The 56,806-nt window shown below is 70.8% G+C and carries 51 protein-coding genes, 1 tRNA gene and 1 pseudogene (1 of these 53 cut by a window edge); 33 read left to right on the top strand and 20 right to left on the bottom strand.

Annotated elements, in window-relative coordinates; translation table 11 throughout:
* The first annotated feature begins 199 nt into the window (after window positions 1–199).
* The 3 genes and pseudogenes from ACIBKX_RS23215 to ACIBKX_RS23225 all read left to right on the top strand — a co-directional run.
* Window positions 200–1,084 (top strand): alpha/beta hydrolase, encoded by an 885-nt coding sequence (locus ACIBKX_RS23215; protein WP_363273842.1) that lies wholly within the window; start codon window positions 200–202, stop codon window positions 1,082–1,084.
* A gap of 186 nt (window positions 1,085–1,270) precedes the next feature.
* The gene (locus ACIBKX_RS23220) at window positions 1,271–2,233 is read left to right on the top strand and encodes an alpha/beta hydrolase (RefSeq protein WP_363273840.1); all 963 of its coding nucleotides are present in this window, start codon (window positions 1,271–1,273) and stop codon (window positions 2,231–2,233) included.
* A pseudogene (locus ACIBKX_RS23225) lies at window positions 2,226–3,347 on the top strand (acyltransferase); the annotation flags it as partial. The gene ACIBKX_RS23220 and the pseudogene ACIBKX_RS23225, both read left to right, overlap by 8 nt.
* A 5-nt stretch (window positions 3,348–3,352) precedes the next feature.
* Here the strand turns inward: ACIBKX_RS23225 and ACIBKX_RS23230 are convergent.
* The 5 genes from ACIBKX_RS23230 to ACIBKX_RS23250 all read right to left on the bottom strand — a co-directional run bounded on the left by ACIBKX_RS23230 (window position 3,353) and on the right by ACIBKX_RS23250 (window position 9,256).
* A complete protein-coding gene (locus ACIBKX_RS23230) occupies window positions 3,353–4,570 on the bottom strand; it encodes a cytochrome P450 (protein ID WP_363273839.1) in 1,218 nt (405 codons plus the stop codon).
* Window positions 4,571–4,588: 18 nt separating this feature from the next.
* On the bottom strand, window positions 4,589–5,260 hold the full coding sequence (locus ACIBKX_RS23235) for a response regulator transcription factor (RefSeq protein ID WP_363273838.1): 672 nt from the start codon (window positions 5,258–5,260) through the stop codon (window positions 4,589–4,591).
* On the bottom strand, window positions 5,257–6,594 hold the full coding sequence (locus ACIBKX_RS23240) for a sensor histidine kinase (RefSeq protein ID WP_399375928.1): 1,338 nt from the start codon (window positions 6,592–6,594) through the stop codon (window positions 5,257–5,259). Before ACIBKX_RS23240 ends, ACIBKX_RS23235 begins: the two co-directional genes overlap by 4 nt.
* Before the next feature lie 125 nt (window positions 6,595–6,719).
* The gene (locus ACIBKX_RS23245; protein WP_363273837.1) at window positions 6,720–8,336 is read right to left on the bottom strand and encodes an ABC transporter permease; all 1,617 of its coding nucleotides are present in this window, start codon (window positions 8,334–8,336) and stop codon (window positions 6,720–6,722) included.
* Window positions 8,333–9,256, bottom strand: a complete 924-nt coding sequence (locus tag ACIBKX_RS23250; RefSeq protein ID WP_363273836.1) for an ABC transporter ATP-binding protein — start codon at window positions 9,254–9,256, stop codon at window positions 8,333–8,335. The genes ACIBKX_RS23245 and ACIBKX_RS23250 overlap by 4 nt, the downstream gene beginning before the upstream one ends.
* 105 nt (window positions 9,257–9,361) lie before the next feature.
* On the opposite strand from ACIBKX_RS23250, the gene ACIBKX_RS23255 reads away from it, so the two are divergent.
* Window positions 9,362–9,871 (top strand): MarR family transcriptional regulator, encoded by a 510-nt coding sequence (locus ACIBKX_RS23255; RefSeq protein WP_363273835.1) that lies wholly within the window; start codon window positions 9,362–9,364, stop codon window positions 9,869–9,871.
* Window positions 9,872–9,889: 18 nt separating this feature from the next.
* Here the strand turns inward: ACIBKX_RS23255 and ACIBKX_RS23260 are convergent, their stop codons facing one another.
* Window positions 9,890–10,759 (bottom strand): diacylglycerol kinase family protein, encoded by an 870-nt coding sequence (locus ACIBKX_RS23260; RefSeq protein ID WP_399375931.1) that lies wholly within the window; start codon window positions 10,757–10,759, stop codon window positions 9,890–9,892.
* Between the two features lie 131 nt (window positions 10,760–10,890).
* Here ACIBKX_RS23260 and ACIBKX_RS23265 point away from each other — a divergent pair, with 131 nt between their 5' ends.
* From ACIBKX_RS23265 to ACIBKX_RS23275, 3 genes are all read left to right on the top strand, one after another.
* Window positions 10,891–12,174, top strand: coding sequence for an adenylosuccinate synthase (locus ACIBKX_RS23265; RefSeq protein WP_363273833.1), 1,284 nt, complete (start codon window positions 10,891–10,893; stop codon window positions 12,172–12,174).
* A 173-nt stretch (window positions 12,175–12,347) separates the two neighbouring features.
* Entirely contained in the window at window positions 12,348–14,486 is a 2,139-nt protein-coding gene (locus tag ACIBKX_RS23270) for a hypothetical protein (RefSeq protein ID WP_363273832.1), read from the top strand.
* A 3-nt stretch (window positions 14,487–14,489) separates the two neighbouring features.
* The gene (locus tag ACIBKX_RS23275; protein ID WP_363273831.1) at window positions 14,490–16,082 is read left to right on the top strand and encodes a hypothetical protein; all 1,593 of its coding nucleotides are present in this window, start codon (window positions 14,490–14,492) and stop codon (window positions 16,080–16,082) included.
* A 13-nt stretch (window positions 16,083–16,095) separates the two neighbouring features.
* On the opposite strand, the gene ACIBKX_RS23280 is transcribed toward ACIBKX_RS23275, so the two are convergent.
* The 3 genes from ACIBKX_RS23280 to ACIBKX_RS23290 form a co-directional block, all read right to left on the bottom strand.
* Entirely contained in the window at window positions 16,096–17,931 is a 1,836-nt protein-coding gene (locus ACIBKX_RS23280; RefSeq protein ID WP_363273830.1) for a serine/threonine-protein kinase, read from the bottom strand.
* Window positions 17,932–18,010: 79 nt separating this feature from the next.
* Complete coding sequence (locus ACIBKX_RS23285) at window positions 18,011–18,496, bottom strand: MarR family transcriptional regulator (RefSeq protein WP_363273829.1); 486 nt, start codon at window positions 18,494–18,496, stop codon at window positions 18,011–18,013.
* Window positions 18,493–19,089: a DJ-1/PfpI family protein gene (locus ACIBKX_RS23290; RefSeq protein ID WP_363273828.1), complete on the bottom strand. Its 597-nt coding sequence runs from the start codon at window positions 19,087–19,089 to the stop codon at window positions 18,493–18,495. Before ACIBKX_RS23290 ends, ACIBKX_RS23285 begins: the two co-directional genes overlap by 4 nt.
* Window positions 19,090–19,281: 192 nt before the next feature.
* Here ACIBKX_RS23290 and ACIBKX_RS23295 point away from each other — a divergent pair, with 192 nt between their 5' ends.
* Entirely contained in the window at window positions 19,282–19,980 is a 699-nt protein-coding gene (locus ACIBKX_RS23295; RefSeq protein ID WP_363273827.1) for a DUF4956 domain-containing protein, read from the top strand.
* Entirely contained in the window at window positions 19,977–20,795 is an 819-nt protein-coding gene (locus tag ACIBKX_RS23300) for a VTC domain-containing protein (RefSeq protein ID WP_363273825.1), read from the top strand. Before ACIBKX_RS23295 ends, ACIBKX_RS23300 begins: the two co-directional genes overlap by 4 nt.
* Here ACIBKX_RS23300 and ACIBKX_RS23305 read toward each other — a convergent pair.
* Window positions 20,722–22,140 carry a sensor histidine kinase gene (locus ACIBKX_RS23305; protein WP_363273824.1) on the bottom strand — a complete coding sequence of 473 codons (1,419 nt, stop codon included), beginning with the start codon at window positions 22,138–22,140 and terminating at the stop codon, window positions 20,722–20,724. The genes ACIBKX_RS23300 and ACIBKX_RS23305 overlap by 74 nt on opposite strands.
* Complete coding sequence (locus ACIBKX_RS23310; protein WP_363273823.1) at window positions 22,140–22,829, bottom strand: response regulator transcription factor; 690 nt, start codon at window positions 22,827–22,829, stop codon at window positions 22,140–22,142. Before ACIBKX_RS23310 ends, ACIBKX_RS23305 begins: the two co-directional genes overlap by 1 nt.
* Window positions 22,830–22,913: 84 nt before the next feature.
* On the opposite strand from ACIBKX_RS23310, the gene ACIBKX_RS23315 reads away from it, so the two are divergent.
* The 5 genes from ACIBKX_RS23315 to ACIBKX_RS23335 all read left to right on the top strand — a co-directional run bounded on the left by ACIBKX_RS23315 (window position 22,914) and on the right by ACIBKX_RS23335 (window position 29,036).
* On the top strand, window positions 22,914–23,465 hold the full coding sequence (locus ACIBKX_RS23315; protein ID WP_363273821.1) for a hypothetical protein: 552 nt from the start codon (window positions 22,914–22,916) through the stop codon (window positions 23,463–23,465).
* A 126-nt stretch (window positions 23,466–23,591) separates the two neighbouring features.
* Window positions 23,592–24,953 (top strand): aspartate aminotransferase family protein, encoded by a 1,362-nt coding sequence (locus tag ACIBKX_RS23320; protein WP_363273820.1) that lies wholly within the window; start codon window positions 23,592–23,594, stop codon window positions 24,951–24,953.
* A 141-nt stretch (window positions 24,954–25,094) separates the two neighbouring features.
* The gene (locus tag ACIBKX_RS23325; protein WP_363273818.1) at window positions 25,095–25,796 is read left to right on the top strand and encodes a GntR family transcriptional regulator; all 702 of its coding nucleotides are present in this window, start codon (window positions 25,095–25,097) and stop codon (window positions 25,794–25,796) included.
* Window positions 25,793–28,228 carry a dolichyl-phosphate beta-glucosyltransferase gene (locus tag ACIBKX_RS23330; RefSeq protein ID WP_363273817.1) on the top strand — a complete coding sequence of 812 codons (2,436 nt, stop codon included), beginning with the start codon at window positions 25,793–25,795 and terminating at the stop codon, window positions 28,226–28,228. Before ACIBKX_RS23325 ends, ACIBKX_RS23330 begins: the two co-directional genes overlap by 4 nt.
* A 157-nt stretch (window positions 28,229–28,385) precedes the next feature.
* Window positions 28,386–29,036, top strand: a complete 651-nt coding sequence (locus tag ACIBKX_RS23335) for a hypothetical protein (protein WP_363273816.1) — start codon at window positions 28,386–28,388, stop codon at window positions 29,034–29,036.
* Window positions 29,037–29,321: 285 nt separating this feature from the next.
* Here ACIBKX_RS23335 and ACIBKX_RS23340 read toward each other — a convergent pair whose 3' ends face one another.
* On the bottom strand, window positions 29,322–30,101 hold the full coding sequence (locus ACIBKX_RS23340) for an SLATT domain-containing protein (protein WP_363273815.1): 780 nt from the start codon (window positions 30,099–30,101) through the stop codon (window positions 29,322–29,324).
* Window positions 30,102–30,420: 319 nt separating this feature from the next.
* Here ACIBKX_RS23340 and ACIBKX_RS23345 point away from each other — a divergent pair, with 319 nt between their 5' ends.
* From ACIBKX_RS23345 to fxsT, 5 genes are all read left to right on the top strand, one after another.
* Window positions 30,421–30,762 (top strand): YbaB/EbfC family nucleoid-associated protein, encoded by a 342-nt coding sequence (locus ACIBKX_RS23345; protein ID WP_363273813.1) that lies wholly within the window; start codon window positions 30,421–30,423, stop codon window positions 30,760–30,762.
* Between the two features lie 67 nt (window positions 30,763–30,829).
* Entirely contained in the window at window positions 30,830–31,429 is a 600-nt protein-coding gene (gene recR / locus ACIBKX_RS23350; RefSeq protein ID WP_055569715.1) for a recombination mediator RecR, read from the top strand.
* On the top strand, window positions 31,422–32,132 hold the full coding sequence (locus ACIBKX_RS23355) for a DUF5063 domain-containing protein (RefSeq protein WP_363273812.1): 711 nt from the start codon (window positions 31,422–31,424) through the stop codon (window positions 32,130–32,132). The genes recR and ACIBKX_RS23355 overlap by 8 nt, the downstream gene beginning before the upstream one ends.
* Window positions 32,133–32,243: 111 nt before the next feature.
* Window positions 32,244–32,561 (top strand): trypco2 family protein, encoded by a 318-nt coding sequence (locus tag ACIBKX_RS23360; RefSeq protein WP_363273811.1) that lies wholly within the window; start codon window positions 32,244–32,246, stop codon window positions 32,559–32,561.
* A 32-nt stretch (window positions 32,562–32,593) separates the two neighbouring features.
* A complete protein-coding gene (gene fxsT, locus ACIBKX_RS23365; protein ID WP_363273809.1) occupies window positions 32,594–35,434 on the top strand; it encodes an FxSxx-COOH system tetratricopeptide repeat protein in 2,841 nt (946 codons plus the stop codon).
* A 15-nt stretch (window positions 35,435–35,449) separates the two neighbouring features.
* Here fxsT and ACIBKX_RS23370 read toward each other — a convergent pair whose 3' ends face one another.
* Entirely contained in the window at window positions 35,450–35,839 is a 390-nt protein-coding gene (locus ACIBKX_RS23370; protein ID WP_363273808.1) for a hypothetical protein, read from the bottom strand.
* A gap of 84 nt (window positions 35,840–35,923) precedes the next feature.
* Between ACIBKX_RS23370 and ACIBKX_RS23375 the strand changes: the two genes are divergently transcribed.
* The 9 genes from ACIBKX_RS23375 (at window position 35,924) to ACIBKX_RS23415 (ending at window position 44,003) form a co-directional block, all read left to right on the top strand.
* The gene (locus tag ACIBKX_RS23375; RefSeq protein ID WP_363273807.1) at window positions 35,924–36,733 is read left to right on the top strand and encodes a helix-turn-helix transcriptional regulator; all 810 of its coding nucleotides are present in this window, start codon (window positions 35,924–35,926) and stop codon (window positions 36,731–36,733) included.
* Complete coding sequence (locus ACIBKX_RS23380) at window positions 36,730–36,915, top strand: DUF397 domain-containing protein (RefSeq protein WP_363273806.1); 186 nt, start codon at window positions 36,730–36,732, stop codon at window positions 36,913–36,915. The genes ACIBKX_RS23375 and ACIBKX_RS23380 overlap by 4 nt, the downstream gene beginning before the upstream one ends.
* A 386-nt stretch (window positions 36,916–37,301) precedes the next feature.
* Entirely contained in the window at window positions 37,302–38,336 is a 1,035-nt protein-coding gene (locus ACIBKX_RS23385; RefSeq protein WP_363273805.1) for a hypothetical protein, read from the top strand.
* Window positions 38,337–38,400: 64 nt separating this feature from the next.
* Window positions 38,401–38,679, top strand: coding sequence for a type II toxin-antitoxin system VapB family antitoxin (locus ACIBKX_RS23390; protein WP_363273804.1), 279 nt, complete (start codon window positions 38,401–38,403; stop codon window positions 38,677–38,679).
* Window positions 38,676–39,113 carry a PIN domain nuclease gene (locus tag ACIBKX_RS23395; protein WP_363273802.1) on the top strand — a complete coding sequence of 146 codons (438 nt, stop codon included), beginning with the start codon at window positions 38,676–38,678 and terminating at the stop codon, window positions 39,111–39,113. The genes ACIBKX_RS23390 and ACIBKX_RS23395 overlap by 4 nt, the downstream gene beginning before the upstream one ends.
* Before the next feature lie 271 nt (window positions 39,114–39,384).
* Complete coding sequence (locus ACIBKX_RS23400) at window positions 39,385–40,656, top strand: aspartate kinase (RefSeq protein WP_363273801.1); 1,272 nt, start codon at window positions 39,385–39,387, stop codon at window positions 40,654–40,656.
* Window positions 40,653–41,711 carry an aspartate-semialdehyde dehydrogenase gene (locus tag ACIBKX_RS23405; RefSeq protein ID WP_363273800.1) on the top strand — a complete coding sequence of 353 codons (1,059 nt, stop codon included), beginning with the start codon at window positions 40,653–40,655 and terminating at the stop codon, window positions 41,709–41,711. Before ACIBKX_RS23400 ends, ACIBKX_RS23405 begins: the two co-directional genes overlap by 4 nt.
* 457 nt (window positions 41,712–42,168) lie before the next feature.
* Entirely contained in the window at window positions 42,169–42,828 is a 660-nt protein-coding gene (locus tag ACIBKX_RS23410; protein ID WP_363273798.1) for a SigE family RNA polymerase sigma factor, read from the top strand.
* Window positions 42,825–44,003, top strand: a complete 1,179-nt coding sequence (locus ACIBKX_RS23415) for a hypothetical protein (protein WP_363273797.1) — start codon at window positions 42,825–42,827, stop codon at window positions 44,001–44,003. The genes ACIBKX_RS23410 and ACIBKX_RS23415 overlap by 4 nt, the downstream gene beginning before the upstream one ends.
* Window positions 44,004–44,176: 173 nt before the next feature.
* Here the strand turns inward: ACIBKX_RS23415 and ACIBKX_RS23420 are convergent, their stop codons facing one another.
* Both ACIBKX_RS23420 and ACIBKX_RS23425 read right to left on the bottom strand, forming a co-directional pair.
* Entirely contained in the window at window positions 44,177–45,025 is an 849-nt protein-coding gene (locus tag ACIBKX_RS23420) for an SURF1 family protein (RefSeq protein WP_363273796.1), read from the bottom strand.
* Window positions 45,026–45,157: 132 nt separating this feature from the next.
* A complete protein-coding gene (locus ACIBKX_RS23425; RefSeq protein ID WP_363273850.1) occupies window positions 45,158–46,930 on the bottom strand; it encodes a prolyl oligopeptidase family serine peptidase in 1,773 nt (590 codons plus the stop codon).
* Window positions 46,931–47,115: 185 nt separating this feature from the next.
* On the opposite strand from ACIBKX_RS23425, the gene ACIBKX_RS23430 reads away from it, so the two are divergent.
* A complete protein-coding gene (locus tag ACIBKX_RS23430; protein ID WP_363273795.1) occupies window positions 47,116–47,940 on the top strand; it encodes a class I SAM-dependent methyltransferase in 825 nt (274 codons plus the stop codon).
* 41 nt (window positions 47,941–47,981) lie between these two features.
* Here ACIBKX_RS23430 and ACIBKX_RS23435 read toward each other — a convergent pair whose 3' ends face one another.
* Together ACIBKX_RS23435 and ACIBKX_RS23440 are read right to left on the bottom strand one after the other, a co-directional pair.
* Window positions 47,982–48,533, bottom strand: coding sequence for a hypothetical protein (locus ACIBKX_RS23435; RefSeq protein WP_363273794.1), 552 nt, complete (start codon window positions 48,531–48,533; stop codon window positions 47,982–47,984).
* A 263-nt stretch (window positions 48,534–48,796) separates the two neighbouring features.
* Entirely contained in the window at window positions 48,797–51,025 is a 2,229-nt protein-coding gene (locus ACIBKX_RS23440; RefSeq protein ID WP_363273793.1) for a hypothetical protein, read from the bottom strand.
* A gap of 361 nt (window positions 51,026–51,386) precedes the next feature.
* Here ACIBKX_RS23440 and ACIBKX_RS23445 point away from each other — a divergent pair, with 361 nt between their 5' ends.
* From ACIBKX_RS23445 to ACIBKX_RS23455, 3 genes are all read left to right on the top strand, one after another.
* Window positions 51,387–52,229 carry a nuclease-related domain-containing protein gene (locus ACIBKX_RS23445; RefSeq protein ID WP_363273792.1) on the top strand — a complete coding sequence of 281 codons (843 nt, stop codon included), beginning with the start codon at window positions 51,387–51,389 and terminating at the stop codon, window positions 52,227–52,229.
* A gap of 136 nt (window positions 52,230–52,365) precedes the next feature.
* Window positions 52,366–53,595: a winged helix DNA-binding domain-containing protein gene (locus ACIBKX_RS23450; RefSeq protein ID WP_363273791.1), complete on the top strand. Its 1,230-nt coding sequence runs from the start codon at window positions 52,366–52,368 to the stop codon at window positions 53,593–53,595.
* A gap of 63 nt (window positions 53,596–53,658) precedes the next feature.
* Entirely contained in the window at window positions 53,659–54,411 is a 753-nt protein-coding gene (locus ACIBKX_RS23455) for a dienelactone hydrolase family protein (RefSeq protein WP_363273790.1), read from the top strand.
* A gap of 66 nt (window positions 54,412–54,477) precedes the next feature.
* Here the strand turns inward: ACIBKX_RS23455 and ACIBKX_RS23460 are convergent.
* Window positions 54,478–54,551 (bottom strand) — tRNA-Pro (locus ACIBKX_RS23460).
* Between the two features lie 122 nt (window positions 54,552–54,673).
* Window positions 54,674–55,603: a metallophosphoesterase gene (locus tag ACIBKX_RS23465; RefSeq protein ID WP_363273789.1), complete on the bottom strand. Its 930-nt coding sequence runs from the start codon at window positions 55,601–55,603 to the stop codon at window positions 54,674–54,676.
* A 75-nt stretch (window positions 55,604–55,678) separates the two neighbouring features.
* On the opposite strand from ACIBKX_RS23465, the gene ACIBKX_RS23470 reads away from it, so the two are divergent.
* A complete protein-coding gene (locus ACIBKX_RS23470; protein WP_363273788.1) occupies window positions 55,679–56,143 on the top strand; it encodes a GatB/YqeY domain-containing protein in 465 nt (154 codons plus the stop codon).
* Between the two features lie 209 nt (window positions 56,144–56,352).
* Here ACIBKX_RS23470 and ACIBKX_RS23475 read toward each other — a convergent pair whose 3' ends face one another.
* Window positions 56,353–56,806 carry the 3' end of a transglycosylase domain-containing protein gene (locus ACIBKX_RS23475; RefSeq protein ID WP_363273787.1) on the bottom strand. 1,799 nt of this gene lie beyond the right edge of the window, so the window shows 454 of its 2,253 coding nt (coding positions 1,800–2,253); its start codon lies off the right edge, out of view; it ends in the stop codon at window positions 56,353–56,355.

Raw genomic sequence — 56,806 nt, forward strand, 5'->3', positions numbered from 1 at the left:
TTGGGGGGGGGGGGGGGGGGGGGGGGGGGGGGGGGGGGGGTGGGGGCGGCGGGGGGGGGGGGGGTGGGGGGGGGGTGGGGCGGGGGGGGCGGGGGCCCCCCCCCCACCCCGGTATCGAGAAGGTGCGGCGTGAGGGAAGATCACGGGATCAGTGCTGTACCCGCAGACAGTCGTACCCCACCCGCAGAGAGGTAGCCGCATGCCGGACGACGCCGCCGTGGCCCGTGATGCCGCCGAGGCCGATGCCGCCTTCTCGCACCCCGCGGTGCCGCCCGACGCCACCGCCGCGTACGGCGAACACCCCGACCAGGTCGTCGACTTCTATGAACCCCGCGTGCCCGCCGAAACGCCGGACGGGTCCGTCCCGCTCGTCGTCGTCCTGCACGGCGGCGCCTGGCGCGCCCCGTACGACCGGCAGCACGTCACGCCCTTCGCGGACTTCCTCGCCAGACGCGGCTTCGCGGTGGCCAACGTCGAGTACCGGAGAGGGAGTTCCATCCCGGCGCAGGGCGGCGGCCCGGCCGCCGGGCGGTGGCCGGAGACGTTCGACGACGTAGCCGCCGCCTTCGACGCGCTGCCCGCGCTCGTGGCGAAGCTGCTGCCCGCCGCGGACCCGCGCCGCACCGTCGTCACCGGGCACTCGGCGGGCGGCCACCTCGCCCTGTGGGCCGCCGCACGCCATGTACTGCCGGCCGGCTCGCCCTGGCGCACCGACCGCCCCGCACCCCTGCGCGGCGTCGTCGCCCTCGCCCCGATCGCAGACTTCCGGGTCGCGGAGGAGCTGGGCGTCTGCTCGGGCGCGTCCATGCAACTCCTGGGCGGCGAGGCCAAGTTCGACGAGCGGATTCCGTACGCCGATCCCGCCGCCCTGCTGCCCACCGGCATCGCCACCGCCGTCGTCCAGGGGCGCGACGACATCGTCGTCCCGTACCCGGTCGCCGAGGCGTACGCCGACGCCGCGGCGAAGGCGGGCGAGGTCGTCGGGCTCACCATGCTGGAGGACGTGGGGCACTTCCCGCTGATCGATCCGGCCGCCGACGCCTGTGCCGTCGTCGCCGAGGAGATCGCCCAACTGGCCTTCTGACCCCTGCGGCGACCGGTCCGTCGGTCCCGGGGATGACGTCCGTGGGGTAACTCCGGGACGTCCGTCATACCTGGGGACCACGGATCAAGTGTGTTCCCCGGCGCGATGCCGACTACCTGCGCTGATCCATAACTTCCTGTCCAGGACCGCACCTCACGTGCGGAACGACGGAAGGGGAGGATCACCATGAGGAAGGCCCGGACCGGGCGGCTGCGCCGCACCCTGCTCGCCGCGCTGATCGCGGGCGCCGTCGTCGTGCCGGTGTCGGCGGCGCAGCGACCGCAGGTCCCGGCCCCCGCCCCGGCCGCGCTCCCGCCGCTCACCGCCGCCACGCTGGACACGGCGTACGCGGCGAACCGCGCCAACGCCGCCGAGGCGGCGCGCATGGCCGAGCGGTACGGCGACCGGGCCAGAGCGGGCAGGCTGCGCGCGATGGCCTCCCCGGCGCGGGACTTCCTCGCCTTCGACGGCCGGGGCGCGGGCCGCACCGCCGAGGTGTTCGGCGACCTGGCGACCGCGCGCAGGGTCGCGGTCCTGGTGCCGGGCTCGGACACCGGCATCGACACGTACGGCAGGTTCCGCGCCGGAGCCCGCGCCCTGCACGAGCGGCTCGGCCCGCGCACGGCGGTCGTCGCCTGGCTCGGCTACGAGACGCCGGGCACGGTCAGCCCCGCCGTGCTGACGACGGGTCGGGCGGAGGAAGCGGCCCCCGCGCTGCGGTCCTTCGTCGCCGAGCTGCACGGCGTGAATCCCCGCGCGCGGCTCTCGCTGCTCTGCCATTCGTACGGCTCGGTCGTGTGCGCCCGCGCCGTCGCCGACGCCGCGCCCGCCCCGGCGGCCCTCGCCGACATCGTCTTCTACGGCAGCCCCGGCACCGGATACGACCGGGCCGCCGACCTGAACTCCCTTACGCATGCCCGTATTTGGGCGGGCCGCAGCTCCGGTGACTGGATATCCGACGTGCCGCACAGCAGCTTCGGTCTCTTCGGGACCACCGTCGGCTTCGGCACCGACCCGGTGTCGCCCGGCTTCGGCGCGCGGATCTTCGACGCGGGCGACGGCGGCCACAGCGACTACCTGAGGCCGGGCTCGGTCGCGCTCGACAGCCTCGCGCGGATCGTGCGCGATACGGAGGCCGCGCATGACTGACGTACGCGTACGTGTGTGCGGAATCGTCCGGCGGATCGACGCCGGGACCCCGCCCGGCCGGGACCGTGCCGTCGACGCGCTGCGGGCCTTCGCCATCCTCGGGGTCGTGCTCGGGCACTGGCTGGTCACCGCGATCGTCCCGGACAGCGGCGGGCTGCACGCGGCAAGTCCGCTCGCGCACCTGCCGTGGCTCGCGCCGATCTCCTGGGTGTTCCAGACGCTCGCCGTGTTCTTCCTGGTGGGCGGGCATGTGGCGGCCCAGAGCCATGGCTCGGCGCGGGCGCGGGGCACGGGCTACCGGGTGTGGCTCGCGGCGCGGCTCGCGCGGCTCTTCCGGCCGGTCGCCGCGGTGCTCGTGCTGTGGACGGTGGCGGCGGCGGGCATGCTGGCGTCGGGAGCCGGCCTGGAGACCGTGCGCACGCTCGGCAAGCTGGCCCTCTCCCCGCTCTGGTTCCTGCTGGTCTTCGCGGCCCTGACGGCGGTGACCCCGCTGGTGGCGCGCGTCCATCCCCTGTGGCCGCTGGCCGTCGTACTCCACGTCGACCTGATCCGCTTCGGCTTCGGCGGGCCCGCCTGGCTCGGCTGGGTCAATCTGGCGGCGGGCTGGCTGGTGCCGTACACGCTGGGTGCGGCCTGGACGCGCGGGGAGCTGTCCCGGCGTTCGGGGTGGGTGCTGCTCACGGGCGGCGCGGTGGCGACGGCCGGGCTCGTCCTGTGGGCGGGCTATCCGGCGTCGATGGTGGGCGTGCCCGGCGCCGCGGTCTCGAACCTGAACCCGCCGACCCTCGCGGCCGTCACCTTCGGCCTCGCCCAGTGCGGCCTCGCCCTGCTGGTGCGCGAACCGCTGGGCCGCGTGCTGCGACGGCCCGCGGCCTGGGCGGCGGTGGCGCTCCTGAACCTCTCCGCGATGACGGTCTTCCTCTGGCACCAGACCGCGCTGATGGCGGTGACCGCGCTCGGCCTGCTCGCGGGAGTCCCGCTGCCGGGGCTGCACACGGTGCCGGACGGACTCGGCTGGGTGGCGGCCAGGCTCGGCTGGCTGCCGGTGTTCGCGGCGGGGCTCGCGGTGTGCTGGGCGGCCTTCCACGCGTACGAGCGGGCCGCCCCCCGACGGGCGGGTCAGGCCTCGACCAGCAGCTCCCGCAGCCCGCGGATCACGAAGTTCGGCCTGCGCTCCGGCTCGGCCGCGAGCCGCAGCTTCGGGGCACGGCGCAGCAACGCCCCGAGGGACGCGGCCAGTTCGATGCGGGCCAGGGGTGCGCCGATGCAGTAGTGCAGGCCCGCGCCGAAGGAGATGTGCGGGTTGTCGGCGCGGGCCAGGTCCAGTTCGGCGGGGGCGGTGAAGACCGCCGGGTCGTGATTGGCCGACCCGAAGAGGAGGGCGATCTCGCTGCCGCGCGGGACGACCGTCCCGGCGATCTCGATGTCGTCGAGGACCCAGCGTTCGAAGAGCTGGAGCGGGGTGTCGTAGCGCATCAGCTCCTCCACGGCGGTGGGGATCAGGGCATCCGGGTCCGCACGCAGGGCGGCCAGTTGCTCGGGGTGCCGGAAGAGGGCGTACCAGCCGTTGACGGTGGCGTTGACCGTCGCCTCGTGGCCGGCGTTCAGGAGCAGCACGCAGGTGGAGATCATCTCCTGCTCGCTGAGCGAGTCGCCCTCGTCGTGCGCGGCGATGAGCCCGGAGATCAGGTCGTCGCCCGGCTTCTCGCGGCGCGCGGCGATCAGTTCGCGCAGATACGCCGAGAATTCCAGGGACGCCGTGACCGCGCGCCCGGCGGTCTCCTCGGAGGGGTTCAGTTCGTACATCCCGCAGATGTCGGCGGACCACGGGCGCAGTTGGTCCCGGTCGCCCGTGGGGATGCCCAGCATCTGCGCGATGACGGCCACCGGCAGCGGCTCGGCGACGCGTGCGGCGAGATCCCCGCCGCCGTCAGCGACCAGGTCCCGCACCAGCCGGTCCGCCAACTCCTCGACGTACGGCTTGAGTTGCTCGACCGTACGGGGCGTGAACGCCTTCGACACCAGGCGCCGGATGCGGGTGTGGGCCGGTGCCTCCAGGTCGAGCATGCCGTTGTCGTTCAGGACGTGGAACGGCTCGTGCGCGGCGGGCGGTGCCTGCCGGCCGAACTCCTCGTGGGTGAAGCGGTGGAGGTAGGTCCGGCCGAGCCGGCGGTCGCGCAGGAGGGCGGACACGTCGGCGTGGTGCGGGACCAGCCACTGGTTCGTGGGCTCGAACCAGTGCACCCGGCCCGCCTCCCGCAGGCGCGCGTAGGCGGGGTAGGGGTCGGCGACGAACTCGGGCGACCAAGGGGCGAAGTCCGTGGTGGGGGCGTCCATGGAGGGACGTTAGTCCGGTCAGCCGGGCGTGACCAGCCTTGCCTCGTACGCGAAGACCGCCGCCTGGGTGCGGTCGCGCAGGCCCAGTTTCACCAGGATGCGGCTCACGTGCGTCTTGATCGTGGACTCCGCCACCACCAGGTGCGAGGCGATCTCGGAGTTGGACAGGCCCTGCGCGATGAGCACGAGGACCTCCGTCTCGCGCTCGGTGAGTTCGCCGTACTGCTGGGCCTGGACCGCCGCCGACAGGCGGGGCGTCTCGCCGAGCCGCGAGAACTCGTTGATGAGGCGGCGGGTCACGGTCGGCGCGAGGAGCGCCTCGCCCGCCGCCACCACCCTTACGCCGTCCGCGAGTTGGCGTGCGGAGGCGTCCTTGAGGAGGAAGCCGGACGCGCCCGCGCGCAGTGCCTCGTACACATACTCGTCGAGGTCGAAGGTGGTGAGCACGAGCACCTTGGAGTCGCCGTCCGACGCGACGATCTCGCGGGTCGCCTCCATGCCGTTCAGGACCGGCATACGGATGTCCATCAGGACGACGTCCGGGGCGAGTTCGCGGACCCGGTCGACCGCCTCGCGGCCGTTGACGGCCTCGCCGACGACCTCGATGTCGGGCATCGCGTTGAGGAGGACGGAGAAGCCCTCGCGGACCATCATCTGGTCGTCGGCGATGAGGACGCGGATCTTCGTCATTCCTTGCCTCCGGTGGGCTCCGACGCGGAGGCCACCGGCAGGAACACGGTGACCTCGTAGCCGCCGTCCCCGGTCTCCTCGGCGGTCATCTCGCCGTTCAGCATCGTGACGCGTTCGCGCATGCCGGTGATGCCGTGGCCGGCGCCGGGGGAGGGTTTGACCAGGCCGGTCGCCGGGCCGTTGAGGATGCGCAGGCCGAGGCCGCCGAGGACGTAGCCGACCTCGACGCGGGCGGTGGCGCCGGGTGCGTGGCGCAGGGTGTTGCTCAGGGCCTCCTGCACGATGCGGTATGCCGACAGCTCGACGCCTTGCGGGAGTTCGCGGACGGCACCGGTGACGACCTTCTCCACGGTCAGCCCCGTCTCGCCCACGTTCGCGATGAGCCGGTCGAGGTCGGCGAGGGTGGGCTGCGGGGCGTCCGGCGCCTCGTAGTCCTCCGCGCGGACGACGCCGAGGACGCGGCGCAGCTCCGTCAGCGCGGACACCGCGTTCTCGCGGATCGTGACGAATGCCTGCTCCAGTTCCGGCGGCGGGTTCTCCACGCGGTAGGGCGCGGCCTCCGCCTGGATGGCGACCACCGACATGTGGTGGGCGACCACGTCGTGCAGCTCGCGCGCGATCGTCGTCCGCTCCTCCAGGAGCGTCCGCTTGTCCCGCTCGATCGCGGTGACCGTGCGCTGCACGCTGACCTCGCGCTGGGCCTCGCGGCGGATGTGCACGAGGGAGGCGGCGAGCAGGGCGAGCGCGGAGAAGAAGAGCATCTGCGGGGTGTCGGTGCTGTACCTGCTGCCGAGGAAGACCTCGGCGAAGACGCCGTAGAGGCCGGTGCCGATCCACATCCAGCCCGCGGTGCGGGGGCGGGTGCGCAGGGTGACGACCGTCATCACGGTGAGGTGCGCGAGGAACGCGGCGGGGGACCAGGGCCAGCCGTCCCACTCGCTGCTGAGGGCGCCCGTGAAGGGGGTGCTCAGGAGGGAGAGCCACCAGGCGCCGACCGGCCTGGCCAGCGTCATGAGGACGGCCGCGGTCGGCACGAAGCCGGTGATCACGAAGTCGAGTCCGACGCCGTCCACGGCGTACCCGAGGAGGAACGTGAGGAAGGCGACGGCGGCGATCACCGCGTGCGGGGTCCACGCGGCATAGCCGCGTATCCGCTCCGGGATGTGGCGGGTCAATGTCCCGTCGGTACGCATCGCCGGCATCGGGCGGTAGGCGAAGGCGTCCCGGAAGAGATCCGCCTTCACCCCGGCCAGCGCCCCCATGGCCAGCCGGAACTCCGGGCTACGGCTCTGCTGGCCACGGGGGGTGGCGGAGGTCTTGGCTGCATCAGTCACGCCTACGAAGGTACGGGTCCCCCCGGGGAGGGGTCGTCCCCATGGGGACGGGTTGTGGGGGGTCCGTCGCAGGTACTACGTGGCGACGGAACCCCCGCTTGCGCACCCCCGGGGCCCAGGGCCGGCTACGTCGTCATGTCCCGGCGGCGGAGGCCCGCCAACCCCGCGACCAGCAACGCCGCCGCGAGGGCAAGCAGCAGCAGGGGCGCAGCCCACGTCATCTCGCCCCCCGGCAACTTCGGCAGATGTCCGAACGGTGAGAGGTTCATCACCGCCTGGGGAAGATCCAGCGCGGGCCCGATCCACCCGATCGCCAGACACACCCCCGCCACGCCCCAAGAACCGACCGCCGCCTTGGGGAAGGCACCGACCAACAGCACCGCAAGCCCCCCGATCAGCCAGATCGCCGGCACCTGCACCAGACAAGCCCCCAGAATCGGCCCGAGGTCCTGCCCGTACCCGACGGACAGGCCAAGACCGCCCGCCAGCATCAGAGCCGTCGAGCCGGCGAACGCGATCACCAGGTGCCCCCCGGCCCACCGAAGCCTGCCGACCGCCCCCGCAAGGACCGGCTCGGCCCGCTGCGAGATCTCCTCGCCGTGCAACCGCAGCACGGAAGCGACGACGTACAGCGAAGCGATCATGCCCAGCATGCCGACCATCGTGGCGAGGAACGCGTCCGTGAGCCCCGCCTGTCCGCCCATCCGCTCGATGATGTCCCGCGTGTTCTGGTTGTCGCCGACGATGTCCGCCGCCCCGTCCACCATCCCGCCGAACACGACCCCCGCCGCGAGGAACCCGAGCAGCCAGCCCAGCACACTCCCCCGCTGCAGCCGCCAGGCCAGCGCACCGGCCGTGCCGAGCCGCCCCATGGCGGGCCCCGGCCGCGTCGGCAGGAAGCTCATCCCGACGTCCCGCCGCCCCGCGAGGTCGTACGCGACGGCACCCTGCACCGCGACCGCCGCGGCGAGCAGCAACAGCACCCACCAGCGCTCGTCGGCGTAGGGACGGATGTTCTCCAGCCAGCCGAGCGGCGAGACCCAGGTCAGCGGCGATGAGCCGTCCTCGGCCCCCGCGTCTCCGGCGGCCTTGAGGACGAACGCCGCCCCGAGGACCGCCGACGTCATCCCCTTCGCCAGCCGTGCGCTCTCCGTGAGCTGCGCGACGATCGCCGCCATGGTCGCGAAGAGCAGCCCCGTGCCCGCGACGCCGAGACCGAGCGCGAGCGCACCGCCCGCCCCCTGCCCGGCCATCCCGGCGGTGATCAGCAGCGCCACCGCCGCGTTCGCCACGACCGCGGCGAGCAGCGCGGCGGTCAGCGGCGCCCGCCGGCCCACCATCGCGGCGGAGACCATCTCCTGGCGGCCGGTCTCCTCCTCCTCGCGGGTGTGCCGTACGACGATGATCAGGCTCATGACGGCGGCGAGCACCCCCGCGTAGCCGCCGATCCGCCGGGCGGAGAGCGCGCCGATGGAGTCCCCGAAGACCGGCCCGTACATGGCCCGCATCGAGGAGTTGGCGTTCATCGACTCCATGGCGTCGGCCCGCTCGGCGGCCGTTGCGTACACGCTCTCCAGCGAGCCCGGCATGGAGAGCACAAGGAGGGCGATCACGAGGATCCAGACCGGCATCATCACCCGGTCCCGGCGCAGGGCCAGCCTCAACAGGGTTCCGGTACCGGCGAGTTGACGTGCCCCGCCGTGCCGGGTGCGGAACGTCGAGGCGTCGGCGACGGCGGTCATCGCGCGACCGCCTCTGCCGCGTCGGAGCCGGTGCGCACGTCGTCCTGGTAGTGCCGCAGGAACAGCTCCTCCAGCGTCGGCGGCGTGGAGGTGAGCGACCGGACCCCGGATGCGGTGAGCGAGCGGAGCACCGCGTCGAGCTTGTCGGTGTCGACCTGGAGCCTGACGCGATTCCCGGTTACGTCGATGTCGTGGACGCCGGGCAGCTTCGCGAGCCCGTTGGGCGGCGCCGCCAGCTCGGCGGTGACGCTGGTCCGGGTCAGATGCCGCAGGTCGGCGAGCGAACCGCTCTCGACGGTCTGCCCCTTCCTGATGATGCTGACGCGGTCGCAGAGCGACTCCACCTCGCTGAGGATGTGCGAGGAGAGCAGGATCGTCCGGCCCCGGTCGCGCTCCTCCTCGACGCAGCTCTGGAAGACCTCCTCCATCAGCGGGTCGAGCCCGGACGTCGGCTCGTCGAGGATCAGCAGGTCGACGTCGGACGCGAAGGCGGCGACGAGGGCGACCTTCTGCCGGTTGCCCTTCGAGTACGTACGACCCTTCTTGGTGGGGTCGAGTTCGAAGCGCTCGACGAGTTCGCCGCGCCGGGCCCGGTCGAGGCCGCCGCGCAGCTTCCCGTAGAGGTCGATGACCTCGCCGCCGGAGAGGTTGCGCCACAGGGTGACGTCTCCGGGGACGTACGCGACCCTCCGGTGCAGTTCGACGGCGTCGTTCCACGGGTCCCTGCCGAGCAGCTGGGCGGCGCCGGAGTCGGCGCGGAGCAGGCCGAGGAGGACCCGGATGGTGGTGGACTTGCCGGCGCCGTTGGGGCCGAGGAAGCCGTGCACCTCGCCGGAGTGGACGTCGAGGTCGAGCCCGTCCAGTGCGTGCGTCCGTCCGAACGACTTGTGCAGTCCGGAGACGGTGATTGCCTTCGTCATGTTTTTGAACGTACGCTACTTTCACAAACTTGTGAAGTTAAGGAAGTGTATAAACTCAGAGTGGACGTACAAGGGGTACGCACGCACAGGGGAGATGATCGGCACATGCCCAACGAGCCCGCAGAGTCCGCAGAGCGCGACGCGGAGGCCCTCTCCCGTTTCGTGGAGAAGTTCGCCGCGCAGCTGGTCGAGGCGGGCATGCCGAGGATGCCCTCGCGGATCTTCGCGGCGCTGCTCGCGTCGGACTCGGGCGCGCTCACCTCGGCGGAGCTCGCGGAGCAGCTGCGGATCAGCCCCGCCGCCGTATCGGGAGGCGTGCGCTATCTCTCCCAGCAGCACATGGTGGCCAGGGAGCGCGAGCCCGGCTCGCGGCGGGACATCTTCCGGGTGCACAGCAACCAGTGGTACGAGGCGCTGGGCAGCCGCGACGTGGTCCTCAAGCGCTGGGAGAACGCCCTGCGCGACGGCGTCATGAGCCTCGGCCCGGACACCCCGGCCGGGCAGCGCCTGTCCGAGACGCTCGCCTTCTTCGAGTTCGTCCAGACGGAACTGAGCGGAATGATGGAGCGCTGGCGCGTGCACCGGGAGTCCCTGTTCGGCCCGGGACGACCCTAGGGCCTGTCCGGCGGAGTCCTAGGGCCTGTCCGGCAGTGTCAGTCCCCACGCCCGTGGCCGGACCGTCCAGGTCCGGGTGCGGATCGGCCCCGTGACCACCGCGTCCGCGCGGTAGCGGAAGTCGCTCCCCGACACCGTCACCGTCCGGGCCCGCACCCGCAGTGCCGCCGCCTCCGATCCCGTCGCCGCGCGGCGGACCTCGACCTCGGCGAAGCCGCCGTCCCCCGGAGTCAGGAAGACGCCCTCCACCGGCTGGTCGAGGTCGACGACGAGCACCCCGTCCGCCTCCACCCGCAGCCGCGCAGGGGCGGGCCCCGGCGCCGCCGCGACCCGCGAGGGCCGCGCGGCGAGGGTGCGTACGAAGGACTGGCAGGTCCGCAGCCACGGGTGGCCGTCGACCGCCGCGCCGCCGCCGGACGCGGCCGACACCACCGGCGGGATCCGCAGCTCCCCGAGCACCACGTCGTCCCGGTCGTCGACGAGCAGATCCAGCCGCCGCTCCACGCCCTCGAGCACGGCGCGCGCCGCCGCGACCGCCCCGGCGGGCACGCCGAGCGCCCGCGCGAGGGTTTGCGCGGCGCCCACGGGAACTACGGAGAGTGCGCACGAGGTCAGCTCGCGCTCCCGGTGCAGGACCCCGACCGCGCGGATCAGGGCCCGGTCGTCGCCGATCACCACGGGACGCCGCGCACCCCTCTTGACCAGGGCTTTAGCGAATTCCTCCGGCCCGTCGGGGAGGCATACGCGGACCGTGGCGGCCGCCCCGAGCACATCCTTCGCGATCCGTACCGACTCACCGTCCGTGCGCCGGGCGACCGGGTCGATGACGACTAGCAGCTGGTCGCGAGCCGACAACGTGCGCCCCTTTTCTGAGTCCTCGGGTAGCATCTTTGTGCAAGAGCCCCTTGCGCTATTGCGCCAGGGGCTTCGTCTATTCCGGGGCAGCATCCAAGGCACACCCATATGGCGGCTACGGCCCCTGACCTTGGACATGCCCCGCCCGGAAGGGGTGTACGCCTGTGCCCGCACTTGTGCTGCTCGGTGCTCAGTGGGGTGACGAAGGCAAGGGAAAGGCCACTGACCTGCTCGGTGGCTCCGTGGACTATGTAGTGCGCTACCAGGGCGGCAACAACGCCGGCCACACGGTCGTCGTGGGCGACCAGAAGTACGCGCTGCATCTCCTCCCTTCCGGGATCCTCTCCCCGGACTGCGTGCCCGTCATCGGCAATGGTGTCGTCGTCGACCCGTCGGTCCTGCTCTCCGAGCTGAGCGGTCTGAACGAGCGCGGCGTCGACACGTCGAAATTGCTGATCAGCGGTAACGCGCACATCATCACGCCGTACAACGTCACGGTCGACAAGGTGACGGAACGCTTCCTCGGCAAGCGGAAGATCGGCACGACGGGGCGCGGCATCGGCCCGACCTACGCCGACAAGATCAACCGCACCGGCATCCGCGTGCAGGACCTCTACGACGAGTCGATCCTGCAGCAGAAGGTCGAGGCGGCGCTTGAGATCAAGAATCAGCTCCTGACGAAGCTGTACAACCGCCGTGCGATCGAGGCGGAGCAGATCGTCGAGCAGCTCCTGGAGCACGGCGAGAACATCAAGCAGTACGTCGCCGACACCACCCTGATCCTGAACAACGCGCTCGACGACGACAAGGTCGTCCTGTTCGAGGGCGGCCAGGGCACGCTCCTGGACGTGGACCACGGCACGTACCCCTTCGTCACCTCCTCGAACCCGACCGCGGGCGGCGCCTGCACGGGTACGGGCGTGGGCCCGACGAAGATCAGCCGCGTGATCGGCATCCTGAAGGCGTACACCACGCGTGTCGGGGCGGGCCCGTTCCCGACCGAGCTCTTCGACCAGGACGGCGAGGACCTGCGCCGTATCGGCGGCGAGCGCGGTGTCACCACCGGCCGTGACCGCCGCTGCGGCTGGTTCGACGCCCCGATCGCCCGCTACGCGACCCGCGTGAACGGCCTGACGGACTTCTTCCTCACGAAGCTGGACGTCCTGACCGGCTGGGAGCAGATCCCGGTCTGCGTCGCGTACGAGATCGACGGCAAGCGCGTCGAGGAACTCCCGTACAACCAGACGGACTTCCACCACGCGAAGCCGGTCTACGAGTACCTCCCCGGCTGGTCCGAGGACATCACCAAGGCCCAGACCTTCGCCGACCTGCCGAAGAACGCGCAGGGTTACGTGAAGGCCCTGGAGGAGATGTCCGGCGCCCCGATCTCCGCGATCGGCGTGGGCCCGGGCCGCACGGAGACGATCGAGATCAACTCGTTCATCTAGTACGTACGTTGTGCGGGGGCGCCCCCGGTCGACTTCGGTCGGCCGGGGGCGCCGCCGTTTCCGGCGCTCCGTGCGGCGTTCCTTTCCGGCTCTCCTTCACATTCCCAACTCGCTTGTATGAGTGGATACTTGATGCCTCTGCGTACAGGGTGAGATCCGTGACGGGGGCGTTCATGGGGACTGACTTGTACAACCTCGGCCCGGTCGTCGACAGACTGGCGCCGGCGCTGATGGGCATGGCACCGGGCGACGACCACGGGACGGAGCGGGAGTTCCGGCAGGGGGAGCCCGTCGTGCGCGTCGTCGGTGACCGGGCCACCGGCAAGACGGCCCTGATCGACACCCTGTACGCGGGCTACCACGACTTCGTGCCCACCGCCCGCGTCTATCTCACCGAGCCCCCGTACTCCGCGGCGGACCCGGTGGACCGCGCGGCGCTCGACACCGACACCGCGTCCGCGGTGACCAACCTGCTCTTCACGCTGTCCCACGAGCTCAAGAAGATGGGCAACCGGCAGACCCACGCCGTGGACTTCCCCCGCCTCGCGCCCGCGCTCCTCGTCCTCACCGCCTGGCGCCCGCAGGCACCGGACGCCGGCAGCGTGCATCCCTCCGAGCGCGAGGCCGCCGAGCAGGAACTCCGTGATCTGCTCACCGAACAGGACCCCGACCCGGAGGCCCGCAAGGAGGCCCTGGGGCGCTGGCTGCAGGTGCTCAACGGGGTGGCGACGGACCTGCTGACCGGCGTACCGGGCATCGGCGCGGTGCTCCAGGTCGCCACGGACGCCCTCCTCGACCGCGCGGCGGACGACCCCCAGTGGACCTGGTGGCGGGCCCGGCTCGACCAGGGGCGCGGCGATGCCGTGCAGCGGCTGTTCGAGCTGGTCCAGCAGTTCCGCGCACGCGGCCCCGGCCGAGCGGCGGTCGAGTCCCATCTGATCGCCGCTCTGCTCGCCGACATCCACGAGTCGTACGGCTTCTGGGCCCGCCGGAGCCAGCACCCGGCGCTCATCCTGCTCGACGACGTGGACGAGGCACTGCACCGGCGCTTCCTCGACCCGCTGGTCGCCCAGTACGCGGCGGCCGCCGGGCAGTGGCACCGACGCGGCCGGATCATGCTCCCCGTCGTCTTCGCCACGTCCCTGGGGGACGGCGCCGCACCGGAGTCGAAGACCACCGACGGCACCCCCTGGACCCATCCGGAGCGGTGCCCGCCCCAGTCGTGGCTGCTGAACCTCGGGATCCCGCGCGTGACCGGCGGGGAGATCCGCGGCATGCTCTCCGGTGCCGCCGCCCCGCCCGCCCTGCCGGAGGTCGTCGCCCGCCTCGGCGGCGGCCGGACGGGCAGTGCGCTGCTCATCGCGCGGACGGCGGCCGAGCGGCTGCGGGACGCCGAACCGTTCGCTCTGGACGAGCTGCTGTCGCTGCCCGTGCCGGAGTCGTCCGTGCCGCTCGGGGCGCGGCTCCTCGAACAGCTGCTGCCGGATCCCGACGTACGGGACCAGCTGCTGACCCTCGCGCCCGCCCTGGACGAGGCCGCCGCGGCGCGCCTCTTCCTGTCGTCCCGGGCCGCCGGGCTGCCCGTGGTCAGCCCGACGCTCCGGGTACGGCAGCTGCTGGACTCCCCGGTCCGCCTGAGCCACTGGAACCACGACCCCTGGCCGGGCCCCGAGCCGCGACCGCTGATCGCCGACCGTGCCCTGCGGGCCGTCCTGCTGCACGAACTGCGGGGCGCCTCCGAGGGACTGCGCTGGTCCCACGCCCACACCGCCCTCGCGGACCACTACAACCCCGGTGACGTGCGGGAGTCCGACTCGGACCGGCACGACCCGCGCCATCTGCATCACGCCCTCGCGCAGGGCCGCTTCGACTCCCTGGTCGTCCGCGCGATGCACCACCGCTATCTGACGTACGCACCGGCCGTGTGGCTGCGCGACCTCAACCTGATCGCCGCCGCGCCGCCCGCGCTCGGCCCCTGGCCGCCCGACGAACCACCCGACGGGACGGAACTGCCGGCGTGCCCCTCCTGCACCGACGCGGCGGCCCGGCGGATCCACTTCCTGATCCGGCAGCTGCTCGCCGTCGTCTGGCGGCTCTCCGCGCCGCTCTCGGCACCGCCACAGGGGCACCGCGACCGCGACATGGAGAAGGTCAGGGGTTCGCTCACGGAGCTCTGCACGGACTACGACCTGCATCCGCGGCCACCGGTGAAGCCCTGCAACGCGTACGTCGACGCCCTGGCCGCCGGCGGCTGGATCGACGCGCTGGTGAACGGAGTCCAGGCCCCCGATCTCCCGGTCAAGGAAAGGTAGCCGATGCCGCAGCCATTCGCCCGGATCGCAGGCGCCTACGCACGGCTGGCCCCCGGGGCGCGCAGGCGCATCAAGCGGGCGCTCGCGGGGACACTCGCGATGGCGCTCCTGGCCGGGCTCGCCGTCGTCCTGTGGCCCACGGTCTTCCCCGAGGACGAGGAGCCGCCCCCCGCGTACCGGGCGTGCGGGAAGGGGGTCCGGGAGTACAGGGGTGACGACGAATGCGTCGGCGTCACCGACGGGGCGTACGCCTTCACAGGCCAACTCGCCCGCGTGTCGCAGCGGATCAAGAAGGAGAACGACCGGATCACCAAGGGCAAGAAGCCCTACGCCACCATCGCCCTGATGATCCCGCTGACGCCCGACAAGCAGAACCAGGTGGAGCGGGACCAGATCGTGCGCGAGGTGCAGGGCGCGTACCTGGCGCAGTACCGGGCGAACCAGATCCGGCAGAGCGAACCGCCGATCCGCCTCGTGCTCGCCAATCCGGGCCGGGACATGGACCGTTGGAAAGAGGTGTCCGACCAGCTGGGCAGGATGGCGCACGACGGCCGGGACCGGCTGCGCGCGGTCTTCGGGTTCAACCTGAGCGTGGACCGGACCGAGCGGACCATCGACTACCTGACCAACTCCAAGGGGATCGCGGTGGTCGGCGGCCCGATCACCGCGGACGATCTGTCCAATTCCAAGGAGGAGCCCAGGAAGTATCCGGGTCTCGCGAACATCGTGCCGCCCAACAGCGACCAGGCGCGGGCCCTCTCGGAGCATCTGAAGGTCGAGCCGGAGGACACGTTCCTGGTGGAGGACACCGCGGGGAAGGACATCTACGCCAGGTCCCTGCGGGCCGCCTTCGAGAAGGAGACGCAGGGCACGCCCTACGAGCCCGAGCGGTACGACTCGGCGGAGGTCACCGCCAACGACTTCGAGGACATGGTCAACAACCTCTGCGTCTCGGACGCGACGACCGTCTTCTTCGCGGGCCGCCCGCCCGAGCTGGCCCAACTGATCACCGCGCTCGGCAATCGCACCTGCCGCAAGCACTACCGTCTCGTCACCGTGTCGGGCGCCTCGACGCTGGCACTGGACAAGACCCTGGACTGGGGCGCCCTCACCAAGGGCGACAAGCTCACCGTCGAGTACGCCACGGTCACCCATGAGTCCGCCTGGACCAGCAAGGACGCCCCGTCCAGGGGCGGTTCGAAGGCCGACTTCACCGCGTTGAGCGAGCTGGCCGAGGGCAAGAAGGAGGCCGAGAAGGTCGGTGACATCGGCCCGACCGACCTCGCGGACGGACGCACGATCACCACGCACGACTCCGCGATGGTGGCGATCGCCGGGATCCGCAACCGCGTGGTGGCCAAGGACCGCGTTCCGGCTCTGAAGTCCGTCCCGGCCGCCTGGCCGAGGCTGCACGGCAACCAGACCGTGCGCGGGGCGAGCGGCTGGATCTGCCTCGACAGCTACGGCAACCCGTACGACAAGGCGGTGTCGATCGTGCGGCTCTCCCCGGACAAGGCCCGGCACCTCAAGTTCCAGAAGCTGGCCTGGCCCACGGGCCGCCCGCCGTCGCCGCAGTGCACGGCCCCGCCGGACTAGCCGGCGGGCCCGCTCAGCCGTCCTTCGAGTACGTCAGTCCCTTGTCCGTCCCCGTGTTCTCCCGGTGCAGCCGGCCGTCCGAAAGGAGGGTGACCGTGCTCGACTTGCCCGGACGGCAGGAGCTGGCGGGCTCTCCGACGACGACGTCCGTCGGGCCGATGCGCAGGGTGTTGCCGCTCGCCGACTCCAGCCTGCCCTGGAAGACGCAGTGGTACGTGCCGCCGGTGTCCGTGGGGCCGTCGGCCGTGATGGACAGGACCGTGTCGCCGATCTCGCCCTGCTGGAAGACCAGTTCACGGGAGTTGTGCCCCAGGTCGTTCTGGATGGAGCCGCTCCACGTGCCGAGGAACTTCTTCGGGATCGCGCCGTCCTCGTCGTTCTTGGAGTCCTTGTCGTCGGGAGTCGTGGGCGGAGTCCCGGGGTCCGTCGACTCCTCCTCGGACGGCATGCCCGGCGTCGAAGCCGAGCTGTTCGTCGGTGACTTGGAGCCCTCGCCGCCCGCCTTCGGGCTGCCCTCGCCCTTCATCACCGCGTACACCGTGCCGCCCGCCCCTATCGCCACGACCAGCGCCACCGCGATCAGCGCGGCGGTGGACCGTCCGCTGCGGCGCGGGGGCTCGCCCATGGGCGTGACCACGGGGCCGTACGGAGGTGTCGGGCCGTAAGGGCCCTGCTGGGGGTAGCCGTAGGGGGACGCGGGGAGCTGCGGGTGCTGTTGCGGGTAGCCGTACGACGGGCCCGGCGGGGGAGTCGGCGGCGGGGTGCCGGAGATCATCGTGGGGAGGTGGTCCAGCGGGGCCTCGCCCGGTTTGCCCGGTGGGGGCGGGGTGTCGTCCGTCGCGGGGTCGGGAGCGGGGCCGGGAGCAGGGGCCGCGGGCGTCGCGGCGGGGGGCGCGGGAGGTGCGGCGGCTGCCTCGGCAGCCTCTGCCGGGTTCTCCGTGTCCAGCAACTGCACCGCGTGCCTGCCCAGTTGTGCCACCAGCGCGCCCGGCAGCCACGGGTCGCGGGTGCGGCCGCCGTCCGCGAGGGTGTCCTCCGCGCCCGTGCGCTCCAGGATCTGTTCCAGGGTGGGGCGGTCCGCCGGGTTCTTGCGCAGGCAGTCGCCGACCAGCTCGGCCAGCTCCTCCGGCAGCGCCGCCAGGTCGGGCTCCTCCTGCGCGATGCGGAACATCAGCGCGTGCACACCGCTGTTCGCCGTGCCGAAGGGCAGTGCCCCCGACGCCGCGTACGCGAGGACCGAGCCCAGGCAGAACACGTCGCACGCCGGGGTGACCCGGTCGCCGCGCACCTGCTCGGGAGCCATGAAACCGGGGGAGCCGACGAGCGCGCCGGTGCGGGTGAGGCCGCCGTCGGTCACCGTCTCCAGGGCGCGCGCGATGCCGAAGTCGATGACCCGCGGGCCGTCGATCGTCACCAGGACGTTCGACGGCTTCAGGTCGCGGTGGATGAGGCCCGCCGCGTGGATGTCCTTGAGCGCGTTGGCCAGACCGGCCGCCAGTATCTTCACGGACCGCTCGGGCAGCGGGCCGTGGTCGTTCGAGACGACGCTCTGCAGGGAGGGCCCCGCGACGTAACCCGTGGCCAGCCACGGAATCGCCGCCTCGGTGTCCGCGTCGAGCACCGGCGCCGTCCACGCGCCGCCCACCCGCCGCGCCGCCTGCACCTCCTGCCGGAAGCGGTTCCTGAACTCCTCCTGCTCGGCGAGCTCTTCGCGCACCAGCTTCACCGCGACCGTGCGTCCCCGGTCGGAGCGGGCCAGATAGACGTGCCCCATGCCGCCCGCGCCGAGCCGCGCGAGCAGTCGGTAGGCGCCTATTCGCTGTGGATCCCCGGGCCCGAGCTTCTCCATCGCCGCGCCGACCTCCCCCGTTGGTGTGGAACGGATCGAGTTTAGTGCGGGGGTGCGACAGGGTGGGGCTGACTGTCTGCTACGGCTCCGTAACGGGTTCCGTATCGGCTTCCAGTTGCGCCACCGCCACGGTGAGCCGTTCCAACACCCGTACCGTCTCGGCGAATTCCGCCTCGCCGAGCACTGCCGCGAGCCGAGCCGCCAGCTCCGCGTGGCCGGGGTCGATCTTCGCCACGGCCGCGCGTCCCTCGTCCGTGGGGCGCAGGAGTTTGGCCCGGCGGTGGGCCGGGTTCGGCACGTACTCGGCGAGGCCCTTGCGCACCAGGAGGTCGGCGATGCGCTGCACGCTCTGCCGGGTGATGCCCATCGCGCGGGCGATCCCGGCCACCGGCAGCGGCTCGCGCAGGACCGCGCCGAGCACCTGCCACCAGGCGGCGGTGAGACCGCCCGGCTTGGCCAACTCCTCCGCCACGGAGAGGAATTGGCCGTTGAGCCGGAACGTGCCGAGTGCGGTGCGGGAGAACAGGTCCTGCTGTTCGCGGGGGGTGAGTCGTCCGGCGCTCACGATTCGAGCACCTCGTACGCCGACGCGTCCGAGTCGTGGAACAGGCGGTACCAGGCGTCCAGCTTCTCGCCCTCAAGGGCGCCGAGCTTCCCGAGCACCTCGCGCGCGAAGGCGACCGGCTCGGTCGGGCCCGCCGTGATCAGGTCCCCGTCGGTGACGGCGTCCACGTCGACGTACCGCTCGCCGCCCTTGTAGCCGGTGGCCGCGAGATAGAACGACACCGCGCTGGTGTGCGCCCGGTCGTCGAGCAGCCCCTCGCGGGCCAGCCCGGCCGTCGCCCCGCAGATCGCGGCGACGGGCACCCCCGCGTCGAGGAAGGCGCGGGCCGTGCGGGCGAAGGGGGCGAGTCCGTCGCCGCTGTCCCAGAGGTCGGCGCCCGGCAGGATCAGCAGCGAGCTGTCCTCGGGCCGCAGTTCCGCCAGGTCCAGGTCGGGCTTGATGCGGACGCCGGCGACCGTGGTGACGGTGTCGGGCGAACCGGCGGCGACCGTGCGGACCTCGTACCCGGAGCGGGCGAGATAGGCCGTGGCGTGTCCGGTCTCCCAGTCGGCGAGTGTGTCGTAGACGGCCAGGTGTACGGGCTTGCGGGACATGAGTGCCACCTCCGCTGATCGGCTGCCGGTCTCCTTCGTGCTTACGTAAGCATGCTGTCAAAGTGACAGCATGCTGTCAAGAGGTGCGGGGCTCGGAGGAGGGCGCAGGAGAGGGCGCGCAGGAGAGGGAGGGCTCGGGGGTTAACTCCCGCCAGGGGCGGCGTTAACCCGCTCTTCCCTAGCGTCCTGGTCATGGACAGCACACAGACCCTCGAACAGAGCGCGCAGGCCCTGGAGCAGAGCGGCCAGCTCGCGGCCCATCTCGGTCTCGACCTCGTGGCGGTGACGCTGCTGACCTTCGGCGTCTTCTATCCCCGGCACCGCAGGCGTGAGCTGGTCCCCGCCTATCTCGCGCTGAACGTCGCGCTCTTCGCGGTCGTCTCCGCCCTCGCCAGCGCCGGCGGGAACGGCGGACTCGCGCTCGGTTTCGGACTCTTCGGGGTGCTCTCGATCGTGCGGCTGCGCTCGGACGCGGTGCAGCACCAAGAGGTGGCGTACTACTTCATCACCCTCGTCCTGGGCCTGCTCTGTGGACTGCCGGGGCTCTCGCTGCCGATAGCGACGGGGCTCGCGGCGGTCCTGCTCCTCGTGATGTACGTCGCCGACCATCCGCGCCTCTTCGCCGCCGACCGGCGGGCCGTGATCACGCTCGACGCCGTGTACCGCGAGGAGACCGCGCTGCGGGCCGAGCTGGCGCGCCGCCTGGGGGAGCCGCTCGGCTGGACCGTGCAGGAGATCGACTACGTACGCGACCTGATGGTGCTGGAAGTCCGCTTCCGGCAGCCGGAACCTTCCGGGCGGGCCGGGGAGTTGGTCCGTACAGCAGCACAACGACGACGCACGACCCGGTCCCGCACGCTTGCCCCCGCACCCCAGAAGGAGACCGTGTGAACCCCGCCGTACGCGCCATCGGAAGGGCCGCGCTCGCCGCGCACCCCATCGCGCTTGACGAGGTGAACGCCCGGGCGGAACTGCTCGCCCGTTTCGACAACAGCTATCTCGTCCCGGTCGAGATATTCGAGGACCTGGCGGCGCTGCTCACGGACCCGCGCCGCCCGTCGGGCCCCTTCCGGGCCCTGAGCATCGGCGGCAAGCGCTGGTTCAGCTACCACTCGACGTACTACGACACCCCCGAGCTGCGCACCTTCCACGACCACCGGCAGGGGCGGCGGCTGCGCTACCGGATCAGGGAGCGGGTCTACCAGGACAGCGGGGAGCGGCAGTTCGAGATCAAGCTGAAGAGCGGGCGGGGCGAGACGATCAAGCACCGGCAGCGACTTGAGGCCGACGACCGCGCGCTGGACGCCGAGCGGCAGGGGTTCCTGGCCGGGGTCCTGCGGGGTTCGTACGGCATCGAGGCGCCGGGCGGGCTGACGAAGGCGCTGGTCACGGAGTACCAGCGGGCGACCTTCGTGGCCGACGGGCAGCGGGTGACCTGCGACGCGGGGCTCGTGGTGCGGGACACGGCGACGGGCCGGTCGGTGGCGGCGGACCGGGGACTCGTCCTCGTGGAGACCAAGACGCAGGGGCATCTGACGGAGGCGGACCGGGTCCTGCACCGGTACGGCGTGCGCGCGGCGGACTTCACCAAGTACTGCGGCGGGTTCGCCGCGCTGCGACCCGAGTTGGGCATCAACCGCTGGGCGCGGGCGGTGCGGACCGCGTTTCCGCGCGCGGCTGGGGCTGCGGGGCACGCGGGAAGGTGAGGGTGACGCGGGTGCCGGGGGCGTCGGCGTCGGTATCGGCTGAGGTATCGGTATCGGCGTCGGCATCGGTATCGGTATCGGCTGAGGCGGCGCCGGTGATGCGGAACGTGCCGCCCGCGTCCTCCGCCGTTCTGCGCGCGATGTCCAGGCCGAGGCCGGTGGAGCCGCCGCCGCTGGTGCCGCGTTCCGCCGCGTAGGCCGCGGGGAGACCGGGGCCTTGGTCGGCGACGGTGAGTTCGGCGGTGCCGTCCGCCGGGATGACGCGGACGGTGATGCGGAACGGGGTGCCCTGCGGGGTGTGGTCGAGGACGTTGCCGATGAGCGCGTCGAGTGCGGCGGCCAACTCGTCCTCGGGGACGGGCACGTGCGCCCCGCGTTCAGGGGTCTCCGTCTCCGTCGTACGTCCCTGATCCTCGGCCAGCGGCAGCCAGAACGCGGCGCGTTCGCGGGCCACCGCCGCGAGGTCGGCGTGCGGGGCGTCGCGCAGCGGCCGGCGGGCCTTGCGGATGACGTCGTCGACGCTGCGTTCGAGGGCGGCGACATCGGCGGCGATGCGGTGCGCCTCCTCCGTGTCCCGCAGCGTCTCCGCGTCCAGGCGCAGCGCGGCGACGGGGGTGCGCAGGCGGTGCGCGAGATCGGCGGCGTTCTCCCGCTCGGCGGCGAGGAGTTCGTCGATGCGGGCGGCGAGACGGTTCAACTCACCGGCGACCAGGCGCAGTTCGGGCGGGCCCTCGGGTGTGGCGCGGGCGGTGAGGTCACCTGCGGCGAGCCGGTCGGCGGTGCGGGCCAGGCGCCGGGTGGCGCCGACGAGCCGGGCGCCGAGCCGGTCGGCCAGCAGCAGCCCGATGAGGACGAGTCCGACCCCGATCCCGGCGAGCACGAACCAGGAGGTCATCATCCCGGCGTACAACTGCTGCTGGGTGAGGGTGACTTGAACGACGGCGGTACCGCCGTCGGCGCCCTGCACGGGGACGAGGACCTGACGGCCGCCGGTGGAAGGCTCGTAGGTGAAGGCGCGACCGGTGCGGGCGAGACGGACGGCGTCGCCGAGATCCTTCTTCTTCCCGGAGCCGGGCCCGATGACGGTCCCGTCCCCCATGATCAGCGAAGTGGCGGGCAGTCCGGGCGTGTTGACGCTCTCCACGGTCTGCTCGGCGGTCTCGCGTTCGGCGGCGGTGGCGAGGGCGGGGCCCAGCGCGTGGGCCACCCACTGGGCACGGGCCGTGGCCTCGGCGGTGGCGCGGTCGGCGGCATGGGTGCGGGTGAGGAGGGTGAGGGGGACCAGGAGGGCGGTCAGGACCAGGGCGGTGGTGGCGGCGGTGAGGAGCAGGAGGCTGCGCCGCATCAGCGGGCCGATTCCGGGGCGGCGAGCTTGATGCCGACGGTGCGGACGGTGTGCAGGTAGCGCGGCTCCTGCGCGGTCTCGCCGAGCTTCCTGCGCAGCCAGGAGAGATGCACGTCGACGGTCTTGTCGGCGCCGCCGAGCGGCTGCTGCCAGACCTCGGCGAGGAGTTCGCGGCGGGAGACGACCTGGCCGGGGCGGTGCGCGAGATAGGCGAGGAGGTCGAACTCGCGCGGGGTGAGGTCCATGGGCGTGCCGTCCAGGGAGACCTCGCGGGCGGCCGGGTCGATGGTGAGGCCGCCGACGTGCAGCGGCTCGGCGCTCTCGGCGGCACCGAGGCGGCGCAGGACGGCCTTGACGCGGGCATCGAGCTGGGCGGCGCCGAAGGGCTTGACGATGTAGTCGTCGGCGCCGGCCTCCAGGACAGAGACCATCTCCGGCTCCTCGTCGCGTGCGGTCGCCACGATGACGGGTACGTCGCTGACCGCGCGCAGCATCCGCAGGACCTGGGCGCCGTCGACGTCGGGGAGCCCGAGGTCGAGCACGACGAGGTCGGGCCGGCTGGTGACCGCCGCGTCGAGCCCCGCCATGCCGCTGGGGGCGGTGGCGACGGCGTGCCCCTTGTCGCGCAGGGCGCGCACGAGGGCGCCGCGCAGCTGTGGATCGTCCTCCACGACAAGAAGATGCGCCATACAACCACCGTAACAATGAGTGGGGACAGGGTCTTTGGGCGCCTCTTAACCGGGCGTTAGGAAACTGTGCGGCAGAGTTTCCACATGCGGAAGTGGAAGTGGCGGAGCGCGGCGGTGACGGCCGCGTGGGTGGGGGTCGGGACGGCTGCGGGGGCGCTGGGTGCCTGGCAGCTGGCGAGTTCCGACGGCGGCGGGGCGGCGCACAGCCGTCCGCTGGACGAGGGGGACGTCAGCAGGGCGCTCGCGGCGACACCGCCGAATACGCCGCCGAGCACGACTCCGGGTACGCCACCGAGCACGCCACCGAGTACGACTCCGAGTACGCCTGCGGGCTCATCGAAGCCGACGTCTCCCTCCCCCTCTCCTTCCGATGCCTCGCCCGACCGCTCCACGGTCCGCTTCACCGGAGGCACGGCGACGGCCGAGTGCCGCCCGGACGGAACGGTGTACCTCGTCTCCTGGAGCCCGGCGGACGGCTTCCACATCGACGAGGACGTGGAGCGGGGCCCGGCGAGGGCGGCCCACCTGGAGGCGGAACCGAGCGACGACGACGAGCGGGACGACCTGGCGTACGAGATCCGCTGCGGGGCGGAGGGGCCGCGGGCGAGATTGGTGGGGGAGGAGGCGGAGGACTGAGATTCCGTACGCCTACGTCTGCGCCTACGCCTCGCGGGAGCCCCGACACACTGTCCAGTACCCCGCGCCCCCGCGAAACAGGACGCCCATGTCCTATCCGCATCGTGGACATTTACCCTCGCCCACATGACCCCTCAGCCGAATCCCCAGGTCGGCGCCGCCGTCAAGGCCGCGGACCGCGCGCACGTGTTCCACTCCTGGTCCGCACAGGAGCTGATCGATCCCCTCGCCGTCGCCGGCGCGGAAGGCTCGTACTTCTGGGACTACGACGGCAACCGCTACCTCGACTTCACCAGCGGCCTCGTCTTCACGAACATCGGGTACCAGCACCCGAAGGTCGTCGCCGCGATCCAGGAGCAGGCGGCGACGATGACGACCTTCGCCCCCGCGTTCGCCGTGGAGGCCCGCTCCGAGGCCGCACGCCTCATCGCCGAGCGGACCCCCGGCGACCTGGACAAGATCTTCTTCACCAACGGCGGCGCCGAAGCCGTGGAGAACGCGTCCCGCATGGCGCGCCTCCACACCGGCCGCCCCAAGATCCTCTCCGCCTACCGCTCGTACCACGGTGCCACCGCCGCCGCGATCAACCTCACCGGCGACCCCCGCCGCTGGCCCTCCGACAACGGCTCGGCGGGCGTCGTCCGCTTCTGGGCGCCGTTCCTGTACCGCAGCCCGTTCTACGCCGAGAACGAGCGGCAGGAGTGCGAGCGGGCCCTCCAGCACCTGGAGGACACGATCGCCTTCGAGGGCCCCGCGACGATCGCGGCGATCATCCTCGAATCCGTCCCCGGCACGGCCGGGATCATGACCCCGCCCCCGGGCTACCTGTCCGGCGTACGCGAGATCTGCGACCGCCACGGCATCGTCTTCATCCTGGACGAGGTCATGGCGGGCTTCGGCCGCACGGGCAAGTGGTTCGCGGCGGAGCACTTCGACGGCGGGGTGGTACCGGACCTCCTGACCTTCGCGAAGGGCGTGAACTCGGGCTACGTCCCGCTGGGCGGCGTCGCGATCAACTCGGCCATCGCCGAGACGTTCGCCCGCAGGCCCTACCCGGGCGGGCTCACGTACTCCGGCCACCCGCTGGCCTGCGCGGCCGCGGTGGCGACGATCAAGGTCATGGAGGAGGAGGGCGTCGTCGAGAACGCGGCCCGCGTCGGGGCGGAGGTCATGGCCCCGGCCCTCGCGGAGCTGGCCGAGCGGCACCCGAGCGTCGGCGAGGTGCGCGGCCTCGGCATGTTCTGGGCGCTTGAGCTGGTCAAGGACAAGGAGACCCGCGAGCCCCTCGTCCCGTACAACGCGACGGGCGCGGCGAACACTCCGATGGCGGAGTTCGGCGCGGCGGCGAAGAAGCAGGGCCTGTGGCCATTCATCAACATGAACCGCACCCACGTCGTCCCGGCCTGCAACATCACGGAGACCGAGGCGAAGGAGGGGCTGGCGGCGCTGGATGCGGCGCTGTCGGTCGCGGACCGGCACGTGGCCTGACCGCCCGGCGCTGACAGGCATCAGGTGTCGGAGGTGGGGGCCATGCCGGAACTGGCCCCCACCCCCGGGAACCCCGACCGCGTAGTCTGACGTGCTCATAAGCAACACGACCACGTACACGATGACCGCAGGGGAACCCAGATGCCCGGCACCGACGGCCCCGCCGTCATCCGCAGCACGCTGCGCCAGCAGATCGCCGACGCGCTGCGCGACGAGATCCTCGGCGGCCGTCTGGAGCCGGGCCAGGAGTTCACGGTCAAGGAGATCGCCGAGCAGTACGGCGTCTCCGCGACCCCCGTCCGCGAGGCCCTGGTGAACCTCGCCGCGCAGGGCCTGCTCGACGCCGACCAGCACAAGGGCTACCGCGTCCACGAGCACTCCCTCGCGGACTACCGCGGCATGCTGGAGGCCCGCAGCCTCGTCTCCGACGGCATCTTCCGCGACCTCGTGGCCCACACGGAGGCGCACGCCGACGCCGCCGCGGGCCTCGTCTCCGTACGCCGCCGTGGCGAGGAGGCGGCCCGCGCCGCCTGCGCGGGCGACCTGAACGTCCTCATCGGCTACGATCTGCGCTTCTGGCGCGAGCTCAGCGCCCTCTTCGGCAACCCCTACCTCTCGGACTTCCTGCACCGGCTGCGCGTCCAGTCCTGGGTCTGCGCCGTCACCCACCTGCGCCGCGCCGTGGACCGCGGCGACGGCGACCTGCGCGGCACCCTGTGGGCCCGGCACACCGAACTCGTCGACGCCCTCGCACGCCGCGACCCGCAGGCCGCCCGGCAGATCGTCGCCGAGTACAACGCACACTCACTGGCCCTCATCGAGCGCCTTGCGGCCACCGCATGAGCGTGGACCTGACCGTCGTCGTCCCCGCCTACAACGAGGAACGCCGGCTGGCCCCCACGCTCGCCGCGATCCGCGCGTACCTGGACGGCGCGGGCAGCCCCGAGGCTCCCCGCGTCGGCAGCTGGGAGCTGATCGTCGTCGACGACGGTTCCACCGACCGCACCCCCGAGATCGCCGTCGAGGCCGAGCTCGACGACCCCCGCGTCCGGCTCGTCCACTCCGACCGCAACCGCGGCAAGGGCCACGCCCTGCGGCTCGGCGTGCTCGCCTCGCGCGGCGACCGCGTCCTGGTCACCGACGCCGACCTCGCCACCCCCATCGAGGAGCTGGAGCGCCTCGACAAGGCGCTCAGCGACGGCCACGCGGCCGCGATCGGCTCCCGGGCCGGCGCGGACGCGACCATCGAGGCCCGCCAGCACCGCCTGCGCGAGCTGTTCGGACGTACCGGAAACTTCCTGATACGCATGGTCGCCGTCCCCGGGATCCGCGACACCCAGTGCGGATTCAAGCTCTTCGACGGCGACCTCGCCCGTGCGGCCTTTGCCGCGTCCCGGCTGCGCGGCTGGGGCATTGACGTGGAGATCCTGCAGTACGTACGCCGCTCGGGGCGGCCGATCGCCGAGGTGCCCGTCCGCTGGGCGCACCAGGAGGGCTCCAAGGTCCGCCCGCTCGACTACGTCCGGGTCCTCGGCGAACTGGCCTCGCTGAAGGCCCGCACCCTGCGCCCCGCGGACGTCCTGGTCGGCGTGCTCTTCCTGGCCCTGTCCGTCACGCTCTACTCGGGCCGCCTGATCGCACCCGGCGCGCGCTACCTCCCGGACTCGCTCCAGGACCAGAACCAGTGGGAATGGTTCTTCGCGGTGACGGCGGACAACGTGAGCCACCTCCGGAACCCCCTCTTCACGACCCTCCAGAACTTCCCCGACGGCGTGAACCTCATGGCCAACACGGTCATGCTCGGCCTCTCCGTCCCCTTCGCCCCCGTGACCTGGCTCTTCGGCCCCGCGGTCGCGCTGAACGCGGCGATGACGCTGGGCCTCGCGGCGACCGCCGTCGCCTGGTACTGGCTGATCTTCAAGCGGCTCGTACGACACCGGGGCGCGGCGGCCGTCGGCGCGGCGCTCGCCGCGTTCGCGCCGCCGATGATCAGCCACGCGCACGCCCACCCGAACTTCATGGTCCTGTTCATGATCCCGGTGATCATCGACAGGGCGCTGCGGCTGTGCGAGGGGACGCGGGTCGTCCGCGACGGGATACTCCTCGGCCTCTTCACGACGTACCAGATCTTCCTCGGCGAGGAACCGCTGCTGCTCGCCGCGATGGGCATGCTGCTGTTCGCGGCGGCGTACGGGCTGGCGCGCCGGGATGTGGCGAAGGAGGCGCTGCGCCCCCTGCTCAAGGGCCTGGGCGTCGCACTCACCGTCACTCTCCCCCTCGTCGCCTTCCCCCTCTACTGGCAGTTCTTCGGCCCGCAGAGCTACGCGAGCGTGCTGCACGGCGACAACGCGGGCAACAGCCCGCTCGCGCTGCTCTCCTTCGCCGAGCGCTCCCTGGCGGGCAACGAGAAGACCGCCGACGCGCTCTCCCTCAACCCGACCGAGCAGAACGCCTTCTACGGCTGGCCGCTGGTGGCGCTCGTCTTCGCGATCGTCGTACGGCTGTGGGAGCGGGCGGTGGTGAAGGCGCTGGCGTTCACGGTGGTCGCGGCGGCGTTCCTTTCGCTGGGCCCGAAGTTCCGCATTCCGCTGACGGACGTCGTGCTGCCGGGCCCGTGGAAGCCCCTCGCCCATCTGCCGCTCTTCGAGTCGGTCATCGAGTCGCGGGTGGCGATGGTGTGCGCGCCGGCGCTCGGGATGCTGGTGGCGCTGGCGCTCGGGGGGCTGCTTTCGGCCGAGAGCCGTCTGCCGAGGGCATCTCGGTACGCGGGTGTGGCGGCCGTGGCCCTCGCGCTGCTGCCGATCGTGCCTGCCCCGCTGCGGGCGGTGGAGCGGGCCGAGGTGCCGGCGTTCATCGCGGAGGGGACGTGGCGGAAGTACGTGGGGGAGGGCGAGACCCTGGTTCCGGTGCCGCTGCCGGATCCGGGCAACGCGGAGGCGCTGCACTGGCAGACCGCGGCCGACCTGGACTTCCGCCTCCCCGGCGGCTACTTCAACGGCCCGTGGGGCCCGGACCGGGTGGGCATCTACGGCGCCTCGCCGCGCAACACCTCGAACCTCCTTCGGGACGTACGCAATTCAGGCCAGGCCCCGAAGATCACGGACGCTTGGCGGGCCGCGGCGCGCGCCGATATGGCGTACTGGAGGGCGGGCGTCCTGGTGCTCGCGCCGCAGCCGCACGACGCCGAACTCCGGGTGACGGTGGAGGAACTCCTTGACCGGCCCGGAAAGTGGGTAGACGGGGTGTGGATCTGGGATCTGCACAGGGGCAGCTAGCGGGGTCGCGGCGCGACTACGCTGCCTGAACGCGGTGAACGAGGTCCGATGTCCGATGTCCGATGCGACGCACGACTGTCCGATGTGACGCACGACCAAGCCCGACATTCCTAGTGTGAGCCGACTTCCCGGTGTGAGCCCGACATGAGGAGCCCCCTTGGCCTGTGATCTGTGGCTGGTCCCGCTCGTCGACGTGCTGTGTCACAGCCCCGACAACCCCTTCGCGGAGGAGATCGCGGCGTACGACAAGGCGCTGGGCGAGGCAGGACTGCCGCCCGTCCCCGTCTTCGCGTACATGCCGGGCCTGTCGGGGGACGTCGCCCCGGTCGCGGGTTTCGACTACGACGCGCTGCACTTCCTGCGGCGGGCGTACCTGCTCCAGGTCTGCGGCCTCGAGGTGACGCCGGTGGACGAACTGGGCGGGGACTACGAGCAGTTGCTGGAGATGTTCGACGCGACGGCCCAGCAGTCGCATCTGGTCTGGCACTACGACCATGCGGGGGCGTACGTCCCTGTGGACTTCCCCGCGCCGCTGTCGAACGACGAACTCCTCGCGGGCGGCGGCCCGCTGGGCTCGGCGCAGGCGCTGCTGCGGGAACTGGAGTTCGTGGCCCCGTCGATCGGCATAGACCCGACGAACCCGCCGGGCCCGCCGACGCCGCCCCAGTCCCCCACGTCCCTGGAGGAACCGGCGGCCCCGGCCCCCCACGACGACAGCCCCTTCGCCCGCGAACGCCACGTCTGGCTGGGCCTCCACGCGGCAACGACCCGCAGCCTGGCCCAGGGCTCAATGATCATCTACAGCTGACCGACGCGGGCCCCCGCCGAGCGAACGGGGGCCTGCACGTCGGCTACCACCGCCGACCACCACGGCCCTCCCACCCGCACTCCGCACGCGCCCGCCGCTGGCCGGCGCCCCCTTTCTCCCACCCACGAAACGGGCCGCGCCCCCCCATTCCAGCCCGTCCGGTTCCAGCCCGTCCGGCGTTTGAGGACGAACTCGGCGGAGCCGGTGATGACGGTCACTGCAAGGCCGGCGGCAGCCGGAACTTTCGGGAAGGGGCGGGGTTGGGGAAGAAGCACCCCCCGCCCCCTACCGCGGCTCCGGCGGCCGCTGCCGAGGCATATTCGGCCGAGCCCCCGGCGGCAACGCGGCCCGCGCAGGCGACGGCCCTGCCTCCCCCCGGGAAGCCGGCGCCAGCGCCTGCGTAGCCAACGGCGCCGGCCCGCAGCGGAACTCCACCATCCAGTCCGCAGTCTCCGCCCGCACCAGCTCCGTCACGTCCTCGGAGAACCTCCGCAACACCGCAAGGCACCGCTCGGCCGCCTCACTGGCCGTCCCCTCGGTAGGCCCCAGCACCTCCCGCACACTCTCCGACGCCCAGTCGAACTGCAGCACCTGAAGCCGCCGCTGCACCGCCTGCGCCGTGGCGACGTCCCGCATCCACCCGGACGTAAGACCGAAGAACCGGTCGCACCCCACACACGCCGCAGCGCCCAGCAGCGAGACGAACCCCCACGTCGCGACATCCCCCACCGCCCCCGCCAGATCAAGCAGCGGAAACACCCCCGCCCCCACGGCCCCCAACGCCGCCCCCACCCGCGCAAGCCGCGCCCCCCGCCGCTTCCACGCGCGGTCGGACAGATACCAGGCGGCCGTATTGAGCGCCCCGCGCTCCACCCACCGGTACAGCTCGTCGAGCCGCTCGGCGGGCTCGCCCCAGTCGCCGAGCGGAAAGGACCGCCCCGTCAGATCCCCGAGCCGGGAGCCCGCCGCGCCCACGGGTGCACCGCCCTGCTGCGCATCCGCCCCGGCACCCTGCCCGTGCCCGTCGTGGGGCACCCCCTCGGGCTGCATATCCGGCTGGCTCACGGCACTCCCTCTACCTCTACGAGATCGTCGAGATCGTTGAGATCGCTGAATCCCCGACTGTTCCTTACGGCCTGCGACTGTTCCCTACGGTCCGGCTGTTCCCTGCGGCGGTTCTACCTCCCAATGGGTGGCCGTGAGCCCGTTTTCGCGGTATTTCCGCCCGGAAGAGGTGCTTGATCAGGTATAGGAGGACAGCTGATCTCACTCGAAAGAGTGCTGGAGCGAGCGCACCCCCGACCACGTAGGCTCAATACAGGCGGAAACCCCGCCGAACAGACCGTCACGAACCGTCATAGAGCGTCACAGACAGGAGCTGATCGTGATCCCCGGTGGTGGCCAGCCCAACATGCAGCAGCTGCTCCAGCAGGCTCAGAAGATGCAGCAGGACCTCGCGGCCGCGCAGGAGGAGCTAGCGCGCACGGAGGTCGACGGCCAGGCGGGCGGCGGTCTCGTCAAGGCGACGGTCAACGGCTCGGGCGAGCTGCGCGGCCTCGTGATCGACCCCAAGGCGGTCGACCCGGAGGACACGGAGACGCTCGCGGACCTGATCGTGGCGGCGGTCCAGGCGGCCAACGAGAACGCGCAGGCGCTCCAGCAGCAGAAGCTCGGCCCGCTCGCCCAGGGTCTGGGTGGCGGCGGCATCCCGGGCCTTCCCTTCTAAGAAACCCCCCGGCCAACTACCGTACGTATCAGAGCTCGACCCTGAAGAAGGCAAGGAAAGGCGTCCCGTGTACGAAGGCGTGGTTCAGGACCTCATCGACGAGTTGGGCAGGCTGCCCGGCGTCGGTCCCAAGAGCGCGCAGCGGATCGCCTTCCACATCCTTCAGGCGGAGCCGACGGACGTACGCCGTCTCGCGCACGCCCTGCTCGAAGTGAAGGACAAGGTCCGCTTCTGCGCGACCTGCGGAAACGTGGCGCAGGAAGAGCTCTGCAACATCTGCAGGGACCCCCGCCGCGACCCCTCGGTCATCTGCGTCGTGGAGGAACCCAAGGACGTGGTGGCGATCGAGCGCACCCGCGAGTTCCGCGGCAAGTACCACGTCCTGGGCGGCGCGATCAGCCCGATCGAGGGCGTAGGCCCGGACGACCTGCGCATACGAGAACTACTGGCCCGCCTGGCGGACGGCACCGTCACGGAACTGATCCTGGCCACGGACCCGAATCTGGAGGGCGAGGCCACGGCGACGTACCTCGCGCGCATGATCAAGCCCATGGGCCTGAAGGTCACCCGCCTGGCCAGCGGGCTCCCTGTCGGGGGAGATCTGGAATACGCGGACGAGGTCACTCTGGGCCGCGCCTTCGAGGGGAGACGACTCCTAGATGTCTAAGAACCAGCCTGAGAAGTCACCGAAGCCCGCCGACGCCACGGCGGAGCCGCCGGTCCTCCTGCACTCGGCCGCCCAGGACCCCGACTCCTTCGCGGTCCAGATCTCGGACCAGATCGAGAGCTTCATCGTGGCGGTGACGGAGGTCGCCAAGGGCGACGAGCCGGACTCGGCCGTCCCCTTCCTCCTCCTGGAGGTCTCCCAACTCCTCCTGGCCGGCGGCCGGCTGGGCGCGCACGAGGACATCGTCCCCGAGGAGCGCTACGAGCCGGACCTCGGCCCGGAGGGCGACGTGGACGACCTCCGCGAACGCCTCGCCCACCTCCTGGAGCCGGTGGACGTCTACTCCGAGGTCTTCGACCCCTACGAGCCCCGCAAGGCCCCCGTCCCGGCCCGCATCTCGGACGACCTGGCGGACGTGGTCGCGGACTTGAGCCACGGCCTGGCGCATTACCGTGCGGGCCGCACGACAGAGGCCCTGTGGTGGTGGCAGTTCTCGTACTTCTCCAACTGGGGCTCGACCGCCTCGGGCGCCCTGCGTGCCCTCCAGTCCCTGGTCGCCCACGTCCGCCTGAACCAGCCGCTGGAAGACCTGGACGGTCTGGACACGGACGAGGACCTGGCGGACGACGCGCTGGCGGAGGCGGCGGGCAAGGTCATGGCGGAGGAGATCGCCGGGCCACTGGGGCTGAGGACGGTCAAGTAGGTCAGGCAGTTCGAGTGAGCCCCAAATGGGCTTAGCTCAGGGCGAGTTGTGGGACGCGGCGATACGCTGCGTCCCACAACTGTTTACGCAGGCTTTCGGGGGTGCGGGGGCATGGCGGACGAGGCGTGGGCGGGCTTGGCCGAGGCGATCGGGGCGATCCGGGAGGAACTCCGGGAGGCGGCCGAGGCCGGCCGGGGCAAGGGGATCCAATTCCGCACGGGCCCGGTGGAGCTGGAGTTCACGGTCGACGTCAAGAAGGACGTCGAGGGCCGGGTGAAGGCGATGGTCCTCCCCTTCGGCGCGGAGGCGAAGGCGGGCAGGTCCAGCGGGGTCACGAACCGCATCAAGGTGACGCTTCAGCCGGTGGACCCGGAGACGGGGGAGGACAGCCGGATCGGGGAGCGCGGCCTTGATGAGCGGCCCAGGTAGCGGGCGGGGCGGGGCGGGGCGGAGGTCGTCCGATGGACGCGCGACGGATCGTGGAGATCTGGAACCCGGCGGGCCGGATGGCGGGTACGGGGTATCTGATTGCGGATCGCTTGGTACTGACGGCGTTCCACAACGCCGAGGGTGCACGTGAGTTAGAGGTACGCGGCCTTGATGCGACGGACGGCGGCGCCTGGTCCCCCGCCGAGCTGCTGTGGCCCGAGCGGGCGCCGGACTTGGAAGCCGAGCCCCAGGCGGACGCGGCGCTGCTGCGCGTGACGGACCCGGCGTGGACTGGTGTGCCGGGCGGGGAGGCCGTGCGCTGGGGCCGGATCGACGTGGAGGCGTCCCGCGCGGTGGGCTATCGCCGACTCCCGTGCCTGGGAGTGGGTTTCCCGCGCGCGGAGGTGCGGGACGCGGTCCGCGACACGAAGGAGATCCGCGGCCACGTAGAACTGCTGACCGGCATGAAGTCAGGGGGTGCCCTGATCACGGCGTACGTCGATGGGGTCGCCGCCCCGAGTAGGCCGGGGGAGGGGTCGCGCTGGTCGGGGGCGTCGGGGGCCGCGCTCTTCGCCAAGGGGCGCCTGATCGGCGTCATCACGACCGACCGGGCCCGGGATTACGTGGCGGATCAGCTGACGGCGGTTTCGGTGGCCTCACTGGCGGCGCGCCCGGGGTTCGCGATCACGGCGAAGGCGGCGGGGGCGGAACTGGTCCTGGAGGACGTCGCGGCGACGCCCGAAGCCGGGGCTGAACGCCCGCGCACGGCGTACGACATCGACGTACCCCGAGGCCTGAACAACCTCCCCGAGATCCCGTCCCCGGTGTTCGTCGGCCGGGAGGAGGCGCTGGCAGCGCTGGAGACGGCCCTCGCCGCAGACTCCCAGGCGATCACGCAGACCGTGCATGGTCTGGGCGGTGTCGGCAAGACGACGCTTGCACTGCACTACGCCCGCGATCACGCACGGGACTACAGCCTGGTGTGGTGGATTCGGTCGGACACTCCCGAGCTGATCGACGAGGGCTTGGCGGCGCTGACCGTCCGGCTCCGGGGAGAGGCGGCGTCTGCCTTGACTACGGAGCAGGCGGCCGATTGGGCGGTCGGGTGGCTTCAGACCCACCCGGGGTGGCTGCTGGTCTTCGACAACGCGGAGAGCCCGGAGGACGTCCACCCTCGAACCGGCCAACTCCACGACACCGGCCGCCATTTGATCACCACTCGCTTCCGGGGCGGCTGGGCGACCGACCCGATCGTGCTCCCGATCCTGGACGCGGACGCCTCGCTGGAACTCCTCGCCCGCCTGATAGGCGGAGTCGACGATGAAGAGCCCGAGGCCCGAGCCTTGGCGGACGACCTGGGCCACTTGCCCCTCGCCCTGGAACAGGCAGGCGCGTTCATCGCACAGGCGACGATCACCATCGCCGACTACCGATCTTTGCTGCACCAGTACCCGGACCGCGCGACGGACGCCGTACCCGGCGGCAAGGACCCGGCCCGCACGGTGGCCCGTATCTGGCGCATCACCCTGGACAGGCTCCAGGAACACGACCCCCGAGCCGTCGACGTACTGCGCATCGCCGCTTGGTACGCCCCCACAGACATCCCCCGCGACCTGTTCACCCCGCTGGCCGAGGACCCCGTCGACCTGGCCCAACTCCTCGGCCTGCTCGCGGACTACAACATGATCACTCTCGACCGCTCGGCGCTCGGCGTCCACAGGCTCGTCCAGTTGGTGGCCCGCACCCCGTCGGAGGAGGATCCTCACCGCGCGCCGGATCGGATCACGGCGGCCCGAGAGCAGGCCTCGGTTCTCCTGGGTCACGGGTTCCCGGGGGAGCCGGCACGAGATGTGGGCGGATGGCCCAGATGGAGAAGCCTCGTCGCGCACGTTGAAGCGCTCCTTGACGTCTGCGACCCGGCTGAGGACACAGCAGCCACCGACCTCGTACTGACAAATGCGGCGGACTATCTACTTGAGGAAGGGAAGGTGAGCCGGGCCACCGACTACTACCGCCGCTCGCTGGAGGTGGCCACGCGGGTGTTGGGTGAGGATCATCCGGACACGCTGATATCGCGGAACAACTTGGCGTACGCGTATGAGTCGGTGGGGGATGTGGGGCGTGCGGTGCCGTTGTACGAGCGGACGCTGGCTGACCGGGTGCGGGTGTTGGGTGAGGATCACCCGGACACGCTGATGTCGCGGAACAATCTGGCGCACGCGTATGTGTCGGTGGGGGATGTGGGGCGTGCGGTGCCGATGTTTGAGCGGTCGTTGGCTGATTGCGTGCGGGTGTTGGGTGAGGATCACCCGGACACGCTGATGTCGGGGGGCAACCTGGCGGGCGCGTATCAGTTGGCGGGGGATGTGGGGCGTGCGGTGCCGTTGTATGAGCGGACGCTGGCCGACTGCGTGCGGGTGTTGGGTGAGGATCATCCGGCCACGCTGATGTCGCGGAACAACTTGGCGTACGCGTATGAGTCGGTGGGGGATGTGGGGCGTGCGGTGCCGTTGTATGAGCGGACGCTGGCTGACCGGGTGCGGGTGTTGGGTGAGGATCATCCGGACACGCTGATGTCGCGGAACAACTTGGCGTACGCGTATGAGTCGGTGGGGGATGTGGGGCGTGCGGTGCCGTTGTACGAGCGGACGCTGGCTGACCGGGTGCGGGTGTTGGGTGAGGATCACCCGGACACGCTGACATCGCGGAACAACTTGGCGCACGCGTATGAGTCGGCGGGGGATGTGGGGCGTGCGGTGCCGATGTATGAGCGGACGCTGGCCGACTGCGTGCGAGTGTTGGGTGAGGAACACCCCAAAACAAGGCTCGTGCGTGAGAATCTCGCTTTCGCCCGCGAGGACGAAGCGAAGTGACCCCCGGCCCAGCAGCTACTGCCCGACAGCCTCAAGCAGCCGCCCCGGATCAACGTACGGAGCCGTAGGCGTCGGCTCCGAATACCACCGGAGCGGCCACGTATTGCCGGCCAGCGCCGGGATGCCGATGTACGTCACCGTGCGCCGCGTCCCGAAGCGTTGTACGCCGTGCGGCCACGTGTGGTCCCTGGCCGCGCCCGGAGCCACCAGGAAGTACATCCACCGGAAGCCGGTGGCCTCGCAGACGACGGGGCCCGCGTCGCCCTCCGTCTCGGCGATGAGCCGCGCGGCGACCTGTTCCCCGCGTACGCCCTGAATGCGGAGGGCGTCGAAGTGGACGCCGGACACCCGGAGTTGGTGCCCGGCCACTGGGACCCACTCGGGCCAGTGAATTGCGTTCGTCATGGTCACACGGTGCGGGGTGCGGGGCTACTCTCGGTAGTGACTCAGGGGGTACACGCCGGGGTGTATCCGTTGGAGGTGGCCGCTGTGTCCGTTCAGTACAACTCCGCGTCGGCGCCTGGTACCTGGCGGTACAGCGGTAACCAGCTGAAGCGCTGGCGCACGAAGGCCTGCGTCACGCGAGAGGAACTCGGCGCTGCCGCCAATTACGCTCCGGACACCATCAAGGCCATGGAGCAGGGCGTACGCATGCCGACGGCGCGGGTGCTCGATGCGGCTGATGAGTTGTGCCATGCGGGGGGTTTGCTGAGCGCCGCCAAGGACTACGTCAGGCGGGAGCCGTTTCCGGCGCGGGCTCAGGACTTCATGGCGTACGAAAGAGAGGCCATCACGCTGTGGTGGTACGAACCCCTGCTGATTCCAGGTCCGTTGCAGACGGAGGCGTTCGCGCGAAAGCTGATCGGAAACCACGTACCGCCCCTGGACGAGGAGACCATTGAGGAGCGCGTCGAGGCACGTCTGGAGCGGCAGGAAATTCACACCCGAAAGCCGCTGGTGTCCTGCAGCTACGTGGTGTTCGAGGCGGCGCTACGCAGTCCCTACGTGGACGCGGAGCAGTTGCAGCAGCTTGTGCAGGTGGGGAAGCGGAACAACGTGTTGATCCAGGTGCTCCCGTTCGGCCGGGCTATGGCTGCCGCCCTTCACGGCGAGATGGTGCTGTTGGAGACCCGGGATCGCGAACGCCTCGCTTACACGGAGGCGCCATCGATGAGCCAACTGACCGCTGAACTAGAGGTAGTGAGCGCACAGACCGAACGGCTTAGCCTGATCCGCAGCATGGCACTCGACCCGGTTGAGTCGACGCGCTTCATCGAGCGGATGGCGGGAGACCTGTGAACGACGAGCTGAAGTGGTTCAAGTCCAGCTATAGCGATTCCGAGGGCGGTGCCTGCGTAGAGATAGCAACCTGCCCCACCACCATCCACGTACGAGACTCCAAGCTCCCCCCAGAGCAGGGCCCCCGCCTCGCCCTCCCCCCAGCCGCCTGGTCCGCCTTCCTCGCGTACGCAATCCGCTAACGGAACGAAATAGGCGCCGATCGCAGAAAAGTCCCACCCACCAAGCCTGCTGACCTGCGCAAACGCGAACCCCCGGTGGGACTTTCTGCACCCCGAGCCCCGGGCCCCAAGCCCCGGGCTTCGAGCTCCTCCAAGGCTTTGGTTGGTCTGGTGGGAAATACCCAACCAACCAAAGCCATACGGAAGTTGAGCCTCCGTCACCCTCAAGAGTGACGTTCCGTAGTCAGCTTGCGCCGCAACGTAAAGCCGCTCTAGGTTCGCGGCAATAGAACGGCCTCGGCCGGTGCTACCAACACCGGGACCGAGGCCTAGTCCTACGGATCGACTGGAGCTCGACCGTGGCTTACTGCCACCCTAATCCCGTTCTGCCGTCCCCGTCCCACCCCATGGCCAAAACGGGCTACGGGAAGCGCCGAGCGGGTGACGAAGACCCGTACACCGAGGCTGATTTCGGGCATCTGTGCCCCCGCGACGCCGAACTCGCGACCTTCATCGACCACCTCGCCGACGGCTCCGCGATGGGCTACAAGGCGATCGCTGCCGCGCACCCCAAGTACGGCCAGCAGGCCGTCCGTACCTCGAACCGGCGCCTGGTCGAGGCGGGCCACCTCCGCTGGATCAAGGAACACCTCACCGCCGAGGACGACTCGATGCGCTGGGTGACCCGTACGTACTGGTCGCGTACGCGCAGGTCAGAGGCGTGGTGGGCCGAGTTCGTCCGTGAGCTGCACGGCATCGACGTAACGCACGAATACCACCCGGGACTTGCGCGAGCGGAACGACAGGAGCCGGAGGCCGAGGCCCTCGAACCCGAGCCCACCCCCGAACTCCAACCCGAGCCGGCCCCCGCCCCCAAGGCCGCCCCCAACCCCACCCCCGCCTACGCCACCCTCGCCCAACTCCGCGCCACCGACAGCCGGATGGCCCTCTCCGAAGTCGAGTTTCGAGCCCTCGAAGCCCTCGCAGCCAAGTGGCTGGAACGTGGCGCGACCCCACAGGCCCTCACCGAAGCCCTGACCGCAGGGCTGCCGCCCACGGTCACCAACCCGGGCGGCCTCGCCCGTACCCGACTGGAGAACAAGATGCCCCCCAAGCCCCCGGCCAAGACCCGCCTCCGCGCCCGCGTAACCCGCGCCGTCATGATCTGCGGACTCTGCGAAGAGCCCGCGACCTCCACGGAATTGATCAAGGGAATCTGCGCCGAATGCAGAGCCGACACCGAACCCTGCGGCTGCGAGCAATGCACGGCGGAGGCGGCGGAGGAAGCGGCAGCCGAGGCCCTCCGAACCATCCCGGACACGTTCCTGGCAAGGCCCCGCACCCCCGATCCCCGCCCCCCGGCGGAGCCGGAAGTCGTCGACGTAACCGAACGAGTCGCCGAACTGCGCCGTGCGGCGGGCCTCGCCCCGAAGCCCCGCTGAACCGGGCGCCAAATGCCCCGGGCCCCGCACAACCGCAAGGCCCGCAACCCGAAGGAGACCTATCGTGAAGGAGAACCCCGTGACACGTCCCGTGGAGAGTGAGCCGGACATGGCCCGCAACGTCACCATTGAGATGGACGAAGGCTTCCTCGCCGACCTGCGCAAGGTGTTCGACGTGGAGACGGACGAAGAAGCGGTGCGCGAGGCTGCCATGCGCCTGGCGATGTACGTACGCCGTCAGGAGTTCATCGACGACATCAAGTCGGGTGAGATCGACCTGCAGTACGACGTGCGGAACGAGCACGGTGCGAACGAGCACGGCGAGGGGGCCTCGGCGGCATGAGCGAGCGCGAGCGATACCTCATCGACAAGTCCGCGCTCGCCCGCTGGGGACAGCCCGCCGTCGCGGAAGTGCTCGACCAGCTCCACCGGCGTGGACTGCTGTGCATTACGGGTGTCGTCCACATCGAGTCGATGTACTCGGCACGTGACGGGAGGGACGCGGAGCGGCTGACGCACTTGCTGCGCAGCTTCGACTATCTGCCCTGCCCGGACGAGGTGTGGGACACGGCGATCGAGACCCAGGACAAGGCGGTGGAGAAGGGCAACCACCGGGCCTTCTCCACCGCGGACCTGGTGATCGCAGCCACCGCCCAACGCCACCGCGCAACCGTCCTCCACTACGACGAGGACTACGACCAGATCGCCGAGCTCACGGAGTACGCCAGCCGCTGGGTGATCGACCGGGGTGCGGCGGACGCGACAGCCGCAGGCTGAGGCGACCCCGAGGGGAGGGTCGCAGCCCCGCTCCCCCCAACCGGCAGGTTGTGACCCACCCCACTTTCCGGAGTGCCCCACTCCACAGCGGGCATGTGACCGTCCGAGCGGTCGGAACGTACCTCCCGAGCAGCGGGAGCGTATGCCCGGCAATGATCACGTAGTGAGCGGGACATCTCACCATGTGATATTGGCGAGGCGAATTTCGGCCGCTCGTTAGACTGAGCCGACCGCAGCATGCGGTAAAGGACGGACTGAGCGAGGAGCGCACGTGAGCCTTGTCGTGCAGAAGTACGGAGGCTCCTCCGTAGCCGATGCCGAGGGCATCAAGCGGGTCGCCAAGAGGATTGTCGACGCCAAGAAGAACGGCCATCAGGTCGTTGTCGTGGTGTCCGCCATGGGTGACACGACGGATGAGTTGATCGATCTTGCCGGGCAGGTTTCACCGATTCCTGCCGGGCGTGAATTCGACATGCTACTGACCGCCGGAGAGCGGATCTCCATGGCATTGCTCGCCATGGCGATCAAAAACCTGGGCCACGCCGCCCAGTCGTTCACGGGCAGCCAGGCCGGTGTCATCACCGACTCCGTCCACAACAAAGCGCGGATCATTGACGTGACCCCTGGGCGCATCCGGGACTCCATCGACGAGGGCAACATCGCCATCGTCGCGGGCTTCCAGGGTGTCAGCCAGGAGGGCAAGAACATCACCACGCTCGGCCGTGGTGGGTCGGACACGACCGCTGTCGCCCTCGCCGCCGCGCTCGACGCCGAGGTCTGCGAGATCTACACCGACGTCGACGGTGTCTTCACCGCCGACCCGCGGGTCGTGAAGAAGGCCCGGAAGATCGACTGGATCTCGTTCGAGGACATGCTGGAGCTTGCCAGCTCCGGGTCCAAGGTGCTGCTCCACCGCTGTGTGGAGTACGCCCGCCGTTACAACATCCCGATCCACGTGCGATCGTCCTTCTCGGGGCTGCAGGGCACATGGGTCAGCAACGAACCGCAAGGGGACCGCAAGGTGGAGCAGGCCATCATCTCCGGTGTCGCGCACGACACGTCGGAGGCCAAGATCACGGTCGTCGGCGTCCCGGACAAGCCGGGCGAGGCCGCCTCGATCTTCCGCGCCATCGCGGACGCCGAGGTCAACATCGACATGGTCGTGCAGAATGTCTCGGCCGCCTCGACCGGTCTGACCGACATCTCCTTCACCCTGCCCAAGGCCGAGGGCCGCAAGGCCATCGACGCCCTGGAGAAGACCCGCTCCGCCATCGGGTTCGACTCTCTTCGGTACGACGACCAGATCGCGAAGATCTCGCTGGTCGGCGCGGGCATGAAGACCAACCCCGGCGTCACCGCCGCCTTCTTCGAGGCGCTCAGCGACGCGGGCGTGAACATCGAGCTGATCTCGACCTCCGAGATCCGCATCTCGGTCGTGACCCGTGCCGACGACGTGAACGAGTCGGTGCGCGCCGTGCACACCGCCTTCGGGCTCGACTCGGACACCGACGAGGCCGTGGTCTATGGGGGCACCGGCCGATGACCCGTAAGCCGACGCTCGCGGTCGTCGGAGCGACCGGGGCCGTCGGCACGGTCATGCTCCAGATCCTGTCGCAGCACGCCGACATCTGGGGCGAGATCCGACTCGTCGCCTCGCCGCGCTCGGCCGGCCGCAAGGTCGCCGTGCGCGGTGAGGAGGTCGAGGTCGTCGCGCTGGGCGAGGACGTCTTCGACGGTGTTGATGTGGCGATGTTCGACGTGCCTGACGACGTCAGCGCGCAGTGGGCGCCGCTCGCCGCCTCCAAGGGCGTCGTCGTGGTCGACAACTCCGCCGCCTTCCGGATGGACGCGGACGTTCCGCTCGTCGTCCCGGAGGTCAATCCGCATGCCGCGCGCGTCCGCCCGCGCGGCATCGTCGCCAACCCGAACTGCACCACTCTGTCGATGATCGTCGCCATTGGCGCGCTGCATGCCGAATTCGGGCTGCGCGAGCTGATCGTCTCCTCGTACCAGGCCGTGAGCGGTGCGGGGCGGGACGGCGTGGACACGCTGCGGCGGCAGCTTTCGCTGGTGGCGGGCTCGGAGCTGGGCACCAGCCCCGGTGACGTACGACGGGCCGTCGGGGACGACACCGGGCCCTTCCCGGAGCCCGTGGCGCTGAACGTGGTGCCGTGGGCCGGGTCGCTTCGGGAGGACGGCTGGTCCTCCGAGGAGATGAAGGTGCGGGACGAGTCCCGCAAGATCCTGGGTCTGCCCGACCTGAAGGTCGCCGTCACGTGCGTACGCGTTCCGGTCGTCACGACGCACTCGCTGACCGTCCACGCCCGCTTCGAGGACGAGGTCACCGTGGACCGCGCGCGCGAGATCCTCGCGACCGCTCCGGGTGTCGTGCTCTTCGACAATCCGGCGGCCGGGGAGTTCCCGACGCCCGCCGACGTGGTCGGCACCGATCCCACCTGGGTGGGCCGGGTGCGGCGCTCGCTGGACGATCCGACCGCTCTTGAGCTGTTTGTCTGCGGGGACAATCTGCGCAAGGGGGCCGCATTGAACACGGCGCAGATCGCGGAGCTGGTGGCGGCCGAGTTCACCGGGCGGTAGCCCCGAGGGGCCCTGGGGGCGAATCCCGAGGGCCTCTGGAGGCCAATCCTGAGGGTCCCTGGAGGCGAATCCTGAGGGTCCCTGGAGGCGAATCCTGAGGGTGCCCGGAGGCGAATCCTTAGGGTCCCTGAAGGTATCTGGCGGTCCCCGAAGCGGAAGTCCTTGTGGGATCTGTGTAAGTTCTGTGTCCAACTTGGTGGCCAGGGCCGCTTGAACTGGACCATCGCCGCGTTCGAAGATTCGCCCCCGTCCACTGCAACCGGCAGCAGGGCGGGGCGCGTCTCTGTGATCGCCCTCCAGGGGGCGGCCTGAAGCGCTGCAAACAATGGGGCATAGGGGAAGAGCTGGTACGCATGGGGGCATTCGATGCTTCGTCACCGTCGCCGGAGGCGGTGCCTGCCGCAAACGCACTGCGCGATGCGTACAACCCTCAGGGGGGTAAGCGTGTCCAACAGGCGTGGCAGAGGTACTCGACTTCACAGCGGTACAGGCGAGGGGCGTGGCCCTGCGCCCGCCGCGCCGTCCCCGCGCGCCCGGCGGCATGCCGGTGATCGCGCCCATGCCCACCACGCGGTCAGCCCGCATCCCGACTCAGCGCGAGGGCGCTGACGAGACGATGAGCGCGGGCACCACAGTCGACCACCTGACCGAGACCTATCGCGCCCACTACAGGTCGCTGCTCGGCCTGGCGGCACTGCTCCTCGACGACACGGCGTCCTGCGAGGACGTGGTGCAGGAGGCGTTCATCCGGGTGCACTCGGCGCGTAAACGCGTCCGCGACCCGGAGAAGACCCTGGCCTACCTCCGCCAGACGGTCGTGAACCTCTCGCGGTCCGCGCTGCGACGCCGGATCCTCGGGCTGAAGCTGCTCTCCAAGCCGATGCCTGACATGGCGAGCGCGGAGGAGGGCGCGTACGACCTCCTGGAGCGGGACGAGCTGATCAAGGCGATGCGGGGCCTGCAGCGCCGCCAGCGCGAGGTCCTCGTCCTGCGGTACTTCGCGGACATGACCGAGGCGCAGGTCGCCGAGACCTTGGGCATATCGCTGGGCTCGGTGAAGGCGTACGGTTCGCGCGGGATCGCGGCTCTCCGGATCGCCATGGAGGCCCCGGCATGAGCAAGCATGAGTACGGGCGAGAGCACGAAGAGAACGCCGAGTTTGAGCAGCATGCTGGGGACGGAACTGTGAACCACGGCCAGGGCCAGGGCGAGGAATCGACCGGACCGAAGGCGGGGACCGGTACTGACGCGGACGCTGGCACGGACGCGGGTGCTGCTGACGGTGACGGCTTCGGGTCGGACGAGCTGGCCCTGCGGCGGATGATGCGGCAGGCCGTCCAGGAGATCGAGCCGAACGACAAGGCGCTCGAGCGTCTTCGGTACGCGGTCCCGGCCCGCCGCGCGCGCAAGCGCCAGGCCGTGGTCGGCATGGCGGCTGCCGCGCTCTTCATCGGTACGGCCATTCCGGCTCTGGTTCATGTCACGAACTCCTCGGGCGGCTCGGACGACCGCCCGTCGATCGCGGGCAACAGCGAGCAGACGCAGGGCGGTTCGAGCGAGGGCAAGGGTCCGGACGGGGGCGAGAAGGGCGAGGGCGGCGATTCCGGCCCCTCCAAGTCCAAGGACAAGAAGGACAAGAAAGACAAGAAGGGCGACAAGGAGAAGGGCGAGGCCAGCGGCGGCGCGACCGGCGGCCCCGATCCGGAGGGCACGGCGTCCACGGACGCCCCGGCCTGCGCGATCGACCAGCTCGGCAACGCGTCGGGCAGCGCCGGGACGGCCGAGGCGGACGGCAAGGTGTACGGCTCCTTCCGCGTCGCCAACATCTCCGGCAGCAGCTGCACGGTCAGCGCGGCGGGCAGTGTCTCGACGTCGGTGGCGGGCGCGGCCGACGACGCGAAGATCAACGTCACGGATCATGTCGCGGGCGACGCGGCGACGGCCCTGCCGGACCCGGCGCAGGCGGTCAGCCAGCTGGTCCTCAAGCCCGGCGAGGCGTACGAGGTGCGGTTCGCCTGGGTCCCCTCGGAGTCCTGCCCCACGGACGGTGGCGGCGGCGACCCCACCCCCGACCCCTCCCCGACGGAGGGCAACGGCGGCGGTGCGGGCGGCACGGACGGCGGCACCCCGGGCGGCGCGGAACCCCAGATGGTCCGCGAGGACGGCGGTGTCCTGGAGGGCAGCGTGACGGTGTCCCTCACGGCAGCGGCGGGTGCGCCCACGACGGGCACGACGATCAGCAACGCGTGCGCGGGAACGATCTACAGGACGGGCATGCTGTCGGCGTCGTAACGGTCGGGTGCCCACCCGCGCACCCGATGACGCCGAGAGTCTTTTCAGCCCGTCCGGCGTTTGAGGACGAACTCGACGGAGCCGGTGATGGCGGCCGCTGCAAGACCGGCGGCAGCCGGAACCTTCGGGAAGGGGCGGGGTCGGGGAAAGGGAAACGCCCTACGCCCTAGCCCCTACGCCCCGCGCGCAGCCCCGGCCTCAGCCTCAGCCCCAGCCCCCGCATCCACATCCGCATCCGCACCCGGACCCTCCGGCAACAACCCGAGCTCCGCATCCCGCGCGAACTCCCGCTCCCGCCGAAACAGCCGGAACCACATGAAGACGACGAACCCCGCGAAGACAAACCACTCCCCGGTGTAACCGAGGTTCTGGAACGCCTTCAGATCGAGCCCGGAGTTGTCCGGCGCCACAGCCGGCACCGCCTTCATCCCCGAGTCACCCTCATCCAGGGTCACCCACGCGTCGTACACAGCCCCCGGAACGAGATTCACCAGGGACGCCGCACTGATCGCCCCCAGCTGCCCCTCAGGCAACCCCCCAGCCGCACTGACCCCATTGGACCCAGGGTTCTCGGAGGCCTGAAGCGCCCCCGTAACGGTGACCTCCCCGCGAGGCGCCGCAGGCACGGAGCCACTGCCCGCCTTCCCCGGCAACCACCCCCGGACAACCGGAAGCTCCTTGCCACTGTCAGTACGCAGCAGCGTCAGCACATAGAACCCGGACTTGTCGTCCAACTTCCGGTCCGGCACGAGCAGTTGCTTCCCGTACCGCCCCGTCGCCGACACCCGCTCCCCGGACGTCTCCTTGTCGACGGGAAGCAGCGACTCCAGCGGCCGGGCATCAGCCTCGGTACGCGCCGGCGAGGCCTGCCGATCCGCCTGCTCCTGCGCGGACTCATGCGCCTCGACCCGGTCCTCGAACCGCCCCAGCTGCCACGAGCCCATGAAGATGCAGACGGGGATGGCCAGCAGGACGAAGACGTTGATCCCCCACCAGCGGGGCGTCAGCAGGAACCGGTACACACCCCCACGGTACGGGGCGCCCTCAGGGAGCCCCGCCCGGGGGTTGGCGACGCCGCGCCCGCCGCGCACCCCGCGCCCGCCGCGCACCCCACGCACCCCCCGCACACCCCTCCCGGCCACCGCAGGCCCCGCCTACCGCAGGTACCGCGCCGCGAAGTCCAGCTCCAACCGCACCTGCTTGATCCGCTCGTCCACGACCAGCGAGCCGTGCCCCGCGTCGTACCGGTACACCTCGTGCACCGCGTCCCGCGCCTTCAGCCGGTCCACGTAGTTGTCGATCTGGCGGATCGGGCACCGCGGGTCGTTGACCCCCGCCGAGATGTAGACCGGCGCCTTCACCGCGTCCACGTAGGTGAGCGGAGACGACGCCTCGAAGCGCTCGGGCACCTCCTCGGGCGTACCCCCGAGCAGCGTGCGGTCCATCGCCTTCAGGGCCTCCATCTCGTCGCCGTACGCCGTCACGTAGTCCGCGACCGGCACCGCCGCCAGCCCCACCGCCCACACGTCGGGCTGCGTGCCGAGGCCGAGCAGCGTGAGGTACCCGCCCCAGGAACCGCCGGCCAGGACGATCCGCTCCGGGTCCGCGAGCCCGGACGTCACGGCCCACTCCCGCACCGCCGCGATGTCCTCCAGCTCGATCAGCCCGACCCGGTGCTTGAGCGCGTCCGTCCACGCACGGCCGTACCCCGTCGAACCGCGGTAGTTGACCCGCACCACCGCGTACCCGTGGTCCACCCAGGCCGCCGGGCCCGCGGCGAACGCGTCGCTGTCGTGCCACGTCGGCCCGCCGTGGATCTCGAACACGGTCGGCAGCGGGCCGCTCGTGCCCTCCGGCTTCTGTACGAGGGCGTGGATCCGCCCGCCGGGCCCCTCCACCCAGACGTCCTCGACCGGCACGGACGCCGGAGCCTTCATCCCCGGCGGGTCGAGCACGATGCCGCCCGCCGTGGACCGCACCACCGGCGGCTCGGCCGCCGACGACCACAGGTACTCCACGCTGCCGTCGGGCCGCGCCGTCGCCCCCGACACCGACCCCGCGGGCGTCTGGACCCGGACAAGGTCACCCGTCGCGAACCCATACCGGAACAGCTCGCTGCGGGCCTCGAAGCTGTGCGCGACCAGCAGCGCCGATCCGTCCGGATACCACTCCGCGCTCACGTCCCCCGGCAGGTCGAACGCCAGGTCCGTCTCCTCGCCGGAGGCGACGTCCCACACCATCGGCTCCCAGCGCCCCCGCCGCTGATGCCCGACGAGCAGCCGCGTGTCCCCGTCGACCGGCGCGAAGCCGAGCACCTCAAGACCCAGCTCGACCGTGCCGCCCTCGGTGTCGTCGAGCTCGGCGACCGTGGAGCCGTCGGGCCTGACCACCCGCAGGGCGGAGTGCATCGCGTCACCGTGCTCCGTGTGCTCCATCGCGATGAGCGAACCGTCGTAGGAGAGATCGCCGACGCCGGCGGACTCCCGGTGCCGGTAGATCTCCACGGGGTCCGCGCCCGGCGCGGGCACGACGTGGATCGTCGAACCGTCCTCGTCCGTGGAGCGCCCGACGACGGACATCCGCCCGTCCCGCGCGAGCGCGAGCCCCGCCGGATAGGACGCCTCCAGACCCGGCACCGCGGGCTCGTCGGCACCGCCCGCGAAGGGCTGGCGCAGCCACACGCCGAACTCGTCGCCGTCCGTGTCGCTGAACCACCAGATCCACTCGCCGTCCGGCGAGAGCACGCCGTCCGTCGTGCCGTTCGGCCGGTCCGTCACCTGGCGCTGCCCGCCGGTCTCGCGGTCCCACGCGTACAGCTCGTACGTCCCCGTCGCGTTCGACACGAACAGGGAGCGGCTCGGCGCCTCCTCGGCCCAGTCGGGCAGGGAGACCCGCGGCGCCCGGAACCGCTTCTCCCAGTCCGCCATCGCACCGTCCCCCACACCCGAGCCGGAACCGTCCCCCACACCCGAGCCGGAACCTGCCGCCGCTGCCGAACCCGAACCCGCTGCCGCACCCGCACCCGCACCCAAATCGCTCATGGCCCCCATAGTGCACGCCCCCGCCGACAATCCGCTGGCGAGGGTCCCCAGCCTGTGGATAACTTTTCGCCATGTACTCCCCGACCCCCGCCGACTGGCGCGAGGCCAACCGAAGACGCTGGGACGAACGCGTCCCTCTCCACATGGCCAGCGACTACTACGACCTGGAATCCTTCCGCTCCGGCAAGGACCCGCTGCGCGACTTCGAGCTGGCTGAGGTCGGCGACGTCACCGGGCGCTCGCTGCTCCACCTGCAGTGCCACATCGGCCTCGACACCCTGTCCTGGGCCCGGCACGGCGCCTCCCGCGTCGTCGGCCTCGACTTCTCCGAGCCCGCCGTCGAAGCGGCCCGCGACCTCGCCGCCGATCTCGGCCTCGGCGCGGACCGGGCGTCGTTCGTCGCCGCCGACGTGTACGACGCGGCCGCCGCGGTGCCGGATTCGTCGTACGACATCGTCTACACGGGAGTGGGCGCACTGTGCTGGCTCCCCGACATCCAGCGCTGGGCCGAGACCGCGGCCGCGCTCGTGAAGCCCGGCGGCTTCCTCTACCTCGCGGAATTCCATCCGCTCACGGACGTCCTGGACGACGCCACGGGCTCCCGGATCGAGTACGACTACTTCGCCGACGACGCCTGGGTCGACGAGACCCCCGGCGGGTACGCGGACGTGACCACGCCCACGGTCCACAACCGCAGCGTGGAGTGGCAGCACCCGATCGGCGAGGTCGTCACGGCGCTCGCGTCGGCGGGCCTGCGCATCGACTTCCTCCACGAGCACGACAGCACCCTCTTCGAGCGCTTCGGCACGCTGGAACTCCGCGACGGCACGTACCGCTTCCCGGCGTCCCGCCCCCGGATCCCCCTCATGTACTCCTTGAAGGCGTCCCGCGCCTGAGGCCTGAGGCCTGAGGCCTGAGGCTCGGGCTGCGGGGCGGCTTACGGCGTCATCGCGGCGGGAGCCGGCCGCATCCACCCCTCACGGGCCGACTGATCGGCAGGGCCGAACTCCCCGAGTTTCGTCCAGCCCCAGGAGCGCAGCACCTCACGCCCCAGCTCGTCGTCGCGGCCGATCACCGCGACGACGAGCTCCGCCGCGTGCCGGGTCAGCAGCAGCGTACGAAGGCGATTCGACACCCCCTGCCGCCTGAAGGCGGGGACCACCATCAGCTCGGTCAGCAGAAAGACCCTCCCGGAGGCGGTGCGTTCCTCGACCTCCGGCGGCAGGATGCCGCGAAAGCCCTGCCACCAGTCTCCGGAGCGCTCGGCGCGATATCCGTAGAGACATCCGACAAGGCCCCCGGAGTCGGCGACGACCATGTCGAAGTCGGGCCGCTGCACGGTGCTCTCGAAGCGGCTCAGGAACACCTGCCGGTCGGCGTACTCGGCGCCGACGGGCCCTGCATAGGCCTCTACGTAGACATCGGCCACCGCTTCCCGCTGCTGTTCCGCCTGCCACCGAGACAGCCGCCGCAAGAAAACCTCAGCCATCTGCGCCTCCCGCCCGCCCCCACCGAGGACACGCCTCGACACCCCTGGACTCCGCATGGTGACACCATGGAACGGAGAGCGGAACGGGGCGTCGGCGATCGGTCACGTCGAGTCAGTGCGGCCGCATTCGGTGGATCACCAGAACCCCCAGGACGACCATCACGCAGATGACGGCGACAGCGATGGCGGTTTCCATGTCACTCACACTCCTCCGGGAGCGGCCAGAGCGGCGACGTAAGCCCAGAGTACTCCGCACCTCACCCTCAGAGCCGCTTGAAGACCCCCGTCAGCCCCGCGATCAGCATGGCCGCGAGCGCCCATCCGGCGAGCGTGTAACCGGCCGCCCAATAGGCCGTGCCGTCCACGGCGACAAAACGTGAGCGCTCACCCAGATTGGCCCCCGGGACCAGCAGATCGGCGGTATAGATCGCCCCGTTGAACTTCACGTCCGTATCGAGGTTCCTGCCCCGCACGATGTCGTCGCGCCCCTCGGCACGGCTGAACCAGTAGCAGCCGAAGGAGAAGAGGCCGATGATCGGCCCGATGATGAGCCACGGCTGATAGCCGAATCCGACGGTGCCCCGCAGGACCACCTTCCACAGGGTCCGCAAGGGGTGCAGCAGCCTTTCGGTCGAGGTCTTGGGATGGTTGCGCCGACGCCATTCCGCGTTGATCTGAACTTCGCGGGCGTCCCGGTCACTGCCTTCACGCCGATAGACGTCCGCCAGCTGCCGATAGGGCTGCGGCACGAATCCCTCGGTGTCGCGGCTGATCCATTCGAGCCGCTGCTTCGTCTTCATCTCCTCTTCGGATCCGATGCTGTTGTACGTGAATCCATTGAGCCGGACGGGATGCCCGCCGCTCCAGGCCGCATACGAGTCGTACCAGCGCCCGACTTTCGCGGACCGCAGGTCCACGAACCCGGAAAGCCGCCGCGGCAGGAACTGAACCCCCCTGGTGACCTCCGCGCTGAGCAGGGTGATGGCGCACTTGCCGGGCGGAACCGCGGTGAAACTCCCGTCCATGCACTCCAGTTCACCAATGCGCGCCCCGGTGAGATCGACTTCGCCGATGGCGGTGAATCCGTAGGAGCATTTGGCGGTGCCTTCGACGGTGAGCCGTTTGGCGTCGAGGGCTTTGCAGTACTTGTCGCCGGTGGAGGAAGCGGAACCGGCAGCGGGGCTACTGCCACCGTCACCGTCACCGTCACCGCCACCGGCATCCAAACCCCCACCCGCACCCCCATCCCCACCCGCACCCCCACCCGCACCCCCACCCGCATTCCGCCCGATGACAGTCCCCCGACGGAAGTCGAGATCGCCCCCGATGCGCGCGCCGGCGAGATCGACTTCGCCGGTGGCCGTGAATCCGTCGGAGCACTTCATCGTCCCGCCGACGGTGACCCGCTTGGCGTCGAGAGCCTTCCGCCCGGAGGCCCGCACGGTGAACTTCCCCTTGCGGAGATCCAGATCGCCCCCGATCCGCGCCCCGGTGAGGTCGACCTGGCCGGTGGCGGTGAATCCGTCGGAGCATTTCATGGTGCTCTCGACGGTGAGCCGTTCGGCGTCGATGGACTTTCCCTCGGCGGATTCATGGGTGAACGTGCTGTCATGCAGATACAGCCCGCCGCCGATCCGGGCGCCGATCATCCGCACCTCGCCCACGGCGCTGAATTCCTGCCCGCACAACATCGTGCCGCCGACTGCGGTGCCGTACAGATTGAGCGCGACGGAATTGGTTCCCTGGCTGCGGAAACTACCTCCGGAGCAGTCCAGTTCGCCGTATATCCGCGCCCCGCTCATCCGCACTTCGCCGACGGCGGAGAACTGCTCACGGAGAAAGGCCGTGCCCTTGACCTCAAGCCCGTAGGCATCGAGGGCGACGACGTGATCCAGCGTCGAAGCACTGTTGTCGAAGGTGGAGCGGGCGCAGTTGAACTGCCCGCCGATCCGTGCGCCGATGAGCCGGACGAGCCCGGTCAGCCGCGTCCGCTCGAACCAGGCGCTTCCGTCGACGACCATCCTGCTGGCGTCGAGCGCGAGCCCTCCCGGCCGGCTGAAGACACCGTCGTCGCAGTCGAGGGTGCCGTGGATGTGCGCGCCCTGCAGCCTGACTTCACCGGAGGCGGTGAACCGGTCGCCGAGACAGAGATCGTTCTGGGTGTGCAGGGCGTTGCCCTGGAATCCGCGGACATGACACCCCGGCAGCTGGATGCGGACGGCACGGGCGTCGTCGAACAACAGCGGCCGCTCGGCCTCGAAGTAGCAGTCCTCGAGATGCAGGGGCCGGGTCAGGACGGCGGCACTCAGATCCAGTACGCCGACGATGCGGGCCCCGGCGAGCCACAGCACCCGGTGCGTACCGCGGGGACTGCTGTCGACGGGCTTGATCAACAACTCCGCGAGCAGGCCTGCCTCGACAACCCGCTCGTCCCCCCAGCCGGCCCCATCCCCGGCATCGACGGCGACCCCCGCAACGGGTCGAAGGTCCACCACCTCGCCCCCGGCCAGCCTCTCCTCATGACTCCGCGGCGGCCCCGGCACTCCACCCATGACGGCCTCCCCCTGGCCTTTCGGCCCAGGATGGCACCGCATCCCATCGCGGACAGCACGCGACCGGGGGAGCGGCGCAGAGTGAGGAGCGCGCAACTGTCGTACGACGTAGCGCAGTCGGGATCCACGCAGAGGACGGGCCCTACGTACGACGTAGACCTACGTCATATGCCTCAATGCGCGGCGATCAGACCTCCCCTGGGGCGGCCCGCCTCCGTCGGCGGCGGACGCGGCGTCCTTGCGGCATGCGCGGGGCGGCTGATCCCATGGCCTTCGGCGGATCGGACCCTGGGGGCGGAGCATGAGCGGCGGCTTACGAGTCTCACCGTGGAAGCGGTACGGGCATGACCGGCTCTATGTGAGCCTGCCCGGCGGCAAGAGCGTCGCCTGGCTGGACCGCCGAAACGGTGAACTGCACATCCTCGTCGAGGAGTACCGCTCCCAAGCGCAGTCCGCGCTCAGCTCGTACCTGGAGGGCAAGGAGCCCATGCGGGCGACGGCTGCGCCCCGTCCCGTCCCGGAGGGGACTGCCGCCGAAGACCTGGCGGCGAATCGCCCCGGTCGCCAGGTCCAGGACAAGCTTGCCGAGGTCTCACAAGGCGCGTGGCGCGAGTTGGCCGCCCGGCTGCTGGGGCGCCGCACAGAGGCGAGCGCCTGGCGCGCCGGACTCGTGGGCGAGGAGATCGTCGGTGCCGAACTCCGGAGGCTGGAGAGATTCGGCTGGCACGCGCTGCATTCGATACCGCTCGCCCGCAACGTAGATGTGGACCATTTGCTGATGGGCCCCGGCGGCGTGTTCAGCATCAACACCAAACATCACCGCAAGGCAAGGGTCTGGGTCGGGGACGAGTCCGCAAGGATCAACCACGGCAAGCCACAGCCCTATGTGCGCAAGGCGAGGGCGGAGGCAGCACGAGTGACCAGGGCCCTCACCCTCGCCTGCGGCTTTCCGGTGCAGGTCCACCCCGTGCTGGCCATTGTCGGCGCGACGGAGATCCGAACGGTGCCCAGCCTTCTGGACGTCCGGGTGGTCACCGCGCGGCAACTGTCGGCGTTCCGGCCGTTGAAGGGGGCTTTGGCGCCTTCAGAGCTGGCGAAGGTCTACGCCGCGGCCAGGGACCCGCGTACCTGGGCAAAGGCCTGAACCGCGGCGCCGTGAGCGGCCACCCTGCCGCGCCCCTTCGCCACGGAATGCCCGCCGACATCATCGGCCGTTGTCAGACCGGCTGGGCACACTGGACGCCTGACGGCTTCGACCGAAGGGAAACGGCGCGCCCGCCATGACCAACTCACCCACCCCTCCCCCTCCCCTCTCCTCTTCCCCCTCCTCTTCCTCTTCCTCCTCCCGCCCGAAGTTCACGGACGAACACCGCCGAGCCCTACTCGTCACCCGCCACCTGCTGACCCCGACCACGCGGGCCAAGTCCCCCGAACAGGTCGTCGACGCCCTGCTGGCCCTGCATGCCACGGACCCGGCCAGCGTCTACCTCTCGACGGCGGCCCGCATGGGGAGCCCCTCCACGGCGGAGCTGGAACGCGCCCTGTACGAGGACCACACGCTCCTGCGGATGCTCTGCATGCGCCGCACGATGTTCGTGGTCCCCCGCGACCTGGCGCCGGCCGTGGACGCGTCGACGGCCCGCACCGTGGCGGCCCGAGAACGCAAGAACCTCCTCAAGACCCTGAACGACCAACTCGGCTACGACGACCGCTGGTTCAGCAAGATCGAGAAGGACGTGCTGGCGGCCCTGACCGACCTGGGCGAGGCCACCGCGGCCCAACTCTCGGACGCTGTTCCGGCCTTGAAGGCCCAGATCGTCATGGCGCCGGGCAAGCCGTACGAGGCGAGGCCCCGCATCACGAGCCGCTTCCTGTCCGTGATGGCAGCCGAAAGCCGCATCCGCCGGGGCCGCCCGCTGGGCACCTGGGCCTCTTCCCAATACCGCTGGACGATCGCAGAACCCCACCCTGAACTCGCGCCCGACGAGGCCAAGGCAGAGCTGGCCACCCGCTACCTGACGGCCTTCGGCCCCGCCACCACGGAGGACGTGAAGTGGTGGACGGGCTGGACCCTCACGGACACCCGCAAGGCCCTGTCCCGCACCGAGGCCATCGAGGTAGACCTCACCGAAGGCCCGGGCCACGCCCTCCCCGAGCAAGTAACCGATCCCCCCACCCCACCCCCCTCGGCGGCCCTGCTCCCGGCCCTGGACCCGACCCCCATGGGCTGGCGGCACCGCGACTTCTACCTGGACCCCACCCACGTACCCGAACTCTTCGACACGAACGGCAACATCGGCCCCACGGTGTGGTGGAACGGCCGCATCATCGGCAGCTGGACCCAACGCCCGGACGGCGAAATCGTCACGGAGTTGCTGTCGACGGAGGACATCGGCCGAGAGGCTCACCAGTCGATCGCCGCGGAGGCGACCCGCCTGGCGGCCTACTTCGGCGACATTCGCATCCGCCCCAGCTTCCGCACGCCACTGGAGCGCCGCCTCTCGGAATGAAGCCGCTCTGCCGTGGGCTAAGCAACCCCCGCCCGACGCACAGGATGACTACGTTCGAGCCCCATGACGAAGATGCAAGTGGGTACGGCGCCGACAACCTGCACGGTCCGCACGGTCGAGTACCGGGCAGACGGCCTGACGATGGTCGGACACCTGGCCCTCCCACCCGGCACGGACCGCCGCCCCGCGGTACTGCTGGGCCCGGAGGGCCCGGGCCTGAGCGACGTCGAACGCGGCCGGGCCGACGCCCTCGCCGAGTTGGGATACGTGACGCTGGCCTTCGACCTGCACGGCGGAACGTACCTGTCCGAGCCCGAGGAGATGCTGGCCCGCTGCATGCCCCTGCTGGCCGCCCCCGACCGAATGCGGGACATCGGCAATGCGGCACTGGACGTACTGCGCGCCGAACCGCGAACGAACCCCACCCAGATAGCCGCCATCGGCTACGGCACCGGAGGCGCAATAGCCCTGGAACTGGGCCGCGCGGGCATCGACCTGCGAGCGATAGCCACGGTCAACGCCCTGACCACGGGCCAACCGGGCGAGGCGTCCCACATCCGCTGCCCGGTATGGGCCGGAGTCGGTTCGGAAGACCCCATCATGCCGCCTGCACAACGGGAGGCATTCACGGCAGAAATGCAGTCCGCGGGCGTCGACTGGCGCCTGACGACGTACGGCGGAGCCCTCCACGCCTTCCACCACCCCCCGGTGAACCAGCGCACAGTCCCCGGCGTGGCCCACCACCCCCGCCACGCCCAACGAGCCTGGAACGACGTGGTGGCCCTGCTTGCGGAGTGCCTACCAGCAACAAAGTGAGCCACGAGAAACACAGCAAGGGCCTGATCCGCTTCCGGATCAGGCCCTTGACCTGTTACTACGCTGTCGGGGTGGCGGGATTTGAACCCACGACCTCTTCGTCCCGAACGAAGCGCGCTGCCAAGCTGCGCTACACCCCGATGTCGTTGCTCCACCGTCCCGCATTGCTGCAGGCCGTGGCGACATCGATTACTTTAGCGGACCGGCGGCCGGAGACGAAATCCGGTTTTCGGGGGGTGCCCCGGAACCGGGTCCCGGGGCCTCAGGACACGCGCGGTGTCAGGGTCAGAAGCGTCGCCTCCGGAGGGCAGGCGAACCGCATCGGCGTGTAGCGGTTCGCGCCGCAGCCCGCTGAGACGTGGAGGTAGGAGCGGTTGCCCTCCGCCTCGTGGGAGGACAGGCCCTTGACTCGGTCCGTGTCCAGGTCGCAGTTGGTGACCAGCGCCCCGTAGAAGGGGATGCAGACCTGGCCGCCGTGCGTGTGGCCCGCCAGGATCAGGGGGTAGCCGTCCGCGGCGAAGGCGTCCAGGGTGCGCAGGTACGGGGCGTGCACGATGCCCATGGAGAAGTCCGCGCCGGTGTCCGGACCGCCCGCCACGCGCGCGTACCGGTCGCGCTTGATGTGCGGGTCGTCCAGGCCGGTGAGGCCGATCTCGTAGCCCTCGATCTTGAGCGCGCCCCGGGTGTTGGTGAGGTTGACCCAGCCCGCCGCGTCGAAGCCGTCGCGCAGGTCCTCCCAGGGGTTGTGGATCACGCCGACGGCCGGCGCGTTGCCGTTCAGGCCGTGCCTGCCCTGGACCTTCTCGACGAGGTAGCGGGCGGGGTTGCGCGGCTTGGGGCCGTAGTAGTCGTTCGAGCCGAAGACGTACGCCCCGGGGAACTCCATCAGTGGCCCGAGCGCGTCCAGCGTCTCCGGGACTCCCTCCGGGTCGGACAGGTTGTCGCCCGTGTTGATCACGAAGTCGGGGCGCAGGCCCGCCAGCGAGCGGAGCCAGCGCTGCTTCTTGCGCTGCCCGGACACCATGTGGATGTCCGACACCTGGAGGACCCGCAGAGGGCGCATGCCCGGCGGCAGCACGGGAACCGTCACCCGCCTCAGCCGGAACGAGCGGGCCTCGAAGCCCACCGAGTAGGCGAGACCGGCCGCAGCCGTCGCCGTGATGCCCAGGGGTACTGCGTATCGCGCGCGCATACGTCCATCGTGTCAGACCCGAAGGGTCGGTAAATCGGCGGGCGTCGGGCCGTGTGCACCTGCGACAATCACCGCATGACCACGCTCAAGTCGAAGCTTCAGGAAGACCTCACCGCCGCGATCAGGGGGCGTGACGAGCTGCGCTCCTCGACGCTCCGGCTGACCCTCACCGCGATCACGAAGGAGGAGGTCTCGGGCACGTCGGCCCGTGAGCTCTCCGACGACGAGGTGCAGAAGGTCATCGCCCGCGAGGCGAAGAAGCGCCGTGAGGCCGCGGAGGCCTTCGCCAACGGCGGCCGCACCGAGCAGGCCGCCAAGGAGAAGGCGGAGGGCGAGATCCTCGCCGAGTACCTGCCGAAGCAGCTCTCCGATGACGAGCTCCAGGCGATCGTCGCCCAGGCCGTCGAGGAGGCCAAGGCGGCCGGTGCCGAGGGGCCGCGCGCCATGGGGCAGGTCATGAAGATCGTCAACCCGAAGGTCGCGGGGCTCGCCGAGGGCGGCCGTGTCGCCGCCGTCGTGAAGAAGCTGCTGGCCGGTTGACCGGTTGAGGGGGCCCTTCCTGACCGGCTGCGGAGTCTCTTCTTAAGAAGCCTGACCGGCTGCGGAGTCCCTTCTTCAGAAGGGGGCCCTTTCGCCTTAGGGAGGGGCCCTGCCGCTCTTGGGAACGAGTCACTTCCACGCAGTACGACGATGAGGGCGCCCCCTGCACAGACAGGGGGCGCCCTCATCGTCGTACGTAGGAGAAAGACCTAGCGGCCCCAGCCTCCGCCGATCCCGCCGTTCCCATTGCCGCCGTTCCCGCCCCCGCCGATCACGTCCGGCGGCAGCGAGATGTCCGGCCAGGGGTCGCCGCCACCGCCGCCGTCGTGGCCGCCGCCACCCGTGTGGTCGCCGCCGCCCGGCTTGTTGTCGTCGTGGGGCTTGTCCTTGTCCTTGCCCTTGTTGCCGTCCGGGATGTGGATCGTGTTGAAGCCCGGGGCCGGCTTGCCCGCGAGGGCGCCGCTCATCGCGTCGCGCCAGATCGGGCCCGGCACCTCGCCACCGAAGACCTTGTCGTACGGGACGCCGCCGATGGTGATGTCGACCATCTGCCGCTTGTGCTGCGGGTCGCCGACCCAGACCGCGCCCGACATGTTCGGGGTGTAGCCGACGAACCAGGCGGCGTAGCGGTAGTCGGTCGTACCGGTCTTGCCCGCGCTCGGG

This window comes from Streptomyces sp. NPDC050658 (assembly GCF_044457025.1).
GTDB lineage: Bacteria > Actinomycetota > Actinomycetes > Streptomycetales > Streptomycetaceae > Streptomyces.

Bases quoted from the DNA above. Each gene is read 5' to 3' on its own strand.
- ACIBKX_RS23215 (WP_363273842.1), top strand. From the start codon at position 200: ATGCCGGACGACGCCGCCGTGGCCCGTGATGCCGCCGAGGCCGATGCC.
- ACIBKX_RS23220 (WP_363273840.1), top strand. From the start codon at position 1,271: ATGAGGAAGGCCCGGACCGGGCGGCTGCGCCGCACCCTGCTCGCCGCG.
- ACIBKX_RS23230 (WP_363273839.1), bottom strand. From the start codon at position 4,570: ATGGACGCCCCCACCACGGACTTCGCCCCTTGGTCGCCCGAGTTCGTC.
- ACIBKX_RS23235 (WP_363273838.1), bottom strand. From the start codon at position 5,260: ATGACGAAGATCCGCGTCCTCATCGCCGACGACCAGATGATGGTCCGC.
- ACIBKX_RS23245 (WP_363273837.1), bottom strand. From the start codon at position 8,336: ATGACCGCCGTCGCCGACGCCTCGACGTTCCGCACCCGGCACGGCGGG.
- ACIBKX_RS23250 (WP_363273836.1), bottom strand. From the start codon at position 9,256: ATGACGAAGGCAATCACCGTCTCCGGACTGCACAAGTCGTTCGGACGG.
- ACIBKX_RS23255 (WP_363273835.1), top strand. From the start codon at position 9,362: ATGCCCAACGAGCCCGCAGAGTCCGCAGAGCGCGACGCGGAGGCCCTC.
- ACIBKX_RS23260 (WP_399375931.1), bottom strand. From the start codon at position 10,759: ATGCTACCCGAGGACTCAGAAAAGGGGCGCACGTTGTCGGCTCGCGAC.
- ACIBKX_RS23270 (WP_363273832.1), top strand. From the start codon at position 12,348: ATGGGGACTGACTTGTACAACCTCGGCCCGGTCGTCGACAGACTGGCG.
- ACIBKX_RS23275 (WP_363273831.1), top strand. From the start codon at position 14,490: ATGCCGCAGCCATTCGCCCGGATCGCAGGCGCCTACGCACGGCTGGCC.
- ACIBKX_RS23280 (WP_363273830.1), bottom strand. From the start codon at position 17,931: ATGGAGAAGCTCGGGCCCGGGGATCCACAGCGAATAGGCGCCTACCGA.
- ACIBKX_RS23290 (WP_363273828.1), bottom strand. From the start codon at position 19,089: ATGTCCCGCAAGCCCGTACACCTGGCCGTCTACGACACACTCGCCGAC.
- ACIBKX_RS23295 (WP_363273827.1), top strand. From the start codon at position 19,282: ATGGACAGCACACAGACCCTCGAACAGAGCGCGCAGGCCCTGGAGCAG.
- ACIBKX_RS23305 (WP_363273824.1), bottom strand. From the start codon at position 22,140: ATGCGGCGCAGCCTCCTGCTCCTCACCGCCGCCACCACCGCCCTGGTC.
- ACIBKX_RS23310 (WP_363273823.1), bottom strand. From the start codon at position 22,829: ATGGCGCATCTTCTTGTCGTGGAGGACGATCCACAGCTGCGCGGCGCC.
- ACIBKX_RS23315 (WP_363273821.1), top strand. From the start codon at position 22,914: ATGCGGAAGTGGAAGTGGCGGAGCGCGGCGGTGACGGCCGCGTGGGTG.
- ACIBKX_RS23320 (WP_363273820.1), top strand. From the start codon at position 23,592: ATGACCCCTCAGCCGAATCCCCAGGTCGGCGCCGCCGTCAAGGCCGCG.
- ACIBKX_RS23325 (WP_363273818.1), top strand. From the start codon at position 25,095: ATGCCCGGCACCGACGGCCCCGCCGTCATCCGCAGCACGCTGCGCCAG.
- ACIBKX_RS23330 (WP_363273817.1), top strand. From the start codon at position 25,793: ATGAGCGTGGACCTGACCGTCGTCGTCCCCGCCTACAACGAGGAACGC.
- ACIBKX_RS23355 (WP_363273812.1), top strand. From the start codon at position 31,422: ATGTCTAAGAACCAGCCTGAGAAGTCACCGAAGCCCGCCGACGCCACG.
- ACIBKX_RS23360 (WP_363273811.1), top strand. From the start codon at position 32,244: ATGGCGGACGAGGCGTGGGCGGGCTTGGCCGAGGCGATCGGGGCGATC.
- fxsT (WP_363273809.1), top strand. From the start codon at position 32,594: ATGGACGCGCGACGGATCGTGGAGATCTGGAACCCGGCGGGCCGGATG.
- ACIBKX_RS23370 (WP_363273808.1), bottom strand. From the start codon at position 35,839: ATGACGAACGCAATTCACTGGCCCGAGTGGGTCCCAGTGGCCGGGCAC.
- ACIBKX_RS23385 (WP_363273805.1), top strand. From the start codon at position 37,302: ATGGCCAAAACGGGCTACGGGAAGCGCCGAGCGGGTGACGAAGACCCG.
- ACIBKX_RS23395 (WP_363273802.1), top strand. From the start codon at position 38,676: ATGAGCGAGCGCGAGCGATACCTCATCGACAAGTCCGCGCTCGCCCGC.
- ACIBKX_RS23405 (WP_363273800.1), top strand. From the start codon at position 40,653: ATGACCCGTAAGCCGACGCTCGCGGTCGTCGGAGCGACCGGGGCCGTC.
- ACIBKX_RS23415 (WP_363273797.1), top strand. From the start codon at position 42,825: ATGAGCAAGCATGAGTACGGGCGAGAGCACGAAGAGAACGCCGAGTTT.
- ACIBKX_RS23425 (WP_363273850.1), bottom strand. From the start codon at position 46,930: ATGGCGGACTGGGAGAAGCGGTTCCGGGCGCCGCGGGTCTCCCTGCCC.
- ACIBKX_RS23430 (WP_363273795.1), top strand. From the start codon at position 47,116: ATGTACTCCCCGACCCCCGCCGACTGGCGCGAGGCCAACCGAAGACGC.
- ACIBKX_RS23435 (WP_363273794.1), bottom strand. From the start codon at position 48,533: ATGGCTGAGGTTTTCTTGCGGCGGCTGTCTCGGTGGCAGGCGGAACAG.
- ACIBKX_RS23445 (WP_363273792.1), top strand. From the start codon at position 51,387: ATGAGCGGCGGCTTACGAGTCTCACCGTGGAAGCGGTACGGGCATGAC.
- ACIBKX_RS23450 (WP_363273791.1), top strand. From the start codon at position 52,366: ATGACCAACTCACCCACCCCTCCCCCTCCCCTCTCCTCTTCCCCCTCC.
- ACIBKX_RS23455 (WP_363273790.1), top strand. From the start codon at position 53,659: ATGACGAAGATGCAAGTGGGTACGGCGCCGACAACCTGCACGGTCCGC.
- ACIBKX_RS23465 (WP_363273789.1), bottom strand. From the start codon at position 55,603: ATGCGCGCGCGATACGCAGTACCCCTGGGCATCACGGCGACGGCTGCG.
- ACIBKX_RS23470 (WP_363273788.1), top strand. From the start codon at position 55,679: ATGACCACGCTCAAGTCGAAGCTTCAGGAAGACCTCACCGCCGCGATC.